Here is a 57,671-nt window from a genome sequence, read left to right as displayed (position 1 = left end):
CAACAAAAAAGTTTCACCGTGTTTACCCGCATGAGCGTCATTTCTCCTGCGAATATTCTGCTTGCCTAAGCAGGTGCGCTTATCGGCACCTGTACCGCATTTTTTGTTCCGTTAATGCGTTACTCAAAGCGTCCTGAAGAAATGACTCCCTTATCAAACCGGGATTCCCTCAACGCTTCTTTGACCCGCTTCAAGTTATCTCTGAATTTTGCGCCCCGGCGCAAAGTAAATCCGGTTGCCAGTACATCAATCAGCGTAAGTTGGGCAATTCGCGACACCATGGGCATATAGACATCGGTGTCTTCCGGCACATCCAGCAGCAGGGACAGGGTAGCTTCCTGCGCCAGTGGCGTATCCCGGGACGTAATTGCGATCACGGTAGCGTCATTTTCCCGCGCCAAATGCGCCAGCTCGACCAGATTCTTGGTGCGGCCCGTATGGGAAATCAACACTACCACGTCCCCTTCGCCGGAATTCATACAACTCATGCGCTGCATGACAATATCATCGAAATAGACGATAGGAATGTTAAAGCGAAAAAATTTATTCATCGCGTCATGGGCAACTGCCGCAGAAGCACCCAAACCAAAGAAGGAGATTTTTTTCGCCTGGGTCAGGAGATCGACCGCGCGGTTGATGGAGGGGATATCCAACGTTGCCTTGACCTGATCGAGACTGGCCATCACCGATTCAAAGATTTTGTGGGTGTAAGCGTCCACGCTGTCTTCTTCTTCAACATTACGGTTAACATAAGGTGTGCCGTTAGCCAGACTTTGCGCCAGGTGCAACTTGAAATCTGGAAAACCCTTGGTATCAAGGCGACGGCAGAAGCGATTAACGGTAGGTTCACTGACATCCGCCATTCTGGCGAGGGTGGCAATGCTGGAGTGAATAGCGGTTTGCGGGGAAGCGAGAATCACTTCGGCGACTTTGCGTTCAGATTTGCTCAGGAGCTCCAGATGGGTCTGGATTTTTTCCAGCGTATTCATAATGCGAAGATCACTCATGGGTTTTGTCGATTTCAACCAAAGGGGAAATCAATACCGGTTTAATGAAAATATACTACGTGCCGTAAACCGTTGGCAGTGGCTGTCCGCGCTAATTCTGGCTTTTTTCGCCAGAGTTTGAGCTGTGTCTAACTTTCAGTATGGTAAATAGATGCCAAAAACGTTAGAAAATTACATGATAGAAGGGCCGGAGAGTTCGCTTTTTGTTCGACCTGTCGTTGCGTTTGATTTTCAGGCTGTTTTCAACATCATCAAACCGGGTTTACGGGTATGTGTTAAACAGAGTACATTATTCATGTAAGAAAATTACAATATCCTGCAACGAGGAGATGAACATGGCGGTAACCTCTACAGCCCAGGCATGTGACCTGGTCATTTTCGGCGCCAAAGGCGATCTGGCGCGCCGGAAACTGCTGCCTTCCCTATACCAGTTGGAAAAAGCCGGTCACATCCATCCAGATACCAAAATTATTGGTGTGGGTCGTGCTGAGTGGGATAAGGAGTCGTACACCAAGGTGGTTAAGGAAGCCCTTGATACCTTCATGAAGGAAAAGATCGACCCCGAGCTGTGGAAAACCCTCAGTGCGCGCCTCGACTTCTGTAATCTTGATGTCAACGACAGCGAACATTTCTCACGATTGGGCAATATGCTCGATCAGGAAAAACGGACCACCATTAACTATTTTGCCATGCCGCCAAATACCTTTGGCGCGATCTGCCGTGGGTTGGGCGAGGCCGGGCTGAATAAACAGCCTGCGCGCGTGGTCATGGAAAAACCGCTGGGAACCGATCTCGAATCATCCCAGGTGATTAATAATCAGGTGGCGGAGTTCTTTGAAGAATGTCAGGTTTACCGTATCGACCACTATCTCGGTAAGGAAACGGTTCTCAATCTATTGGCACTGCGTTTTGCCAACTCGCTGTTTGCGACCAACTGGGACAACCGCACCATTGATCATGTGCAGATTACCGTCGCAGAAGAGGTCGGGATTGAAGGGCGTTGGGGCTACTTTGATAAAGCGGGCCAGATGCGCGACATGATTCAGAACCATCTATTGCAAATTCTGACGATGATCGCGATGTCACCACCGGCCGATCTGACGACTGACCGCATCCGTGATGAGAAAGTGAAAGTTCTGCGTTCACTGCGCCGGATTGATCACACCAACGTGCGTGAAACGACCGTTCGTGGTCAATACACGGCGGGTTTTGTGCAGGGTAAAAAAGTGCCAGGCTACCTGGATGAAGAGGGTGCCAATAAATCCAGCAACACGGAAACCTTTGTTTCCATCCGCGTGGATATCGATAACTGGCAGTGGGCTGGTGTACCTTTCTATCTACGTACCGGCAAGCGTTTGCCAACCAAATGTTCAGAAGTGGTGGTTTACTTCAAAAATCCATCACTGAATCTGTTCCGCGACTCTTATCAGCAGTTACCGCAGAACAAGTTAACTATTCGTTTGCAACCTGATGAAGGCATTGATATTCAGGTTCTGAATAAAGTACCGGGTCTTGAGCACAAACACCGTTTGCAAACCACCAAGCTTGATCTCAGTTTCTCTGAAACGTTCAATGAGCAGCACATTGCCGATGCCTATGAACGCCTGCTGCTTGAAACCATGCGTGGCATTCAGGCGCTGTTTGTTCGTCGTGATGAAGTTGAAGAGGCCTGGAAGTGGGTTGACTCTATTGTTGAGGCCTGGTCTGCCGATAACGATGCACCAAAGCCCTACCAATCAGGCACCTGGGGGCCAGTGGCCTCGGTGGCAATGATTACCCGTGATGGCCGTTCATGGAACGAGTTTGAATAAGGGGCAGGCAATGGCTAATTTCGTTGAGTTTTCCGGTGCTGCGGCACTGAACCAGAATTTTGCAAAAAAAATTGCTGACAGTCTGCGGCAGGGGATCATCGATAATGGCCGTGCGGGTCTGGTGGTTTCTGGGGGCAGGACACCGTTGGGGCTGTTTGAACAGCTTACCCAGCAGGAACTTGACTGGAGCCACGTCGTTATCACACTGGCGGACGAACGCTGGGTTGAACCGGACAATGCGTCCAGCAATGAAAAACTGGTGCGCAAAAACCTGCTGAAGGGACATGCCGCCAAAGCCCGGTTTATTCCGTTGAAAAATAGCCAGTCCACGCCGTTTGACGGTGAGGAACTGACTGAGCAGGCCCTGAGCAAGTTTCCATGGCCTGCCGATGTGGTGATTCTGGGAATGGGGGATGACGGGCATACCGCGTCACTATTTCCGGGGGCCACAAATCTTAATCCGGCGCTGGCGCTGGATTCAGGGCGTCTGTGTATGGGAATGACGCCGCTGACTGCGCCGTTGGATCGCATCACCCTGACACTGCCAGCATTGCTGGACAGCCGTCATATCTATTTGCATTTGGTCGGAGACAGCAAGCGGGATGTGTATGAGCAGGCTGCGCAAGGTACGGATGTGAATGAAATGCCGGTCAGGGCGGTGTTGGGACAACAAAAAACGCCGGTAGACGTTTACTGGACAGTCTGATTCCGGGCTGCCGGTAACGCCACCAGGAGTTGGCAGAGCGCAAGCTCACTGACATAAAAGTGTATGGCAAACGGTGCGGTCGGACGCCTGTGATGTTTTGTTGCAGGCCCCTGTGGCAGGGGCGCGCCATATATTACTACGTGCCTTATGGCGCGATTGGAGACAACTGATGAAAAACTGGAAAACCAGCGCGGAACAGATCCTGAAAACAGGACCCGTAGTGCCGGTCATTGTCATTAACAAACTCGAGCATGCTGTTCCCCTGGCCAAGGCGTTGGTTGCGGGCGGAGTGCGGGTGTTGGAAGTGACTCTGCGTACCCCTTGTGCGATGGATGCCATCAGGGCGATCGCCAAAGAAGTGCCGGAGGCAATTATCGGCGCAGGCACGGTGATCAATCCTGAACAATTGGAAGAAGTTGTGGCGGCGGGTGCACAATTTGCGATCAGTCCGGGTCTGACCGAGCCGTTATTGAAAGCAGCCAGTGAAGGTTCTATCCCTTTGATTCCAGGGATCAGCACGGTGTCAGAACTGATGCTGGGTATGGATTATGGTTTGCGTGAGTTCAAATTTTTCCCTGCGGAAGCCAACGGTGGGGTTAAAGCCCTGCAAGCGATCGCCGGCCCATTCTCCCAGGTACGTTTCTGCCCAACTGGCGGGATCACGCCAAACAACTACCGCGATTACCTGGCGCTGAAAAGCGTATTGTGTATCGGTGGTTCATGGTTGGTGCCTGCTGATGCGCTGGAAAGTGGCGATTACGCCCGTATCACCGAACTGGCTCGCGAAGCCGTTGCCGGTGCGACAGCCTGATCTGATAAGCGCTTGAATCTGCGATAAATATCGCGATATTTGACATCAATAAAGCCGCTCCGTACAGAGTGGCTTTATTTTTTTACAGTGAGCTAACGTTTTAAAATAACAGCTTTTTTTTCTATAATTAACAAAAAATACCGGTTTGCTAAACATATTGGCCTGTGGTACAACTATTGGCGTTACTTATGAATATAACGAGGACAAAGAACAAATCGCACACCCGTGCGGCTGAAGATGGGAAATCCTATGATGACAACAAACCGAGCCACCTCAAAAACCACGACTTGTCTGCTTTTTATCTCGACGATTCTTGCCAGTGAGCATCACTGGTGCAGTGAGCTATAGCGTCTCTCCCTCATAACCGGCAGCGTGGAATGTCTGCGTAATCCGGGCAAAATAATAAAAAAAATTTTCCTCAGGCTTCGTACCAGAACCTGTCAGAGCGCTTGTACGCTGAATTTGGCGTATTCGATCGACAGGAGATGTAGTGAAACACGCCTTGGGGATGATATGAACCTGTAGTGGAGAGAAAAGATGATTTATTGGATTTTTTTGGGTCTGGCCATTGTGGCTGAGATCGTAGGTACCTTATCCATGAAATATGCCAGTCTGACCGGGGGAATGACCGGGCATTTGGTGATGTACGTGATGATCACCGGCTCGTATATTTTGTTGTCGCTGGCGGTCAAGCGCGTGGCGTTGGGTGTGGCATACGCCTTGTGGGAAGGGATTGGTATCGTGTTTATTACTTTGTTCAGCGTAATAGGATTCGGTGAATCCATTTCTTTGATGAAAGTAATAGGTTTGGTTACACTAATTGCCGGGATCATGCTGGTGAAGTCTGGCATACGTAAAAAAACAGCGGAGAAAATGCCTCAGGAAAAGAAGGTGTTAAGGCCATTGCCGGGTGAACATCATGCAACCGCTTGATTGGTATCATATCGCGTTTCTTACATTGGCCATTGTTCTGGAAATTATCGCGAATATCCTGTTGAAAAAGTCTGATGGCTTTCGTCGAAAAAAGATCGGGATTCTGTCACTGCTTGCAGTACTCGGTGCCTTCAGCGCGCTGGCTCAGGCGGTGAAAGGAATAGACCTGTCGGTGGCTTATGCCTTATGGGGCGGTTTTGGTATCGCGGCGACCGTTGCGGCAGGCTGGATACTGTTCGGTCAGCGCCTTAACAAGAAAGGCTGGATCGGGCTGGCATTACTGCTTGGCGGCATGGTGCTTATCAAACTCGCCTGATGATTGAATTCTGATCATGAAATTGTCCGGGAGCAGATGCCTCCCGGACAAATATTTCTTACGGATAAAGATGCCTTCCAGACAAAGATGCTTTCCAGACAAAAACACTGGCACTTAACGTGCTGCGACAATCTTGATCTCAACTTTATATTTAGGGTTCATCAACACGGCCTGAACGGTGCAGCGGACCGGCGCATTGCCCGCAACGACCCAGGCATCCCAGGCGCTGTTCATGGCGGCGAAATCCCGCACATCGGCCAGGAAAATCGTGGCATCCAGTATGCGGCTCTTATCGGAACCGACGCGCGCCAACAAAATATCAATCGCAGCCAACGCGTTGGCAGTCTGACGTGTGGCGTCATCATCAAGGTTTTCCGGAACACTGGTATAATAAATAGTGTCGTTGAAAATCGTAGCTTCCGACCAGCGCTGTTCTGGGTCAATTCTTTCAACAAACATGATTTTTCTCCTTAATCGCCATAGTTTTCAGTTAACTGACACAGGGTACCACAGTCGTGGGAAACAAGTGTGTGGTAGGCAGAGACAAGGATTGGCATAATCGGCCCTGAATTTTCCCGTTAGAGAGACAGTGTGACAGACGATTTCGCAACAGATGGCGCGTTAGCGCAACATATCAGCGGGTTTAAACCGCGTGAACCTCAGCGCCAGATGGCGGCCGCGGTCTCTCAGGCCATCAGCGATAAACAGGCTTTAGTGGTTGAAGCCGGAACCGGAACCGGTAAAACCTATGCCTATCTGGCGCCCGCACTGCGCGCCGACTGTAAAGTGATCATTTCTACGGGATCCAAAGCCTTGCAGGATCAACTCTTTGCCCGCGATCTTCCCACGGTGTCCAAGGCATTGAAGTACAAAGGCAAGATCGCGCTGTTGAAAGGGCGATCAAATTATCTCTGCCTCGAAAGGCTGGAACAGCAATCTCTGGCGGGTGGGGAACTGACCGGGCATACGCTGGTCGATTTGGTGCATCTTCGTCGCTGGGCATCGGTGACGGAAGAGGGTGATGTCAGCAACTGTACGGATGTTGCTGAAGACAGTTTTGTCTGGCCGCTGGTGACCAGCACCAACGACAACTGTCTTGGCAGTGACTGCCCGCTCTATAAAGAGTGTTTTGTGGTAAAAGCACGCCGCCGTGCGATGGATGCCGATGTGGTGGTGGTCAACCATCATCTGTTTATGGCGGATATGGTGGTGAAAGAGAGCGGTTTTGGTGAATTGATCCCACAAGCAGACGTGATGATCTTCGATGAGGCGCATCAAATTCCAGATATCGCCAGTCAGTATTTCGGTCAGCAACTCTCTAGCCGCCAACTGCTTGATTTGGCAAAAGACATCACCATTGCCTATCGAACCGAGGTTCGCGATTCGGCACAACTGCAAAAGAGCGCCGACCGCCTGACACAAAGTACGCAGGATTTCCGTTTAGCGTTGGGCGAACCCGGTTTTCGCGGCAATCTGCGGGATGTATTGCAGCAACCGATGATACAACGTGCACTCTTGTTATTGGATGATGCGCTGGAACTCTGTTACGACGTCGTAAAACTTTCGCTGGGGCGTTCGGCACTGCTTGATGCCGCATTTGAACGGGCCACTCTCTATCGCAATCGTCTTAAGCGCCTGAAAGAAGTCACTCTGCCCGGTTACAGCTATTGGTATGAATGCAACTCGCGTCACTTTGTATTGGCGCTGACGCCACTTTCAGTCGCAGATAAATTCAGCGAAATGATGGCTGACAAGCCGGGCACCTGGATTTTTACTTCCGCCACGTTATCGGTGAACGATCAACTTGAACATTTCACCCGGCGCATCGGACTGGACAAAGCGAAAACGCTGCTCTTGCCGAGTCCCTTCGACTATGCGCGTCAGGCATTGCTTTGCGTTCCCCGCTTCTTGCCCTCGCCGAATCAACCGGGAGGCGCGCGGCAGTTGGCGCGCATGTTGCGTCCGTTAATCGAAGCCAACAAAGGGCGCTGTTTTTTTCTCTGTACCTCGCACCAGATGGTTCGTGATCTGGCGGAGGAGTTTCGTGCCAGTTTGACCTTGCCGGTGCTGGTTCAGGGAGAAACGAGCAAAGGGCAGTTGCTGGCGCAGTTTGTTGAGGCCGGTAACGCGTTGCTGGTCGCTACCAGCAGCTTTTGGGAAGGCGTGGACGTGCGTGGTGAAGCGCTGTCCTGTGTGATTATCGATAAACTGCCCTTTACCGCACCTGACGATCCATTACTCAAGGCGCGCATCGAAGATTGCAAACTTCGTGGTGGCGATCCGTTCAATGAAGTTCAACTCCCGGAAGCGGTCATTACCCTTAAGCAGGGCGTGGGTCGATTGATCCGTGATACCGACGATCGTGGCGTGCTGGTAATTTGTGATAACCGCCTGGTCATGAGGCCGTATGGTGCGGTTTTCCTTAATAGCTTACCTCCGACACCGAGAACCAGGGATTTGACGCAAGCCATCGATTTTCTAAAACGGAGCGAGTAGCAGAAAACACTGGCGGGGTGTGATATGATTCGCGCCCTGTATTGAAATTACTCTCTTTTTCCCGCCTGAGGTTTGGCATGTCAACGCGAATTTTAGCGATCGATACGGCGACAGAAGCCTGTTCTGTTGCTATCTGGAATCAAGGCGAAACGCTCGCACATTTCGAACTTTGCGCCCGAGAACACACGCAGCGCATTCTGCCGATGATCAAGCAGATCCTTTCTGAATCAGGCCTGTCTTTATCACAGTTGGATGCCCTGGCTTTTGGCCGTGGTCCCGGCAGCTTTACCGGTGTGCGCATCGGTATTGGCATTGCACAGGGCCTGGCGTTGGGTGCCGATCTGCCGATGATCGGCATTTCGACGTTGCAGACCATGGCGCAGGGCGCCTGGCGTGTGGCGGGGGCCGATCGGGTTCTGGCGGCTATTGACGCACGTATGGGCGAAGTATACTGGGGGCAGTTTGAACGCCAGCCCGACGGTCAGTGGTTGGGTGCAGACAGTGAAGCCGTATTGAAACCGGATCAGGCCATGGTCAGGGCGCAAACGCTCACGGGGCGCTGGGCTACCGTGGGAACTGGCTGGCAAACCTATCCGGATCTTGTCTCCGGGGCTGACTTCGCGCTTTTTGACGGTGAAATCCAATTGCCGCATGCAGAAGATATGTTGCCGCTCGCGCTCCATGCCTGGCAAAATGGCCAGAGTGTGGCCGTTGAGCATGCGGAACCCACGTATCTGCGGAACGAAGTTACCTGGAAAAAACTGCCTGGACGCGCATAGCAGCAACTTCTATACCTTAAGAGCCAATCCCAGTAGGCGTTATTGTTGCAGACAGTTTGAACACGGACAGTGCGCAAGACCTGGAGCGTACACGCAGTACGTGAGGAGTCTGAGCACTGCCCAGGTTCAAAATGACCAATAAAATAGCCCTAATGGGATAGGCTCTAAGTAATTCGAGTTGCCGTCTGCCTGCACCTTGAAGGAATTAAGGTATAGTTACTGCTATGGTCAAAGGATCAGTCATAAAGCGGAGAAATGGCGTATGCGTAAGCAGTCATTGAAAAATAAGCCGTCGTTAAAGCGCTACCTCGCAGTAGGTCTGATTGCCGTAGGCAGTCTGATGCTGGCGGGTTGTGTTACCGTGCCGGATTCAATTCGGGGTACAACGGAGACCCCACAAATGAATCTGCAGTCTGTACAGAATGCACCGCAGATCTTCGTTGGGCAAGAGGCGCGTTTTGGCGGTACGGTGGTAAATATGGTCAATGAAAAAGACCGGACCAGACTGGAAATTGCCACGGTGCCCTTGGATTCCGGCGCAAGGCCCATTCTTGGGGAACCGTCCCAAGGCAGGGTGATCGCTTTTGTAAACGGTTTTATTGATCCCATAGATTATCGCGGGCAGTTGATTACGGTGGTAGGGCCGATAACCGGCAGTGAGCCCGGCAAGATTGGCATGACACCGTATAACTTTGTTGTCATGCAAGCCAATAGCTACAAACGCTGGCGGATTACACAGCAGGTAGTAATGCCTCCAGGACCACCGATGGGACCTTGGGGATGGGGCGGTTATGGCTCAGGCTGGGGACCCGGTTTCGGTGGCGGCTGGGGCTGGTACGATCGCGGCCCGGCACAGGTACAAAATGTTGTAACAGAATAATGTCGTATTTATCTGACTCACGAAGGCGGCCTCGAGCCGCCTTCTTTTTTTTTGCTTTTGGATGAATTGCAAGAAATATAGTGACGCGCTTCGCAACATCAACATTGTTTGTTACGCAACTGGTAAGCTGAGTTAAAATATTGTTAAAGCATCTGCAAAGACAGGTGTTGCGCTCATCATTATTAATGATTTCAGGAGTACTGCCTTGGAAAAGGTTTGGCTTTCACGTTATCCCGCAGATGTGCCTGCAGAGATTGATGCAGACCGGTACAGTTCGCTTGTCGAGATGTTCGAGAATGCGGTACTGCGCTATGCCGACCAACCGGCGTTCATCAACATGGGGGAGGTTATGACCTTCCGCAAATTGGAGGAGCGCAGCCGAGCGTTTGCCGCTTATCTGCAAAATGGACTTGGATTGAAGAAGGGGGACCGGGTCGCGCTGATGATGCCCAATCTCCTGCAATATCCCATTGCCCTGTTTGGCATCCTTCGCGCGGGCATGGTGGTAGTGAATGTCAACCCTCTCTATACGCCTCGCGAACTTGAACATCAACTCAATGACAGCGGTGCGAGCGCGATTGTTATCGTCTCGAACTTTGCGCATACCCTGGAGAAAGTTGTCTTTAAAACCCAGGTGAAACACGTCATCCTGACCAGAATGGGCGATCAGCTCTCCGTCGCCAAAGCCACCCTGGTTAATTTTGTCGTCAAATATATCAAACGACTGGTACCGAAATATAACCTTCCCAATGCGATCTCGTTTCGCAGCGCGCTGCATGCTGGTCGTCGGTTGCAGTACGTGAAACCGGATATCATCAATACCGATTTGGCATTTCTGCAATACACCGGAGGCACCACGGGCGTGGCCAAAGGGGCGATGCTGACCCATCGCAATATGCAGGCTAATTTAGCGCAGGCCAAAGCAGCCTATTCCCCGTTACTGATTGATGGCCACGAACTGGTGGTTACTGCGCTGCCGCTTTACCACATTTTTGCCCTGACGGTGAACTGCCTGCTGTTTATTGAAATGGGTGGGCGTAGCCTGCTGATTACCAATCCGCGGGATATCCCGGCACTGGTGAAGGAACTGAGTCGTTACCCCTTTACTGCGATGACCGGGGTGAACACGCTGTTCAATGCGTTGCTCAATAATGAGGATTTCCGTGAACTGGATTTCTCATCGCTGCGTCTCTCCGTCGGGGGCGGGATGTCAGTACAGAAATCAGTGGCGGATAAGTGGGAAAAACTGACGGGTAAACATCTGCTTGAGGGCTACGGTTTAACCGAATGTTCGCCGCTGGTCTCTGGAAATCCTTATGACCTGAAGCATTATAGTGGCAGTATTGGGTTGCCAGTGCCCTCTACTGACATTCGCCTGGTGGATGATGACGGTAAAGATGTCCCTACTGGCCAGCCGGGAGAATTACTGATCCGGGGTCCTCAGGTGATGCTGGGATATTGGCAACGTCCTGAAGCCACTGATGAAGTATTAAAAGATGGCTGGCTCTCGACGGGTGATATCGTTACAGTGGACGAAGTGGGTTTTTTACGTATCGTTGATCGTAAAAAAGATATGATTCTGGTATCGGGATTCAATGTCTATCCCAACGAGATTGAAGAAATAGTCAGTCAGCATGCGAAAGTGTTGGAGTGTGCGGCGATTGGTGTCCCGAATGAGGTATCCGGCGAAGCAGTGAAAATCTGCGTTGTGAAAAAAGATGCCTCATTGACACGAGAAGAGCTACTGGCACATTGTCGTCGTAATCTGACGGGCTATAAAGTACCTAAAATCGTTGAGTTCCGCGAGGAGTTGCCCAAAACCAATGTGGGCAAAATACTGCGCAGGGAACTCAGGGATGAACAGACCAAGCCGAAGCAGGACGCCGCCTGACCGTTGGCAGTACACTATGAATACAACGCCGGTGAAAGCCGGCGTTGTTGCGTTTATCACGGAACAATGACCAAGAGAATGACGTTTTGAATTATCAGTTGATCACTACCAACCCCGGATTGGAACAGTTATGCCAACAGGCTCGTCTCCATTCACGTATAGCCCTGGATACCGAGTTTGTCCGTACCCGCACTTATTATCCTCAGTTGGGTCTGATTCAACTTTTTGATGGTGATAACCTCTCCCTGATTGATCCCCTGGCGATTACGGAATGGCAGCCTTTTCGCGAACTGTTACTGGATCAACAGGTAATAAAGTTTTTGCATGCGGGAAGTGAAGATCTTGAGGTTTTCATTAATGCGTTCAGCGTCATGCCGACTCCCTTGATGGATACACAAGTTCTCGCTGCATTTACGGGGCGACCGCTGTCATGTGGTTTCGCCAAGCTGGTGGCGGAATATTCACAGGTGGAATTGGATAAAAGTGAGTCGCGAACCGATTGGCTGGCACGCCCGCTGAGCACTCGTCAGTGTGATTATGCCGCTGCGGATGTCTGGTATTTACTGCCAATGGCGATTCGTCTCGAGCAGGAGGCGCAGGAAGCCGGTTGGATGGACGCCGCAATTGATGAGTGCCAGGCGCTGTGCCGTCGTCGTAGTGAAGTGCCCGACCCCGAATTGGCCTACCGTGAAATCAATAATGCCTGGCAGTTGCGCACTCGTCAGTTGGCATGTTTGCAGAAGCTGGCCGCGTGGCGTTTGCGCCAGGCGCGCCAACGTGACCTGGCCATCAACTTTGTGGTACGTGAAGAGAATCTTTGGCAGGTCGCCCGTTATCAGCCCACCTCGCTCGCGGAACTGGATACGTTGGGTCTGAGTGGTCCTGAGATTCGCTATCATGGAAAAACGCTGTTGGCGCTGGTCGCTGAAGGTAACGCAGTTCCTGAAGAGGATTTGCCACCACCCATCTCCAACCTGATTGATCAGCCGGGTTATAAGCGTGCATTCAAAGAGATCAAAGCGCTTATTCAGTCGGTCAGTGAGAGTAGTGGCCTGAGCGTTGAGCTGTTGGCTTCACGTCGTCAGATTAACCAATTGCTGAGCTGGCACTGGGGATTGAAAAATAAGGATTCGTCACCTGAGTTAATGAGTGGCTGGCGCGGTAAATTATTAGCTGAAAAATTAACCGATATTTTGCAAGAGTTTTGATATCAAACACGACAGGGTGGGAAAGGAGTGACGGTTTATTACTCCTTGCCATTATCGAAATAAAGGACAAGTTGCCATATCGCTAATAATAATCTTAGCTCATAAAATAACCAGGGTATTTGAGAGGATTCTCATAAGAGAATAAAGCGTAATAGGGAAAAAATAGGATTTAGCTGGATGTATATACAGTTTAATTCGCGATTGTAATAGCAGTTGCCCCCTGCAATAACAGGGGGCAATTAATCCGATAGGCTCATTTAGGTGTTTCTTCCGATTCCGGTAACGTCACATTAAGTTCTAATACCGAAATATCGTCTCCCTTTTGCTCGAACTGCACATGAAGCATTTCGGGATCGATCTGAATATATTTGCAAATTACCGCGAGAATATCACGCTTAAGGTCGGGTAAATAATGGGGCTCACTGTCCCCACGACGACGTTCTGCAACGATAATTTGCAGCCGTTCCTTGGCTATATTGGCTGTCGGTTTTTTGCGGGACAGAAAAAAGTCTAGCAAAGCCATGGTTTATCCCCCAAAAAGGCGTTTCAGGAAACCTTTCTTCTCTTCTTCAATGAAGCGGAAAGGTCGTTCTTCCCCCAGAATACGATCAACAGTGTCTTCGTATGCTTTACCGGCATCGGATTCTTTATCCAGAATAACGGGCTCGCCCTGGTTGGACGCGCGCAGTACAGATTGGTCTTCAGGAATAACACCGACCAGAGGAATTCTAAGAATTTCAAGCACATCTTCCATGCTGAGCATATCACCACGATTCACTCGGCCTGGGTTATAGCGGGTCAGTAACAAATGTTCCTTAATCGGGTCCTGGCCTTTTTCTGCGCGTCGGGATTTTGACGCGAGGATGCCAAGAATACGGTCAGAGTCACGTACCGAGGAGACTTCCGGGTTGGTGGTAATCACCGCTTCATCAGCAAAATAGAGCGCCATCAATGCGCCGCTTTCTATCCCTGCTGGGGAGTCACAGACAACAAATTCGAAATCCATTGTGCCAAGATCGTTCAAAATCTTCTCAACGCCTTCGCGGGTCAGGGCGTCTTTGTCACGGGTCTGGGAGGCGGGAAGAATGAACAGGTTATCAGTACGCTTATCTTTGATCAGCGCCTGATTAAGTGTTGCATCCCCTTGAATTACATTGACAAAATCGTAGACAACCCGACGTTCACATCCCATGATCAGGTCGAGATTACGTAAACCGATATCAAAATCGATAACGACGGTTTTTTTGCCTTTTTGGGCTAATCCGGTAGCAATGGCCGCGCTTGATGTGGTCTTGCCAACGCCCCCTTTACCCGATGTAACAACAATAATGCGTGCCATGAAAAGGATTCCTTGTCAAAAGGGCTTTAGTTTAAAGGTTGTATGGTTAACACGTTATCCTGCAGGCTGAGACGCGCTGCCTGCCCGAGATGTTCGGACGGGATTTGATCGCTCAACCAATACTGCCCTGCGATAGAGACTAGTTCAGCACTCAGATGGGTGCAAAATATCTGACATTGTGCATCACCTGCTGCGCCAGCCAGGGCTCGGCCCCGCATCATTCCATAGATATGAATATTGCCGTCGGCTATCAATTCCGCTCCGGCACTGACACTACTGGTAACTATCAAATCGCTATTGCGAGCATAGATTTGTTGCCCGGAACGGACAGGAGTACTGATAATGCGGGTTTTAGCCGGGACGTTATCTGGCGCAACAGCAGCAGGCGGTTCCGCCGCGCGTCTGTTGCCTCTGCCTTCACTCATCAATGGCAAACCTGCACGGGCTATCGCTCGTTTCTGCCGCTCATCTTTGCATCCGCTGATGCCAACAACACGCAGACCTGCTGAAGCGACAGCCTGTTGGAGATCTTTCCAGTCAACATCACCATTCAGCGATGCGACGTTGATAACAACAGGGGCATTTTTCAAAAAGGCGGGTGCTTGTTCCACCTTTTCTTGTAATGCCAGACGTATTACCTCGGGTTGTGACGAATGTAAATGAACAACCGATAGGGTAAAACTGCTGCCTTTTAGCTCAATTGGCGTTTGTGACATCTATCCTGACTCAGTCTCAGCAACTTTAAATCCCCGGAATACCACTCGGGGTGCGATATTCCGATGTACGATAAGCATGTTATAGTCACAGTTATATCTAGGCAAGCGACTGCCCCAATTAAATAGAGTTAAAAAAATGCTTTGTGTGATCTATCGAAGTCCCAAACGTGATCAAACTTATCTTTATGTCGAAAAAAGAGACGATTTCACTCGTGTGCCAGAAGAGCTGATAAAAAGTTTCGGTCAGCCGCAGTTTTCAATGATGCTCAATCTGAACAATCGCAACAAATTGGCAACGGCAGATATAGATAAAGTAAGAGAAGCCCTAACAGGGCAGGGGTATTATCTGCAAGTCCCTCCGCCACCAGAAAGTTTATTGCAAATGCATCTCGATATTCAGCGGAAATAGTTAACGCTCAATGTTGCACTACACCCGATTTACGTCCTCGATCAAATGTTCCGGGCCGAGGTTTTGTAAATCTAGGGTCTTGTAAATCAAGAGTCCTGTAAATCGAGGGTTTTGTAAATCAAGAGTTTTGTAAATCGCCCGGCTGTTTCTTGCGCTCAACGTTTGGCTGCGCCACGCTAATCAGGTGTGAGGAACGATCATGTTGATAAAACCATCATATTGATAAAAGGTAGAGATTGATGAAGTTGTCCGCTGTAACCATTTTTGTCGTCACGACACTTCTGGCAGGTTGCGCCAGCAGTAATCAGGATGCGCCCAAAGCGACAAAACAGGCAGGTACCGCGACGCCGTCTACGGCACCTGCTGCGCCCACCACCACGCTGGCCACTGAAGGTCGGGACCCGGCGGAATTCCCGGGGTATGTGGAACAATTGAAGCAGCAGGCGCGCAGTCAGGGAATTGACGACTCCACGATAAACGTCGCATTTGCCAATGTGCATTTTGTTGATCGGGTCATTAAATCGGATCGCAATCAGCTTGAGAAAAAAATCACGCTTGATGATTACCTCACCCGCGTTCTCCCTGCCTGGAAGATTAAGCAGGGCCAGGACATGTACCAGCAATACCAGACGCAATTAATGCCTATCAGCGAACGCTATGGTGTTCCTGCGCAGTACATTGTCGCCTTATGGGGTATGGAGAGCAGCTTCGGCAAGATTCAGGGCAAAGAAGATGTGATATCAGCACTGTCAACGCTGGCCTTTGAAGGTCGTCGCGAGGCATTCTTTACCAAAGAGCTGATGGCGGCGCTGAAAATCATTCAGCAAGGACATGTTCAAGCCGATCAAATGAAGGGCTCCTGGGCCGGGGCGATGGGCCAATCGCAGTTTATGCCGACCTCGTTCCTCAACTATGGCTCAGATGGTGATGGCGACGGTAAAATTGATATATGGACCAATGTCAGCGACGTCTTTGCTTCAACGGCCAATTATCTGTCAACCGAAGGCTGGAAGGCCGGACAGGGATGGGGACAGGAAGTTAAACTTCCGTCAGGTTTCCAACCTGAACAGGCCGGGTTGAAAGATGCCCAGGCAAAAACGGTAGACCAATGGCGTCAGGCGGGTGTTCTGCAAACTGACGGCACCGCTCTGGCTTCCGCTACCACGCGTGCATGGATTATTATGCCAGATGATGCGCAGGGGCGCGCATTTATGGTGTATGACAATTTCCGCACCATCATGCATTGGAATCGCTCATATTACTTTGCTATCAGTATCGGTATGATGGCTGATGGCATTACGCAATAAGCAGGAGATGCGGTATGTATCAACATAGAGACTGGCAGGGTTCTTTACTTGATTTCCCGGTAAGCAAAGTGGTGTGCGTCGGCAGCAATTACGCGGATCATATCAAAGAGATGGGAAGCAAGGTGTCGGCAGAACCGGTTCTGTTTATCAAACCTGAGACGGCGTTGTGCGATATCCGTCAGCCGATTGCTATTCCGCGGGATTTTGGTTCGGTTCACCACGAAGTGGAACTGGCCGTTCTTATCGGTACCGCACTCAAACAGGCCAGCGAAGACCGCGTTGCCCGGGCGATTGCCGGGTACGGTGTCGCGTTGGATTTGACGCTGCGCGATCTGCAAACGGATTTCAAGAAAGCCGGGCAGCCGTGGGAAAAAGCCAAGGGATTTGATGGTTCATGCCCAATCTCGGGTTTTATCCCGGTCGCTGAATTTGGCGATGCGCAGCAAGCAGAACTGGCGTTGAGCGTGAACGGTGAAAACCGGCAGCAGGGCAATACCCGGGATATGATTACCGCGATTTTGCCGCTGATCAGCTATATGAGCCGTTTTTTCACACTACGACCTGGCGACATTATACTTACCGGTACACCACAGGGCGTAGGTCCAATGGCAGTTGGAGATACGCTGGAAGTGTCGATCAATGGTAAAACGCTCACGACGCGAGTTATCTGAATCTTCCCGTGCCCGCGTGTTGTTCAATCGGGCACGGCACTTGCATCTGTGAGCCAAAGCGTCTATACAGTCTGCGAATTTTTAATTAACCCGGATTACGCCTATGTCACAGTCACTCTCTGAATCACCCCTTGCTTTCTGGCAGTATAAAAAGCTGGAAGAAATGACCGATGATGAATGGGAATCATTGTGCGACGGATGCGGGCAATGCTGCTTACACAAACTGATTGATGAGGACACGGATGAGATTTATTTCACCAACGTTGCCTGCAATCAGTTGAACATTAAATCCTGCCAGTGCCGCAACTACGATCGCCGTTTCGAGCTGGAAGAGGATTGCATCAAGCTCACGCGTGAGAATCTGACTACGTTTGACTGGCTGCCACCTACGTGTGCTTATCGCCTGATTGGGGAAGGGCGCGAGCTTTATTCCTGGCATCCACTCTTGGCCGGTTCAAAAGCCGCCATGCACGGTGAGCGCATTACGGTTCGGCATATCGCTGTGCGTGAAAGTGACGTGGTAGATTGGCAAGATCACATCCTGAATAAGCCGACGTGGGCGAGGTAATTGGACGTAGTTGGATGTGGGATAGAAAACGAATGAGGTCTTTCGCCACCTCACTCGTAAACCACATTCACACACCGCTGTTGTTAACGTGGTAAAGCAGACTCAAAAGAGTCCATCAGCGTAACCTTGCAATTTTCTCTTTGGAACGCATTAATCTGTGGCACCAATCGCGTGAAGTGTTCCGTCTGGCAATGGATATCCAACGCGGCTCTATCAGGCCATTCCTCAATAAAAATAAAGTGCCCCGGATCTTGCTGATCAATAAATAGATCATAAGAAATACAAAGAGCTTCCTTTTTGGTTTTTTCGACCAACTCTTTATATAGCGGCATTACATCTGCAATATGTTGCAACTTTATAAAATCCTGCGCGATAACTTTTAACATACCTGATATTTCCTCATGGTCTCTGGATTCTTCACATTACTTTCGATGTTTCGAAACAAAAACGGCGCCAATTTGGCGCCGTTGAGAAATATTTTAATCGTGATTAACGACCGAACAGGTCACGTCTTTTCGGGCGAACAAACTGCGCGAACAGAACCAGAATCGCCACCAGAAGATAGGCCGCGAAAATTACCAGTAACCACTGCGGCATACCGAGAGTCAGGAATTCCCATTGTTTCTCTGCGCAATCGCCTGAAGCGAGAAACACAGCCGGGAACCATTTATCCAAAGGTAACCAGGTAGGGAAGCGGGCAGCGAAATCACAGGTCGCAAACGGCGAAGGATGGAGCTGGATCATGGTGTGATCCCATGCCAGGCGTAAGCCTTCCCATGCACTGTAAATCCACAGCAGAATTGCCATGTAACGTAAGGGTGTAGACGGAGCCAGCGCACCCACAATCGCTGCACCCAGGACGCCGAAGAGGGCAGCCCGTTCATAAATACACATCACGCACGGCTGCAACAACATAACGTGTTGGAAATAGAGCGCAACGAGTTCGAATGCCAACGCAGTCAGGGCCAGTAACACCCAAGCACCGCGCCCCTTCGAGCAACGGTTAAGGAATTGCAACATATCATTTTTTTCCATGCAGTAATCTACTGGATTCGCAGTGTAAACCAATTCGTCAGCGCTGCCAGCCAGTTCTCATTAAAATAAGATAAAAAGTACCAAGAATCCTCGCTTACCAGCACGTCATGCAGGTAATTTGTCTTTACCAGCGAAACCTGTCAGTACGGTATTCCGACAGCAAATGCCCGGTCTGGTGACAAGATATCTTATTCCGCTTGAATCTTGCGAATTCCCCCAATAAACGTCAACGCTTATTCTCAGACTATTCGCATAAAAAACAGTTTGTTATAACAACATTTTATCATGTGCGATATCATTATACTGCCTTTTTTTATAGGGTTTCTGAGTAAAGTTGCTGAATTTTTGCAAAGCTATGCACAGTTTGTCTATTTGGCGCAGCTTGACGCTATATCATGCCGGATTCGTCTGGTATGATGAGCTCATTACTATTGCTAAAAATGCTGCTACGGAACGTTCAAAACATGGTTATCAAGGCGCAAAGTCCTGCCGGTTTCGCGGAAGAATATATTATTGAAAGTATCTGGAATAGCCGCTTCCCTCCTGGCTCAATTTTGCCCGCGGAAAGAGAACTTTCCGAGCTTATCGGAGTAACACGCACCACGTTGCGTGAAGTGCTGCAACGTCTGGCTCGCGATGGCTGGTTGACGATTCAACACGGTAAACCAACCAAAGTGAACAACTTCTGGGAGACGTCGGGCCTGAGCATTCTTGAAACGCTGGCTCGACTTGATCACGACAGCGTGCCGCAACTGATCGATAATTTGCTGGCGGTCAGAACCAACATTGCTTCGATCTTCATTCGTACCGCCATGCGCAATCATCCTGAGAAAACCCAGGAAGTTCTGGCCCAGGCGGCAGGTTCGATTGACGATCAAGCCGATGCCTTTACCGATCTCGATTATGGTATTTTCCGTGGATTGGCTTTCGCTTCAGGGAATCCGATTTATGGTCTGATTCTGAATGGCTTGAAAGGTCTTTATACCCGCGTTGGACGCTACTATTTTTCCAATCCTGAAGCACGCAAATTAGCGTTGAGTTTCTACAGTAAATTGTCGATCATTTGTCACGATAAACTGTACGATCAGGTGGTGGAATGCGTACGCACTTACGGGAAGGACAGCGGGGCGATTTGGCAAACTATGCAAGGCACCATGCCGAGTGATTTGGCGGATGCCCGCCGATAATCTGGCGCTACTCTTGCTATTGTTAGCTGTGAATAGCAGTTGCAATGACCATTGCTTGCAGTGAATAGCGGTTACTTCGAATCGGTTATAGCACGTATAAGTCTACAAATATGAAAGGCGTGGTGCGCGAAACGCACCACGCTCCCCTTAAACGACAGGTCTTGCAATCACACTCCGTGTTTCCATCCGCACTTCCGCGATCGTCACCTGAATAACGTCACTCTGGCTGTAAACCACTTCGCCTTTCACCTGAACCGTACCCGTTTCCTGGCTGCATACCAGTTCGTCACGCACTGCATGAATAAACGGTGCAGGAATAAAGGCCACAGCACCATTGTCCAGCAAACGAACGCGCAGACCGCCGCGAGTAACGTCAATGATTTCCGCTGTGAAGCGTTCATCAGTGCCGACTTTGTCTTTCAGGTAACGCGAATAGAGCCAGTCACCCACGTCGCGTTCGGCCATGCGATTGAAGCGGCGGCGATCGGTCAGTTGCAGGGTCATGTCGTCCTGCGGTTTCTTGGCACTCTGACCGCTCACAATCGCTTTCAACAGACGATGGTTTACCATATCGCCGTATTTACGGATTGGTGAGGTCCAGGTCGCATAAGCTTCCAGTCCCAGACCAAAGTGTGGGCCAGGTGTGGTACTGATTTCAGCATAGGTCTGGAACCGACGGATACGGCTGTCGAGGAATTGCGTTGGCTGGGAATCAAGTTTACGACGCAACTCGCAGAAACCGGGCAGGGTCAGCAGATGTGCTGCATCGGCTTCAATACCATGGGTCTGTAACACCGTAACCGCCTGATCCACGAGCGCAGGATCAAAGCCCGTATGGACGTTGTAGACGCCAAAACCAAGGCGATCCCGCAGTACCAGCGCAGCGCAGACGTTGGCAGCAATCATGCACTCTTCCACAATACGGTTGGCGATGCGACGCTGTTCAACCACGATATCCAGAACGTTGCCTTTTTCACCCAATACAAAGCGGTAATCAGGGCGATCCTTGAATACCAATGCATTCTGATGGCGCCATTGGTTGCGCGAATCACACACGCGTTTCAGCAGGCGAATCTGGTTGGCAATTGCCTCATTCTGCGGTTGCCAGGTGCTTTCACCTTCCAACCAGTCAGAAACCTCGTCATACACCAATTTTGCCTTTGACTCGATCCACGCAGCGAAGAAATTGATATCGCTACCCAATGCACCATCAACGTCAATATTGACCCGACATGCCAGAACCGGGCGACGAACATCAGGGCGCAACGAGCAGAGGTCATCAGAAAGATCGCGCGGCAACATGGGAATATTGAAGCCAGGCAGGTAATTGGTAAATGCACGAATGCGGGCAATATTATCGATTTCACTGCCCTCAGCCACATAGGCTGTAGGATCGGCAATGGCGATTGTCAGTTGCAGGGAACCGTCAGCATTTTCCTGCACAAAAAGTGCATCATCCATGTCTTCGGTACTGGCACTGTCGATGGTAACGAAGGCGAGGTCAGTCAGATCCTCACGCTCCAGACCTTGTTCCAGCAACTCACCAATGGCCGCCACGGGCGCTTCACGCTCAAGATTATGACGCGCCAGCGTTACCCACCATGGGGCAAAATCATCATCAGCATAAGTGATATAACCGGTCAGATCCGCGTTGAAGTTGCGATCGCCTTTCAACGGGTGACGACGCATCTCGGCAATTGCCCAATCCCCGTCACTGAACTCATGTGTCACATCGCGCGCAGGGCGGCACTGGATTGAGTCTTTCAGCAATGGATGATCGGGAATAATCGACAGACGATCGTCTTTCTTCTGCACCCGCCCAACAAAGCGCGACAGGAAAGGCTCGACCAGAGTTTCTGGCTCGGCAACTTCGCGATCTTTCTCGGTATGGATAGTTGCGACGACACGGTCGCCATGCATGACTTTTTTCATGTACGGCGGCGGGATAAAATAACTTTTTTGCCCGTCTACCTCAAGAAAGCCAAAGCCTTTCTCAGTCCCTTTGACCACGCCTTCTGCGCGAGGGGTTTGAGAGTGAAGTTGCTGTTTTAGCTGCGCGAGCAGCGGGTTATCTTGAAACATATCGTCCAGGGAGTGGGGTTAAATGTGGCTGGATTAGCGGCTGACAGTTTTACGCGAATCAGTCCCCACGAGCAAGCAGCATCTGACAGTTTGCCATTTATCCGTGTTAAAAACGGGTCTTCTGGCAGAGGCTGTCAAAAGCCATAAATGTTTGGCGGAAAGGGCAAATCCTCTCCGCCATTTACCACCAACGCGCAGGCGCAGTGGCTTCAGGCAATGCGTTGCGAGTCGGTTTGTTCGCAGCGCCGGATGACCACAGGTATCGATTTGGATGTCGGGGTATGCGTCTCGTCACCAAAACTGGACAGGGGTACCAGCGGGTTGGTTTCTGGATAATAAGCCGCCAGATTTCCCCGGGGAATGGCGTAGCTGACTAACTTGAACCCGGACACTTTGCGGATCACCCCGTCATTCCACAGCGTTTCAATTTCGACCAATTCCCCCTCGTTTAGCCCCAGTGCGGACATATCGTCGGGATGGATAAACAGCACTTCACGCTGACCATAAACACCGCGATAGCGATCGTCCAGACCATAAATAGTGGTGTTGTATTGATCGTGCGAACGCAGGGTTTGCAGAGTGAAGGGCGCTTGCTGACCATTCATGTGCGGAATAACAAATTCAGGTAATGCGGCATGGCTGAAGTTTGCTTTGCCATTTGGCGTCGAGAATCGTAACTCGGCTGCCGCATTGCCCAGATAAAATCCCCCTGGTATGTCGCAGCGTTGATTGAAATGGGTGAAACCGGGAATAGTGGCTTCGATATGATCGCGAATCAGGTGGTAATCATCGGCCAGTTCCAGCCAATCGAGGTGTTCATCGCCCAACACGGCATGGGCGATTCCAGCGACAATCGCCGTTTCGGAACGCTGCTCATCGGAGATCGGTTTGCCGACGCCTTCAGAGGCATGCACCATGCTGAAGGAGTCCTCAACGGTAATAAATTGTGAACCTGATGCCTGCATATCGAGTTCGGTGCGCCCCAGCGTAGGCAGTATCAGCGCTTCTTTACCGGTGATCAAATGGCTGCGATTCAGTTTCGTGCTGATGTGTACGGTCAAGTCACAGCATCGTAACGCACGCGCAGTGCGTTCGGTATCCGGTGCCGCTGCTGCCAGATTACCGCCCAGAGCCAGCAGGACTTTTACTTCGCCACGCAGCATGGCTTCCAGTGCTTCTACAGTGTTATGGCCTGGTACGCGTGGTGGCGTGAAATTGAAGTGTTTTGCCAGATTATCCAGGAACTTCGCCGGTGGTTTTTCATCAATACCCATAGTGCGATTGCCCTGAACATTGCTGTGACCGCGCACCGGGCACAGGCCGGCTCCGGGTTTGCCCAACTGACCAAATAGCAATTGCAGATTAGTGATTTCACGCACGGTGGCAACCGAATGCTTATGCTGGGTAATTCCCATCGCCCAGGTGCAAATCACCCGCCCGGCATGTTGATAGATTGCCGCCGCCTGACGTAACTGAATTTCACTCAGCCCGGATTGCCGGACGATATGTTCCCATCGCGTTGCATCAACGGCCGCCAGATACTCGTCAAGCCCTGCGCAATGTTCAGCGATAAAAGCATCGTCAAACAAGCCGGGTTTATCTGAGGCGATGTTCAGGCGATGATTTTCCAAAAGTGCTTTTACCATGCCCCGGACAGCGGCCATATCCCCGCCGAGATTGGGTTGAAAATAGGCGCAACTGATTTGACCGGATTTGCTGGTAAGCATGTCAATAGGATTCTGCGGATCGGCAAAACGCTCCAGCCCGCGTTCACGAAGCGTATTGAAACTGACGATTTTGGCTCCGCGGTCGGCCGCATGGCGCAGGCTATGCAGCATACGCGGATGATTGGTACCCGGATTTTGCCCGAAGACAAATATGGCGTCCGCCTTTTCGAAATCCTCCAGGTGAATGGTACCTTTGCCCACGCCAATGCTCTGTTTCAGACCGACTCCACTGGCCTCATGACACATATTTGAACAATCGGGAAAGTTATTGGTGCCCAGCATGCGACCAAAAAGTTGGTACAGATACGACGATTCGTTACTGGCCCGGCCTGAGGTGTAGAGTTCAAGCTGGTTTGGATCGGCAAGGCCATTGATATGGCTGGCAATCAAGGAGAACGCTTCATTCCAGGTGATGGGTTGATAGCGATCGACTACGCTGTTATAGCGCATTGGCTGCGTTAAGCGGCCTTGATATTCAAGGAAGTAGTCGCTCTGTTGCCGCAGCGTCGTCACACTGTGCTGATGAAAAAATTCAGGTTCGACGGCTTTACGCGTGGCTTCCCAGCTTACGGCTTTGGCACCGTTTTCGCAGAAACTGAAAGTGCTATGATTATCATCGCCCCATGCGCAGCCGGGGCAATCAAAGCCGCGACCCTTGTTGACGCGCAATAGGTTACGCAAGTTGCTGAGTGTTTTTTTACTGTCGAGGACATAGCGGGTTGTGGCTTCCAGTGAACCCCAACCTCCCGCTGCGCCGCTGTACGGTTTGATAGATGGTTTGAATTTCATAATGGTTATCTGCAGGTGATAATTATTTCTAATGGGTAAACGCTTTTTTGTGCGTTTTAATGATTTATGTCACAAGTTTAGGGGTGCCAGGTGGTTACGTCTAATCGAATATCACCATGGTGAGAGAGAAGAGACTAATCGCTGTACCTGAAATCGACAGTTATCTGCCAGTAGAGGAGAAAAAATGAGCATCAAAACTGTGCAATTTCCTGATGGAACGCAGGTACCCGCCATTGGTCAGGGAACCTGGTATATGGGGGAAAGGAAGAGCGACACTGCCGCTGAAGTTCGCGCGTTGCAGCAGGGGTTGGATCTGGGATTGACCTTGATTGATACTGCGGAGATGTATGCAGAGGGTGGCGCAGAGGAGGTGGTGGGTCAGGCGATACAAGGCAGGCGCGAAGACGTGTATCTGGTCTCGAAAGTCTATCCACACCATGCCGGAGGGCAAAAGGCGGTACGAGCCTGTGAGCAGAGTCTGAAACGGTTACAAACCGATCGTATAGATCTTTATCTGCTGCATTGGCGTGGTTCCATTCCGTTCGAAGAGACGATCTCCGCGATGGAATCTTTACAGCAAGCCGGAAAAATCGCTCGCTGGGGAGTCTCCAATCTTGATAAAGAAGAGCTTCAGATGCTCTGGTCACTGCCAGGGGGCGATAAATGCATGACTGACCAAGTGCTTTATCACGCGGCCTCCAGAGGGATTGAATACGATCTGTTGCCGTGGTGCCGCGAACGCAACGTGCCGGTCATGGCGTATTGTCCATTGGCGCAGGCGGGTACACTTCGGCATAACGTCTTGGGTAATCACGTTATTACTTTACTGGCCGAACAGCGTGGCGTTACACCGTCACAAATTGCCCTGGCATGGGTGATTCGACAACAAGGCGTTATTGCCATTCCGAAAGCGGTGCAATCAGTGCATGTTCAACAAAATGCCGCCGCATTGACGCTTGAGCTCAGTGAAGAGGAATTGCGTCAGATAGACCGTGCTTTTCCCGCACCGCGAGGCAAAACAGCGCTGGATATTGTTTAGTACTGAATACGGTTTAAGGCAACGTGGTTTATCTTTTGGCTTTGACTTGTCCCGAGCGTGATAAATTGCCGAGGGCGGAATGCAGGCGAGTGTGCAGCGACCACGCGTCGTTGCGATGCGTCCGCCCGCATTCCATCAGGTTTATTCTCGACGCCTTACCTGCGCCGCTTTACCCACGTAGTTTACGGCTACGTATCACCATCGCCATTTTCGCTGGTGCACCCGCTTTGCTGATGACAGGCTCAGTCACATACGCAGTTTCAACGCATACCATGGTTTTGTAACCATCATCCGGCATATCAGCCATATTACGTGACAGCTCTGCATCTGGATTCCAGGCAACCACATCACGGTTATTGTGATGTTCTACCTCAATTGTGCGTTTGAGCGTCGGATCGGTAATCACGCTGTGGGATTCAGGCTGGGTATAGATACGATCGGTACGGCCAGTGAAGACCAAATCACCCGAATGTTCAGCAGTAATGCCATCGAGAACTTTATCGATATAGTGCGAGCCAAGGCCACGAATGCTGATCGTGGCAATATCACCCACTTCGAAGTAGGTATGCAGGGCACTGCGCGCTTCAAAATCACCTTGAGACTCAAGTTCAAACTTGCACTCTTCGCCCAGCGTAAAGCGGGCAATCAGTTTGAAGGCGTGCGGCCAATGCTGACGGGTCGCATCGCTGTCGGTCAGGGTAAAGGTCAGTTTCACGCCATCTTCGTTTTCTTCGTGTGCGGTAAACTCCCATGGCAGGAGTCGGGCAAAACCATGGGGAGGTTGTGCTGCCGGGCCAAACCATGGCCAACAAACCGGAACGCCACCGCGAATCGCCACACCTTCTTTGAAGGGGGTGTTGCCACTCAACCAGATTACAGGCTGATCCCCAGCAGGTTGCCATGCCAGCAGATGGGCACCTTGCAACGTGACGGCGGCGCGGGCTTTAGGATGCTCAACCACAACGACAGGCAGTTGATCAAGTTGGCGCAGGGACACTGTAGCTGTGATCTGTTCTTTTACGGGAAGGGTAAAAATTTTATCAGTCATAATGCTTGGCCTTCTTCTGAATAGTAATAAACCCGTCATACTTCAAGTTATGGCCCAAAAAAAAGGGCGACTCAATGTCGCCCTCACTTTATCATCTTCAATAGAACTTATTTGGAGATGTGGGAGATCAGATCCAGAACTTTGTTTGAGTAACCAGTTTCGTTGTCGTACCAGGAAACCAGTTTCACAAAGGTGTCGCTCAGAGCAATACCTGCTTTCGCATCGAATACGGAAGTCAGTTTTTCGCCGTTGAAATCGGTAGAAACAACGTCGTCTTCGGTGTAGCCCAGAACGCCTTTCAGTTCGCCTTCAGACGCTGCCTTGATTGCTGCACAGATTTCTTTGTAAGACGCTGGTTTTTCCAGACGGGCAGTCAGGTCAACAACAGACACGTTCGGGGTAGGAACGCGGAATGCCATACCCGTCAGTTTGCCGTTCAGTTCTGGAATAACTTTACCTACAGCTTTAGCAGCACCGGTAGAGGAAGGGATGATGTTCTGGGATGCGCCGCGGCCGCCGCGCCAGTCTTTGTGAGACGGGCCATCAACGGTTTTCTGAGTCGCGGTAGTTGCATGCACAGTGGTCATCAGTGCTTCAACGATACCAAATTTGTCGTTGATGACTTTAGCCAGTGGAGCCAGGCAGTTGGTGGTGCAAGAAGCGTTGGAAACGATTTCCTGGCCAGCGTATGCCTTGTGGTTAACACCCATAACGAACATTGGGGTGTCATCTTTGGAAGGACCAGTCAGAACAACTTTCTTGGCACCTGCAGTGATGTGCTTACGTGCAGTTTCGTCGGTCAGGAACAGACCGGTTGCTTCAGCAACAACATCAACTCCTACTTCGTTCCACTTCAGGTTAGCCGGATCTCTCTCTGCGGTAACACGGATGGTTTTACCGTTAACAACCAGATGACCGTCTTTAACTTCTACAGTACCGTCGAAACGGCCATGGGTAGAGTCATACTTCAGCATGTAAGCCATGTAGTCAGCGTCCAACAGATCGTTGATTGCCACGATCTCGATGTCAGAACGTTCTTGAGCAGCACGGAAAACAATGCGACCGATACGGCCAAAACCGTTGATACCTACTTTGATAGTCATATATTCCACCAGCTATTTGTTAGTGAATAAAAGGTTGGTTGTAAAATTACAAAAACCTTACCGAGCGTCAAGCGGAATCGTGTCAATTATTGCTGTAAGTCAAAGCTGTGAGCAACAATTGCACGCTTATTACCCATTCCTTTTTCAACTCGCCTACTTGCCATATTGGGGCGAACCGCCAAATCTAAAGAGTATTGAATGTTAGTTTGTGACATGTATCACATTTCCGTTTGGTGTCACATTTGTGGCATACAGTTTAAGCCAGAATTAACTGCCATGTTGTTAATTTTTTGTTATTATTGGGCGTTGTTTTCGTTGATTTTATATCCTGCCAGAGAACCGCACAAATGGCTAAAGAAATTGAACCGTCCCAGACACCTTCGCAACTCACAGAAATACAGCGTTATGTTACGCAGGAAAGGGGAACAGAAGCTCCCTATTCAGGGAAGTTGCTGCACAACAAACGCAGCGGCTACTATCACTGCCTGTGTTGTAATCAGCCCCTGTTTTATTCGGAATCAAAATATGATTCAGGCTGCGGCTGGCCGAGCTTTTACGAGCCAATCAAAGAAGATGCGATAAAGTATATAGATGATTACTCGCATAATATGCATCGGGTTGAAATTCGTTGTGGTCATTGTGACGCACATCTCGGTCATGTTTTCCCCGATGGCCCGCAGCCAACCGGTGAGAGATATTGTGTAAATTCTGCTTCGCTAAATTTTATCGATGAAGAAAATGGCGACAAGACAGCAGGCTGAAATGGTCGCCTGCGTTTCGTAAAAAAGCAAGAAAAATCGATTCAGCTAATTATTCTAAACCCACTTTTTTGAGGAATAATCTGATGGAGCTTGATGAGCTGATTGGTGTCATGACCCCGGAAATTTATCAGCGACTGGCACAGGCGGTGGAATTGGGAAAATGGCCAGATGGCGTTGCCCTGACCCCTGAGCAGAAAGAGAACAGCCTGCAAGCGGTGATGTTGTATCAGGCGCGTCACAATGTTGACGCCCAGCATATGAGCATTGGTGTGGATGGTCAGATTGTCATGAAGAGCAAGCAGGAGTTGAAGGAGCAGTTTGCGGCAGAGCCAATAGTTAAGTTGAAGCCGCTATAATGTTAGGGGCTTTGCCCCTTGTCCCCGTTTTAAGTCAGGGGGCGAAGGTGCGGCTCTGCACTCGTTTTAAAAGCAGGCTTGGAGCAGGTGTTGGTTGAGATGAGTTTTGTTTTCTTCTTGAGGCTTGTAACGAAGTGTACGTGAACGTCAAAAGAAGGCTTTGTTGGTTGAACGCTTTGGCTATGTTGTTGTTCTTTAAGTATTAAATTTGGCGTTCAAGCAGGGGACAAAAGCGTGTCCCCTGCACCCGCGCTTTCCGCAGCATAAATTGCCCACTGCGTGGGTTCCTTCGGTTGTCATTCCGGCGGACGGGTCGGCTTTAGGCTACAGGTCCCTGTAGCCGGACGCCTTTCGCCGCCGTCCTGGCGGCTCATCCCTGCCTGCATTCCGCCCTCAGCAATTTATGATGCTCGGGGGAAAGTCAAAGACAAAAGAAATAATCAAAAGAAATGGTCATAAGCAAAAAATCAAAACCTCAGGATTTTATCAATTAATCATTATTTTTTTATCAGTAGCTTTTGACGTTGACCTTCCCAGAGCGTCATGACTCGCTGAGCGAAGAACGCAGGCAGGGGCGAAGCGCCATGGATGGCGATGAGAGGCGTCCGCCGCCAGGGACTGGTGGCTAAAGCCGACCCGTCCGCCGGAGTGATGAGGGAAGGAACCGGCGCAGCCGGCGAGGAATGCAGCGGAAAAGCGCGGTGCAGGGCCGCGCTTACGGCCCTGCTTAGATGCCGATCTTCACACTAACAGAACAAAACCATAGCCTAAGCATCTAACCAGCAAAGCCATCTTTTGACATTGAATCTAATAACCGCGTAACTAACAAACACTCAACTAAAACCTCCCCCAATGCCCGCTTAAAAAACGGGGGGCAAAGGGAAACGCTTCCCCCTTTCCCCCAAAGCGATAGTATTTCGTAAAAATTACATTTTCGCCGCCAACACCAAAAACCCACTGGCAAAAATAAACAAAATCACCAACAGTGGCAGCAGCCACAACAAATACCTACTGTAACTCACTTTCGCCAACGCCAATCCACTCATCACAATCGCTGACGTCGGGGTAATCATCGCGACAAGACCCACCGCGCACTGGAATGCGGTAACAACCACCTCACGCCCAACGCCCGCAAAATCGGCCATCGGAGCCAGCACCGGCATCGACAGCGTAGCCAGACCGGAAGAGCTTGGAACAAGGAAAGACAACGGCATAATCACAATAAACATCACCACCGAGAAAACAGCGGATGCCGTGCCACTCACCAAACTCTCAACCGAGTGAAGCACGGTGTCAGTGATAAACGCATTATGCATAATAACAGTGATACCACGAGCCAGAACGATAACCAGTGCGGCTCCCATAAACTCCGCAATACCCGAGATCATCGCCGAAATCAGCTTTTCCCCGCGTAAGCCACCTATCACCCCAATAACGATCGCCATTACGAAGAACGTGGCAGTCAACTCCGGGAAATACCAATCCAACTGCCAGGGGTAAGAGGCTGCATCGGGGGAAATAATCACCTGCGCCCATGGAACCAGAGCGAAAATCATAAAGACGAAGGTGCCAGCAAAACAAAACATCACGGCTTTCTGTGCAGCCGACATGGGAGAGAGATTTGCATCGCAGGAGAGCGCGAGTTGATGATCCTCGGCGCTGATACCCACCACTGAATTGGCTGGATTTCGTTTTACCCGGCGCGCATAACGCACCACATACAAAATCGCGATGCCGGTCAGTACAACAAACATAATCGCCCGCAGGCCAATACCGTTGCCGATGGGAATATTGGCTCCGGCAGACGCGGCACCGGTCATAAAGGGGTTGACGGTTGAGTTCATATTACCAATAACAGAACCGACCAGAATAACGCCAACAGCGGTCAGCCGGTCATAACCCAGACTCAGTAGCAGAGGGATCAGAATGGCATAAAAACCCAGCGTCTCCTCTCCCATACCAAAAGCAGAGCCGCCAATGGCAATCAGTAGCATCACCACAGAAATCAGCAAGCTACCGCGGTGCTTGAATCGCGTGGCAACGCGACCAATGCCCGCATCAATGGCACCGGTTCGGGTGGTCGTATTCACAAACGCGCCAATCGCCAGCACAAAAAAGAATACGCCAATCGCGCCAAACATACTGCCAGACTCATACGGTCCCACGTGGCCGGTGGCGGCATTCTCCATGCCATATAAACCATTCACCGGCGCGAGGAACAGATCCATCACTTTTTCGCCAAGCCCGCGATGGTTCTCAACCAATTGGTAGGAGCCTGCAACCGGTTTGCCATCGGCTTGCTGATATTTACCGCTGGGGATAATAAAAGTCAGCGGCCAGACCACCACGGTGATAACCAAAAGCACCGCATAGGTGCTGGGAAAGCGCAGCGTTTTCACCACAGGAACCGGGGGTTGTTGATCACTTTGCAATGCATTATCCGATTGAGACATGACACACCCTTATTAAAGCAACAAGACGTTGGTGAAACATCGTTAAATAACCCAAATGAAGTTACTTTTTTAACACAAAAATAACATTCTGTGACCAAAAAATATTTTGGGTTAGATCAACGTCTGGGCGAAGGTCACGGCCCCCTGAACCGGAGGGACGGTCAATAGTTCAAGCGTCATGTCAGCATGCCGCCGTCTCAGGGCCAACAGCAGGGCATCGAACAATATCGGTTGATGCGAAATAACGCCGCCAGCAGCCACAACCTGGTGACTGGTGATACCTTGCTGGTGCAATCGGTCAACCAGTAAAGCCAAATCGTCTGCGGCCTGGAGAATCACCGAGGCGGCCAATGCAGAACCTAGCGTTTCGCAGTCGAAAATAATCTGCGCTTTTCTACTCCACTCTGCGACTGGTTTCTTGATTAATTGTGCAGGTAAATCAAGCACATGGTCACTTTTAAAACTGTGCAGGAAAGCCAGCGTCAGCGGATCGGTGTGAATGCCTCGATCGTAATTGAGCAAAATGGCACGAATCGCTTCCCTGACCAGACCACTGGCACCGCCTTCGTCACCCAGCAACCAGCCCCAGCCACCGGCAGAGTGGTAACACCCCTGGGCGTCGAGGGCAATCGCCACTGATCCGGTACCCGCAATCATACCGATCGCCTGTGGTTTGCCAGCAGCCAGGGGCACCAATGCCACATCGCTGATTACGTGGCAGCGTGAATCAGGAAAATGGCAATGCAGTTGCTGCTCAAGTTCCCGGCACTCCGCGGCAAAATCACAGCCGTGGGCACCCACAACCAGCGTCCGGATAGTTAAATCCGTTTCCGACATGTCACGCAACGTCCATACCATGCGCGCCAATGTAGCAGCCTTGGCGGTGAACGTCTCACCACTCCAAAGCCCGGTCGGTATGACATTTTCAATCCGTTTCGTACCATCAATCGATTCCAGCACCAGATGGGTCTTGGTACCGCCGACATCGATGCCTATCACTGCTTGTGTCATTTTTCGTTCCCTGAAACGGAGAATTTACCCAGTAATGGAAAGGGAATCCTTTAATGGCGGGGAATCCCTTAAGATAAATCTTAGTCGGTCATTTTCGTATCTATACGGGCCATAATGCCAGCATTAATATCAGTTCCCCTGATGGAAGCCAGTTCGACAGCGAGGATTTCCATAACCAGGATCTCAAGCAGCGAGCGTGGGCAAGCTGGCATGGACGGAATGTAGATCACGTCAGTGCCTGTGGGATATTCACCTTTAAAATCAGTAACCAACAGAACCGGCACATGGAATGCCCGCAGTTGTTTCGCCAGCAAAACTTCACGTTCGCCACCGATAATGACATGTGCCGTATTGCCAACAGAGTCGGTCATCCCGTGTAAATAGTTGCGGGTCGATGATGCCATTGCCGGGACTTTGGGGCCTTCACGTAACAGCAGCGCACCTTGTTCAGCGGCGGAAAGGCTACTTGCGCGGGCCGTAAAATCGACACATCCGACGTTACGCAATTGCGAGGCAAAGCGAGAGACAATCGGTTGCGCACGAGGTTGCAGCTCTCTGAGTTGCTGCGCCAGTCCATCCCAGGCAGGCATATTGATGCTGCCAACCACCAAATCACTCAGCATGCCTAACACGACGGTTGTCGCTGCCACAACGACAGAGGACATGCCTGAGTCAATTAAACCGTCAAAGCAATAGGAGGTTTTGCACAGTCTTTCAAGGGGGGAGTCGGGCTGATTGACGATGGATAAACGATAATAGGGATCACGCTGGTGTTGCACCGCCTGGACGACTTCCGGGCTTCTGCCGCTTTGGGATACGCCGATATACCAGTCAGCGAGCAGTGGGCTGCCGATGGGCATATCGTCACCGTGAGTACGGAAGGCATGATGACCTTCTTCACGCAGGCGATATACCGGCGTAGCAAGAACGGCATAAGAGGCACCGATCCCGGCGAACATCAATCTTGACGTTTGTAATGAAGAGATATTGAGAGATGCCAGCCACCGCAGTGTTTTTTTATAAGTCACTTCAACGGCGCTGGCTTGTGCATCAATCCCTTCCTGAAAAGGGATCAGTATTTCCTGATGTCGGTGCATTACTCATTTACCCGTACTCATTAATTGTAAACTGAGTTTACGATATAAAAGTCTCATATCTGGAGCCTGGGCTCAATTATTTATAAAAACATTTATATAACAACGCTGTAACATTTGCGTTGCCGCCCTCCCAGACAGTAAATGAAGCAAATATTGATCATGGCTGATAAATGGTTGTTGACTTTCTTGACCAACGATTGATGCTGGAGTTTATAAACTTGACCGATAGACCATTTTATTGACCATTGATCTGTGTTCTCCTAGCGAGGTCAAGTTTTTGGAGAGTAAAAATGTCACGTAGCGCCTGGCCAGATTTGGTTTTTTCACATCAACATGATGCTGCAGTCATTAGCCGGGCAACGCAGCGAGGTACTCTGAAGCGCCTTGCCCGTGGGCTGTACAGCGGGGCAATAGGGAGTGACAACACGGCGTTGATCCGCCGTTTTCTCTGGCAGATTGTTGGTCAGTCATTCCCTGGCTGTGTAGTGTGTGATGAGTCAGCAATGGATAAAGATCCAGTGGTGGGTGGAGCGTTATATATCGTTCACGGCAAGCGACGATCGCTGGCACTGCCTGGGCTGGAAATTATTCCGCGCCCTGGGCCTGGGTCGATCGTGGGAGATACGGCACTGGGTGAGGGCGTATGGATGAGCTCGCCAGCACGAATTCTGCTCGATATCTTTTCCCGCCCGCAGCACCATCGCGACATGGACAAACTTAATGACTGGTTTTTGCTGCAACAAGAAAACGGCGTAGTGACGTCATTGAAGCAACTGATGGGTCAGATAAAGAAGGTGGCTGTTCTGGCCGGTCGGGAAAAATCGCTGCCTGAGGTATTGGCTTTTCTTGCCAGCCGGATAGAGAATGAGACGGGCGCATCGTTGGTAATGGCGTCGGCGCAAACCCTGCCGGACATCAGTGCGGTGGCGCGTACGCTTGGTGCGGCGCTGATTACTCAGGGGGCGGCGACGCGCCCTGAACTGGCGGAGATATCCGGATTATCCAAACCCAGCGTCTCTGCCGGGATCAGCGAGTTACAAACGCTGAATCTGGTGCGGCCGCTGTATATGCAGACGGTGATGAAGGGCCGCGCCGCAAAAGTGTACGGCATTGCCAAAACTGCCGGGTGGGTGTTGGGTGCCGATATTGGCAACTATCAGGCGCTTTTTGTTGCCCGTAGCCTGGATGGCAAAACATTGGCGCAGAGACGCATCGATAATCAGCCTTTCAAACAACTGATTGGCAGCGCCGCCAATCTGCTGGAAAGCTTGCAACGCGAATTACATCCTTACGGTCCCTTATATGCCGCCACGCTGGCACTCTCGCAGGCGATTCGTCCTGATAACCAGCTTTCAGGGCGGGAAGGGCCGTCGCAGGCCGGATTAAGCCCGTCGGATATCCTTTCACGCTTTAGCTTACCGCCACATATCAGTCTGCGGTTGGAGAATAACGTCAATTGTGCCGTAGCGGCTGAGGTGGTCAATGGTTCTGCCAAGGGGTTACAGGACGTGATTTTCCTGCAGATCGGTACGCGTATTGGTGCCGGTATTTATGCTGGCGGGCAGTTGATCCGGGGTGTGCGCGGTTGCGCGGGTGAGGTCGCGGACATTCCATTTCCCTGGAGCAGCAGCGAACAGCCGATTGAATTGATGTTGGAACGTTATCTGGGGTATCCGGATTACCTGGATCGCCTCAATCGCAACGGCGGTAAAATGACTGAACGGTCACTGCCGCTCTTGCTGGAACGCGCCGAGGCAGGAGAACCCGCCGCCGTCAGAGCCGTGCAGGAATATGGCAACAGGTAGGGTTTCTGGCTATCGGACTGGTCGCAACGCTGGATCCGGCGATGATCGTTCTGGGGGGACCAGTAGGTGGGCATCGTCTGATTTGCGCCGCCGTCCGGAAAACCGTTCAGGCGCTATCAGCACATACGGAAGTGGTGATTTCAGGATTTGCCGCCAACGCGACTGCCGAAGGTGCCGTCACCCTTGCGCAGGATCTTGCGTTGCGGCAACTGTTCGGGGGTGCTTACGCCAGCCGGATCACTCAGGCTGGCGTAACACGCTGAATACTGCCCCCGATTGATCAATTATTGTGGATAAGCGACCCAATCACCGCCATTTAACTGGATAAACGGTTTACCCTGATAATCGATAATGACCGATGTATCGTTCTCTGACACAGCGGCGGTTTGCGGTAAATTCTGTGTCAACGCCGCCCAGTCGATTTGCGGGGCGGTAAACAATTTACCATCGACCAATCGTGATACCAGTTCCGACAGCGCAAGGTAGCTGGTAGGGGCATTTATCGCCAGCGGCGGTTGTGGTGACGGTGCTTTAATCCCAATCAATTTTACCCCGACCGGCACGTGGGTGATTGACGGGCTTGGAATGTCGCGCAAGCCCGGTATCTGCATTTTGTCACCGATAAGGGCGGCACCATGCTCAGGGACGACCACCACAACGACGCGTCGGCCAGACTTTTCCAACTGTTGGAAAAACATATCCAACTGGCTGAACAGCTTGGTTGCGCGGGCCTTGTAATCGGCAGGGCTACGCGCGCCGATATTGCGGTTGCCATCATGCAGGGGAATCACATTGAAGAAGGTTGCGCTGCGGGTGTCCCCGGCCTTGGTCTGTTGTTCAAGCCAGCGATCGAGTAATTGCAAATCGTCGTAAATCGGTTCGCCATCAAATGAGGTCAACTCATTGCCGATTCCTGCCTGCGACATCAGGGGCGCCTGAATATCAGCATCTTCACGCAGGTTATTCATGTAATTATCGAATTGGCCCGAATGATCCAGCATCAACTGCGGCGTGAAGCCAAGTTTTGCTAAATTATCAAACAGATAACATTGTTGATTTGCGGGTGAATAGAGATCTTTATGCGATTCCTGACCACAGCTCGCCCGCAGCAGGCGTATCGACGCCGGGCCGCTGTAAGCCGTGGCCGAGTTGAAATCGTTGAAGACGATATCGAATTTCCCCCACAGCGGAGAATTCTTCATTTCAGTGGCTTCGAGATCGGACCATGAAAGTGAGCAGATATGGATAAACAACAGGTCAAAAGGTTGTGCGTCCGCTGGCAGGGTTTGCGGGAACCGGGTTACCCGTTGTCTTTCTGTCTGGTAGAACTGGTTCAGATAAGCCTTGAGATTTTCGTTGGTCGGCGGAGCGCCCATTGACGGTTGCGCCGTTCCCGCGTTGGCTGTCGACACCCCGGGAGCCGGGGTTGCCAATGATGACGTCGGTGTGAATGATGACGTTGTAGCGACCGCTACGGGCGTACCCCATTTAAACAGCGGGCCGGTAACACTCATCAGATTCAGCCCAAGTAACACCAGAACGGTAAAGACCGTTACCCGTACCCACTGAGAGATAAACAGGTAGGCGACCAGCATCACAAATGCTGCGCCAACCCACTGCCAATTGATGAAACGACCAAGCAATTCGAGCAGGTAAGCGGGACTGAAACCCGCGACCTGTGAACCGTTCGCCATAATTGAGGCCATACCCGGCAGCCAGGTGTCATTATAAAACACGATAAAACCTATCGGGATTGCGACAACGTGACGCCAGCGGTGCAAACGCGGTGACGATAACGGAAAAAGCAGGAAGGCCGCGAATATCAGATTCTCCAGCGCGTGGAAATTGAGATATCCGAGCCACAGCAGAACAAATTTGAGCAGGAAATAGTAGTTCCAACCGCCGAGCCCACGCCAGTGACGCCATACATTTGAATCATTTTTCACGTTCATGATTATTTCTTTTTATTAGCAGGGAGATTTTCGCGCGACCAGACACCCGCTGATTTCAAATAGCGCGGAGAAAGAACAAACGACTTTAGGGTAGTCAACCAGAACGGAAAACGACGCTGGAGCAAATAGCCAAGCGGAAAAAAAATCACCGCACACAACAGGATGATTTGCAGAATGTCGTCAATATTCATCATCATAAGCTTCCTTGGTCGGGAATTAAGGCCAGTGTCAGAGGCTGTGGCTGGCGTCTGGTTTGCGGTGCACGTTGGTTCGGCACGGGCGCTGGAACAATGGGAATGACAAGCGTGGCAGCGGTATTGCCGGAAACCAACTGCCTGTCCATCTGTTTGATTTCAGTCACGATTTGTACGTCATGGTGCCAGACCATACGGTTACTGAAAGCCTCACTGACTGGCAGACGAAAAATATACCCCAGGGCAATGTCGAGATCGTTCATGCGGCAGTTGGATAAAAACAGGTAGATGCGCTTGCTGGTCGCGGTAACCAGATCGCCTGCCCGTCGCATGTGGCATAAGGAAACCGCCTGTTCAGGCAGCAATCCCGGAACAGGGCGCAGGGCGATCAGGATACCTTTGCCATCTTCTGGCATCAGGGTATTTTCGATGAGCGTCGGCACTACCTGACAAAAGGTCTCATTGCTGACCAGCCCTTTCAATTGTGAAGGGTTGATGGCCGCCAGAAGCGAATCAATAGTGGCGGGGACATGGCGCGTAAAACGTTGCCCCTGGATACCCTCCAGCAGGGTCAGGAAACTGGATAATTGCGCAATGTGTGGGACAACCAGATTGGCACCGCACGCCTGCAACAGGCGTTCATCGGTATAGCGCAGGCTGGCTTTCATTTCGCGCACCACAATTTTCAGGGCACTGCCGCGCTGGGAACGCAGGGTGTGGATCTGCTGGGCGAGGGTCGCAATATTGTCATTTTCATTGAGCGCAAATACCAGCGTTGCACAATGGGTTTGTAATCCTTGTTGCGCCAGCAGTTGGTTATTCTCCAATAACCGCCAATTGACCGACAATGGCGGGGCGCCTTCAAGTACGCTTTTTTCTGCCAGGCACAATAATTCGTCATTGGATAATGGTACATGTTCCGGCAGTTGTTCACTTTGATAGAAACAATCGTTTTTATCTGTCGCAAGAGCGAGAGCCTGATTGGCTATTAACCCTTTACCGCTGAACCACCACGATACCTGATATTGCGCGCGATCTTGCTGCCATAGAATGCTGGATAAACCGGATAAAGAACCAAATTGTGAAACAAGCTGGTTATTTAATTTGTTAATGCCGCTGCCGTGGTTAAGAATTAATATCGTCGTGTTATACCTTATTAGCCACAGTCTGGTTTCTTCCAGCCAATTATCGATCTCTGTTTGCGAGAAATTCCGCCATACGCTGGCGGGCAGAAATAAAATAAGCAAACGTTCTCTTACGCACAATCCCCTGTTTAAATCTGTGATTATATGAAGAATAGCAGATTTTTTTTCTGGCAACGTGTAAAGGGGCATTTTTTCGGGCGAACCAGCGAAAAGATCGGACGATGGAGGCAAATCTATCAGTATCTTATCGGGTTCTTCACCGCAACAAATCAACGCAACCCGGGTTTTAGCTCCTTGGGCAGTAATAATTTGCCGGCACAACTGGCGCGCATCGCTATGGCGTTCTATATTCACCCAATAGCAACCGTGTGCCTGCATTACCGACAATTCATCGTAGGTCTGATGAATTCCAAATGAGAAGGAGAGAGCCATGAGTTTTTCTGCTTTTAGTTAAAAGTCTGTTGGGGTAATAAAATATTGCGAGTATGCTTAATTGTAACATCGCTATTAGTAATCACCAACTCGACGATAAATTAAATATGCACACAGAATGATCTTAGATAGCTCCCTAATTAATCTAGATAAGTTATCTGGACAGTCATCTTGCGCCAGACAGCCTAATTGAAAGGCAACCCCATGGATAATAGCTTAAACGGCTCCGCTGAGGAGTCATTTAAAGAGATACAGGATGATGTCTTTGTTCTGCGTCATACGTTTGCATTGCCAAAGATAAATTATGTCGACATTGCTTTACATGAACAGTTGCCGCATATGATGGCACATTGGCCACTTCTGGCTGAATTTGCGCTTTCAATAATGCCAGCAGACTCGCCGGCCAGTCCTACCGAACAAAACAATAAGAGTAATTAAGTTATGCCAGTAATAGCACTACAGGGCATTCGTGGTGGTGTTGGAACCACATCGGTCACTGCGGGTCTGGCCTGGGCATTATATGCGCTGGGAGAGTCGGTATTGGTCATCGACTTTTCACCAGACAATTTGTTACGCCTCCATTTCAATATGCCCCATGAAAACCCGCGTGGATGGGCACGCGCTGAAATTGATGGCGAGGGTTGGAACCAGGGAGCCATGCAATATTGCGACACCCTGGCTTTCCTGCCGTTTGGTCAAGTGACACCGAGTGAGCGTCAGGCGCTCTATTCACGGCATCTGCAAGCGCCTGCCCATTGGCAATATAATCTTGCACAACTTAATCTTTCACGACGCCATGCGGACAACCCTTTCCGCTGGATATTGCTCGATATTCCGGCGGGCGATGGCCCGCTGACGCAACAACTGTTGGCCACGAGCGATCACGCCATTCTGTTGCTCACTCCCGATGCCAATTGCCATGCCCGCCTGCATCAGCAAACGTTGCCGGCGGGGAGCCATCTGCTCATCAATCAATTCTCCCCCGCAAGCCAGCTCCAGCACGACCTCAATCAGCTATGGAACCAGACGCTGCATGGCGTGATCCCGGTTGTTATCCACCGGGATGAAGCGATGGCCGAATCGATGGCGATGAAACAGCCCGTGGGTGAATACCGCCCGGATTGTATGACTGCCGAAGAGATCACCACGCTGGCTAACTGGTGCCTTATCCATTGTTCGGACGCAGTATCATGAGCCTACTCCTGCGCGCATTTCTGCTCCCGCCCGTAACCGAGCGGATACAGCAGCGTTATTGCGGCTACCGAAATAACGGCGCGTCGGCATTGGCGGCGTGGCTGATGACGGTGCAGGTGATTTTGTGCTGGATGTTCCTTCGTCTCGAATCACCCGCGTGGCAGCAGGTGCGGGAGAATCGGCAGCAGTGGTTTCCCCATATTTCCGCATCACGTCCGCGCCCATTGGACGGTCTGCGTTATCTGGTGCAGGGCATATGGCTGGTGGTAGTGATGCCAGGGCAACATCTGGTTGATATGACGACACTGAGTATCAAACTGGCCTACTGGCGGCAACGCTACTATCAGTGGCTGAAAAAAATACCCGCGCGGCTTGAAAAGACCGGGCTGGAGCGGGAGACCGTCAAGCGCCTGGGCCGTCTGAATCGCGGCGTGCGTTTCGTCCTGTTTGTCTGCCTGAGCCTGCTTGCTGCGATAATGGCGCTGTTCTGTATTTCGCAACCGTTCAGTCTTTCTGCCCAATTCGTGTTCGTGGTGCTGTTGTGGGGGATTGCGATGGTGATACGGCGCATTCCGGGGAGAGTACCGGCGCTCATGCTGATCGTCCTGTCGCTTACGATCTCCTGCCGTTATCTCTGGTGGCGTTATACCTCGACCCTGAATTGGGACGATCCGGTGAGCCTGACCTGCGGCCTGCTGCTGCTGGCTGCCGAAACCTATTCGTGGATGGTACTGGTGCTTGGCTATTTCCAGACCATTTGGCCGTTGAACCGCAAGCCCGTCGCGATGCCTGTCGATCTCCAGACCTGGCCAACGATCGACATTATGATCCCGACGTACAATGAAGATCTGAGCGTGGTCAAACCGACGCTCTACGCCGCACTGGGGATCGACTGGCCGCACGATAAATTGACCATCTATCTGCTGGACGACGGCAATCGCCCTGAGTTCGCAGCCTTTGCGCAGGAACTGGGGATTGAGTACCTCGCCCGTCCCACCCATGAAAATGCCAAAGCGGGTAACATCAACTACGCGCTGGGCAGAGCGAAAGGCGAGTTCGTGGCCATATTTGACTGCGACCACGTGCCAACGCGTTCTTTCCTGCAAATGAGTTTGGGTTGGTTTTTCAAGGATGCCAAACTCGGGATATTACAGACCCCACACCACTTTTTCTCACCCGATCCTTTCGAACGTAATCTGGGGCGCTTTCGGCGTACGCCCAATGAAGGCTCGCTGTTCTATGGTCTGGTTCAGGACGGTAATGACCTGTGGAACGCAACGTTCTTCTGTGGTTCCTGCGCCGTCATGCGCCGCAGCGCGTTGGATGAGATTGGCGTCATCGCCGTGGACACCGTCACCGAGGATGCGCATACCTCGCTGCGTTTGCACCGTGCGGGGTATTCATCGGCGTATATCCGCATTCCGCAGGCGGCCGGGCTGGCGACCGAAAGCCTTTCTGCGCATATTCAGCAGCGCATCCGCTGGGCCCGGGGAATGGTGCAGATCTTCCGTCTGGATAATCCGCTGCTTGGCAAAGGGCTGAAACTGGCCCAGCGACTGTGCTATGCCAATGCCATGCTCCATTTTCTGTCAGGTATTCCCCGACTGATTTTCCTGACCGCGCCGCTGGCCTTCCTGTTGCTGCATGCCTATATCATTTATGCGCCAGCGGTCGCTATCCTGCTGTATGTTCTGCCGCATATGATTCACGCCAGCCTGACCACATCACGCGTACAGGGTAAATATCGCCACTCTTTCTGGAGTGAAATTTATGAAGCGGTGCTTGCCTGGTACATCGCCCGACCCACCACGATGGCACTGCTCAATCCGCACAACGGTAAATTCAATGTCACCGCGAAAGGCGGGCTGGTGAAAGAAACCTATGTGGATTGGCAAATAACCCGGCCTTACATGGTGCTGATGCTATTGAATCTGGCTGGGCTGATTGTTGGCATCTGGCGCCTTGGTTACGGTAATGCCAATGAAATCATGACGGTACTCATCAGTCTGGCGTGGGTGCTTTACAATATGGTCATTCTCGGCGGGGCAATTGCGGTCGCCTTCGAAGCGCGGCAGTTACGTCAGGCGCATCGCGTCGAAATTGCCATGTCTGCCGGCGTGATGGTGCGTGATGAGCATCTCTATCCGTGTGTTCTGCATGACTATTCGGACAGTGGCGTGGGGGTAAAACTCCATCAGAACGAAGGCATTGCCGTCGGGGATAACGTCACATTGATTCTGCGGCGCGGTCCGCAGGAATTCACTTTCCCCTGTGAGGTAAGCCGTGTTTACGACGATCGTCTGGGCATGAAACTTTGCGCAATGACCCACATACAGCACATCGAATTTATACAGTGTACGTTCGCCCGCGCCGATACCTGGGCGCTGTGGCAGGACGGATTTCCGGAAGACAGGCCAATCAACAGCCTGCGCGAAATACTGGCGCTGGGCTTTCGTGGCTACCAGCAGATGGCGGAGTTTGCACCAGCACCGATTCGTCAGGTTCTGATCAAGCTTCTCTCGTTCACTGCCTGGTTCCTGTCCTTTTTCCCTAGAGGCGTGGCGGAGATCCCCGCAGGGCGTCTTCACGATGAGAGGGTGGCTCAGTCTTAATGAAGAATATGATGATGAAAAATAAGATGATCAAAAAAATCACTGGCTTAACGGCATTGGCCCTGGCGCTGGGCGCAACGTATGGCGTGGGGGCCGTAGAGAAAACGCCAATGCACAGAGAGGCCCCTGCATTAGCCGCACCGCAAGCTTCAGTGGGTGTAGTGGCAACGACGGGTATAGCGACGTCAGTAATGCCGCAGGCACCGATACGGGATGTGCAACTGCGTTTTGGTCAGGTTGCGCCGCCGCCGGGGACGTTCGTCCTGCGTGGTGTGCAGCCAGAAGGCCAAATCGAGTTTGGCGTGCGCAGCGATGAGGTGGTGTCACAGGCGCAGTTGAATCTTGAGTTTACCCCCTCGCCGTCGCTGATTCCGGTGGAGTCCCATCTTAAAGTCTATCTGAACGATCAACTGATGGGGGTCGCAACGATCACCAAAGAGCAGTTGGGGAAATCCAATCATATTCAGATGGACATTGATCCGCGCTACATCACCGACTTCAACCGCCTGCGCCTGGTGTTTATCGGCCATTATCAGAACATTTGTGAAAATCCGGCCAACAGCACGATCTGGCTGGATATCGGTAAGGCGAGCTCACTGAATCTGCGTTACCAGACGCTGCCGTTGCAAAACGATCTGTCGCATTTCCCTGAGCCGTTTTTTGACGGCAGGGACACCCGCCCACTGGTACTGCCGATGGTCTTTGCGGGTTCGCCGGATGCCAACCAACAGCGTGCCGCCGCGATCCTCTCTTCGTGGTTTGGTGGCCGGGCACAGTGGCGCGGGCAGACTTTCCCGGCGTTGTTCAACCAATTGCCAGATCGCCATGGCATCGTGTTTGCCACCAACGATAAACGGCCTGATTTCCTGCGTGAGCATCCCCCGGTTGATGGACCGACGGTAGAGATGATCAGTCATCCGGACGATCCCTTCGTAAAATTGTTGGTGATCATGGGGCGCAATGACGATGATCTGATTACCGCCGTTCAGGGGATTTCACAGGGCAACGTTTTGTTCCGTGGGCAACGAGCGGTAGTCGATCAAATGCAGCAGTTGATGCCACGTCAGCCTTACGATGCACCTAACTGGGTGCGGACTGACCGGCCAATGACCTTTGGCGAACTGAAGCAGTACCCGGAGCAATTGCAGTCCAGCGGTATCCAGCCTTATCCCGTGTCGCTGACGATGAATCTCCCGCCGGATCTGTTCCTGATCCACAGTTCAGGGATCGACATGCGGCTGAAATACCGCTACACCGCGCCGCAACTGGAAAACTCGTCACGGCTGAGCATCAGTTTGAACAATCAGTTTGTGCAGGCCTATACACTGGTTCCCGATCGCAATCAGGGTACGGAAGTACTGCATTTGCAGATGCTGAAAGGGCTGTTTGATTCAGGTAAAGAACTGACCATTCCTGCGCTGAAACTGGGCGCAGTGAACCAGATGACATTTGATTTCGATTACACCACGCTGCTCGCCAGTGGAACCGAAGGGCGTTGTGAAACCTATACGACGGCCATCAATCATGTGGTGGTTGACGATAACTCCACCATCGATTTCTCCGGCTATCGTCATTTTATCCCGATGCCCGATCTCCGCGCCTTTGCCAACGCCGGTTTCCCTTTCAGCCGCATGGCGGATCTTTCGGAAACATTGGTGCTGGTGAATAAACAACCGCAGCCTATTCAGGTCACCACGCTGCTGAATGCGGTGGGGAATATCGGGGCGTTGACCGGCTATCCGGCGCAGGCGTTGCGTCTGAGCGATGATTGGTCACAAGCGAAAAACCTTGATAGCGATATTCTGATGGTGGGCAATATTCCGCCGGAACTGCGCGATGACACCAAGATCAGCATGCTGGTGGACGCCACGCAGAGCTGGGTGAAACAACCCGTCAGACAAGGGCCGTTGCCCGACATGAACTCTCCCGCCAGCGACGCGGTAGCCGATTCAAAAACCACGGTCACGGCGAAAGGTCCACTGGCCGCGATTGTTGGCGTGCAATCGCCAACGCATCCGCAGCGCAGTATCGTAGCACTGCTCGCCGATAGCACATCGGGATTTGAATTGCTCAATCAGGCCATGCTGGACACCGGTAAAAGGGCAGCGATATTTGGTTCGGTGGCGATAATCCGTGAATCGGGCGTGAACAGCCTGCGGGTGGGAGACGTCTATTATGTCGGTCATCTGCCGTGGTGGGAGCGGGTTTGGAACGCATTGGCCACGCATCCCGTTCTGATGGCCTTTATCGCCGTACTGGCTGTCGTTCTGTCTGCTTTATTGTTATGGCGTGGTCTGCAAATGTTGAGTCGCCGTCGTTTATCGCCGGATGATCAGGACTAAGCCAGATGGATAAGATGAAGATCACCCGACTGAGCCTGTTGGCCACGGCTGTATTGCTGGCGCATCCGGTGTTTGCTGAACAGGCCGTCGCACCGCAGCAGTGGCTGATGGAACAGGTGCGGGTGGGTGAAGCGAGCCATAAAGACGATCTGGTACAGCAGTCGCTCTATCGGCTTGAACTGATGGATCCTGATAATCCAGACGTGATCGCCGCCCGATTGCGCCTGGCGCTGCGACAGGGCAATCAGGCATTGGCTCACCAGCAACTGGAGAAGTTGCAGCGGCTGGCACCTGATTCGCCAGTAACCCGACAGGCACAGCTCAGTATCGACATGACCACGCCGCAGACGCAACAGCAACTGCAACAGGCGCGGTTGCTGGCGGCGGCAGGGCGTTTGGACGAGGCGAAAACCCACTACGATGACCTGTTTCATGGTCAGCCGCCGACAGTCGAGCTTGCTGTGGAATACTGGCGTTTGGTGGCGCGCTTGCCGGGTCAACAGCGCCGGGCGATTGACCAATTGCAGGCACTGGATAAGCAGTATCCCGGCAATGCCCCCCTGCGTGAAACGCTGGCAAAAATGTTGTTCAGTCAGCATCGCGATGCGGAAGGTTATGCGGTATTACTGCAACTGGCCAATGATTCTGAGGGGCGCAATCCGGCGGCGGAGATGTGGATGGATAACATCAAGGCCATTCCTGTCGGGGATCGCAGTATCAATGCACTTCATGAATTTATTGCGGTTTTTGGTCAGGGGCAGCAGGTGGCAGACGCGCAGGTTGAACTGGCACGTCAGCAGAAACTCCTTGCCGATCCGGGTTATCAGGCGCGAATCAAAGGGCTTGAGACGGTTGAGCGCGGGGGTAGCAAACAGGCAATACCGCAACTGCAAAAAGCGCTGGCGGAAACGCCTGATGATGCCGATGTTCTCGGTGCCATGGGGCTGGCCTATGCCCGTTCCGGCCAACGACAGAAAGCCATTGCGCTGTTTGAACAGGCACAGAAAACCGATAAAAATGGTTTTCGTAGTGACAAATGGCGCAGCCTGATTGCCAGCAATCGCTATTGGTTACAGCTCAATGAAGCCGATGCGGCGCTTAAGGCGGGGAATCTCTCACTCGCGCAGCAGCGGTATCAGCAAGCACTGCATAGCGATGGCAGCAACGCGCAGCCGTATGTTGGGTTGGGTGATGTCGCGATTGCCAGGCATGATGACGTGACGGCAGAACGTTATTACCGTCAGGCATCACGCATTGATCCATCCAACGGCAGCGCCGTGCGGGGCTTGGCGGGAATTTACCAACGCCAGTCGCCGCAGAAAGCCCTCGATTATCTGACGCATCTCAGCGGCAGTCAGCGTGGGGCAATGCGTGACAGGGTCACAAGTTTGCAAGTGGATGTATTGAGCAGCGAGGGCGATCGGTACGTTGCCCAGCAACAGTGGGCGCAGGCGGCGGCGAAATATCGCGCTGCGCAGCAACTGGCACCTGATAACGTCTGGCTGACGTATCACCTGGCGCAGGCCCTGCGCAGCGCGGGTGAACCACAGCAGGCAGATGCCGCTTTCCATCCGCTGGTAGAAAACCAACGCAGCAATCCAGAACAGGTTTATGCATATGCACTTTACCTGTCATCAAGTGAACGTCCCGATCAGGCACTGGCACATTTGCGCACGCTGCCCACCGCGCAATGGAGCGAGGGGATGCGTGAACTGTTGCAACGTTTGCAGTTGCAAGACCAATTGGATTACGCCTCCCGGTTACGTGATAGCGGAAATGAACCCGCGGCCATATCCTGGCTCAACAAACAGCCGCGCAATACCCGCATTGATCTCACGCTTGCCGACTGGGCGTTGGCGCGTGAAGACTATGACGCTGCGCTAAAAACCTATCAGCAGGTCAAAGTGCGTGAACCGGATAACCGTGATGCACGACTCGGTGAAATCGAGGCATTTGTCGGTCAGGGACGGATCAGCGAGGCACGCCAGCAACTCATGACCACGCAAGTAGCGTCTGCCGACAATCCGGACTCACTCAACACGCAACGGCGGATTGCCGGTTTGTGGAACGACGTCGGCGAACCGCAGAAAGCGTTGTCCCAGTTGCAGTCGTTGAAACCTGCGGCCAGTCAGGCAGGTGTATCCCAGACCAGCGCGTTGGTTTATCGCGACAGTGCCCGCCTTGAAACGCAACTTCAGCAGCCAGAGGCGGCGCAGCAGGATTATCAGCATGCCGTGGTTGCCAGCGATATTACGCCTGCGTTACCGAAAGACAACGACAGCTATACCTTTCTGACGCGTAATCAGGAGGAGGATGATTGGCTAAAACGCGGGATCCGTTCTGACGCCGCCGATCTTTATCACCAGCAAGACGTCACGGTAACGCTCGATCACGATTATTGGGGATCGAGTGGAACCGGTGGGATTTCAGACTTGAGCGCGCATGACACCATGCTCCAGGTGGATATGCCGTATCTCGATGGCCGCGCCTTTTTCCGTAAGGATACCGTGCAACTGAATGCCGGGAGTTTCTCCACCACTGACGGGACTCACAATGAAGTCTTCGGTGCCTGTGCCAGCGTCGGTTGCAGTGACGATTTACAGCAGAAAACCACCGGTACCAGTCTGGCTGTCGGCTGGCAAAACGATCGCTGGCAGGGCGATATTGGTACGACCCCGCTGGGTTTTGACGTGGTGGATTGGGTGGGAGGAGTGAGTTACAGCGGCGACTGGCAGCACATCGGCTGGACAGCCACGGCCTCGCGCCGACCTGTATCCAGTTCGCTGTTAGCCTTCGCCGGAACGCGCGACCCGGCCACGGGAACCACCTGGGGCGGCGTTCGCGCCACCGGGGTGACTCTTTCGGCCAGTTACGATCGCGGTGAAGCCAATGGCGTCTGGAGCAATTTGGGGTTCCATGAACTTACCGGCGAAAATGTCGCAGACAACCAGCGTACCCGCTTTATGGCGGGCTATTACTACAAGCTGATCAATGAGAACAACCGTCGCGCAACGGTCGGCCTGAACACCATGTGGTGGCACTTTCAAAAGGATTTGAGCGAGTATTCGCTGGGTCAGGGCGGCTATTACAGTCCACAGCAGTATGTGTCGTTTTCAGTGCCGGTGAATTACCGCCAGCGGACGGAAAACTGGTCATGGGAAGTGGGTGGCACGGTGGGCTGGTCACATGCCAAAACCAGCGATCAGCTGCGTTATCCGCTGCAAGGATTGATTCCTGACAGTTTCGCTGACAAAAACGTCATTGAGGAAGGCGGCAGCAGTTCCGGGATCGGCTATACGCTGCGAGCCATTATTGAGCGTCGGTTGAGTTCACACTGGACGCTCGGTGCGGGTATCGATATTCAGGAAGCGAAAGATTACACCCCAAGCCATGCGTTGATTTACGTGCGCTACTCAATGGCCGGGTGGCAAGGCGATCTCGATTTGCCACCACAACCATTAACGCCTTACGCTGACTTCCGGTAGTACCAGAGCAGACAGTACCAAAGCAGGGAATACCAAAGCAGGCCGTACTCAATAGTGCACCATATCTATCGCAACGTCGGTCACGGCAGAGAGCAATTCCTTGCCCGAAGCGTGTGAGTGAACGGTGTAAAAGACTTTTGCTGTCCCTACGGATATTTTTTCCAGTTCGGCAGTAGAGATAATGAAGCAGAATTCCCGAATAAAATCGCGGGCGGTGACGGTCGTTTGGGCAACAACGTCGCTACCCGGTATGGATTGTCCAGCAAGCGTGTATCCCTTCCAGTAAAGGGTGACCCGATCGCCTACCTGCATTTGCCAGTACAGCGGAATAACCACCATCGCACCGCCATAACCAAGAACCCGATAGTCACACAGTAAACCGCCGTTTGCCTCAGGAAGTTTCGGTGCAGGCAGGCATCTGTTGGCAGTGAGATTCACCAGAACATCGGTCGGTTTCGAGAAATGCAGGCTCCCATTACGTTTTTTCAGACGGTAACTCAGATGTGCTCTGCCAAAGTTAATCAGGCTGAGGGTCTCTTTGGGAATAAAGAACAGTATCCTGCGGTTTATATCACTCTTGCCAAGGGTGTGTTCCCTGGTGAATAAACTATTGAGCAGCATGACACCGGAAATATCGTACCCTTGCCATTCCAGGGATAATTTGTCACCCATTTCAAATTCATGACTGGACATCAGATACACAACCAATCCTTGCGTTGTGAGGTGCCGTCTCGTAATGATATGCGTTTTTTCTCCCCCCAAGGTGAATAGCGGCGGTAAATGGTCAATCCCTGCTTCAAAATCAATTAATAGACGGCATGCCGGGGAGTAACGTAGAAAGCCTTGCGGTCCGGTCAATACATAAAAAAAATGATAATAACCTGATTCACTGAAAGAACTGAGAGGGATGTAAAACGCCAATGACCGATATAGAGTTGATTTTTCAAGCCTTACCGTCTCTGTGTGTGTGCCGCATAGCAACGTGATGTATGTTGCGCCAATGAATGTTTCATCCGGATTAACACTGATTAACATGACATTACCGATATCGCAGTTATTGGCTTCGTTATGCAAAAAAGAAGGAATGAAGGGGTAAGGTAAGCTGGCCGGTGTGATGGGCATAAACGCTCCTGATATTACCAATGCTATGAAGGCTATTTACAAAATGATTAATTGCACTGAAACCAACGGTTATTTACAGCGCCATAAAAACTGTTTTTTGAATGTTTGTCGGAGGAGGAGTCTACGGGATGTATCCAAGATGAGACGTGCCATTAAGCACCGTACCTAAGGCATAAAATGCATGTCTGGTTTTTTATGGGGAATTAAAGGTGAGGTGCCAACGCCGATACGAAATGCATCGGCGTTGAGCCAGGGAAGGATGACGTAAAGTCAGGCAGCAGGAAAGGCGGGTTTGCTGCGCCAGAAACGCCAGTTGATGGCAAATCCCTGGTAATTTTGGCTAAAACGGTAGTTCAGTCCATTTGCCAGCAGCTCCAGCGCGAGGCAAAAAATGAAATAGACCAGCGCAACAAATAAAAACACCTCCATGGGATAGACCATGCTGCGGTTATTCACTTGCGTGGCGAGGAACGTCAATTCACTCACACCGACAATATAGGCCAATGACGTATCTTTTATCAGGGCGATCCATTGGTTGATAAAAGAGGGCACCATCATACGCAATGCCTGTGGTAACACGACATATCCCAGAACCTGCCAGCGGTTGAAACCCAATGAGAGCCCGGCCTGCCACTGACCGGCGCCAATCGCCACAATACCGGCCTTGACGCCATGGGCCAGATAAGAAGAAACAATCAATGTCAGCGCGCAGACCACGGTAGTAATTTCCGGGATATCGACGCCAAACACGATAGGCAGCAGGAAATAGGTCCAGAATATCAACATGATGACGGGAATGGCGCGGAAAAACCCGAGAACCATCGCCAAAGCAGCGACCCAGACGCCACGGGACATTGCCAGCGCCACGCCGAGCAGCGTACCCAAAACAACCGATGCCAATCCCGCCATCAGGCTCATTGCCAGCGTCAGTGCCGCGCCACCCAAGGGGCCGTCAGGAAATGTACCCCACAGCAGATAAGCCAGATTGTCCGCAATAACCGTAAAATCCATCTTAATGTCCCCGTTGAATCTGTCGTTGCTGACGCCACATTCCCCAGCCTTCCAGCAGGGCGATGATCGCGATGTACAGCAGGGTTGCGACGCCAAATGCCTGGAAAGTGCGCAGCGTTTCGGTTTCAACCTGTCGCGAGGCGTAGGAGAGTTCAGCGACGCCGATCGTCATCGTCAATGACGAGTTTTTAATCACGTTCATATACTGACCGAGCAAGGGCGGCATGGCGATTTTCAACGCCTGCGGCAGAACCACATAGCGCATCGACTGTAGCGCAGAGAGCCCCAGCGCATTGGCCGCCTGTTTTTGCCCGACGGCGACGCCACGGATCCCTGAGCGGATCTCTTCAGCAATAAATGCGGTTGAATAGAGCGTCAGTCCAGCCCACCCGGCAAGAAATTCAAAGGATGGCCAACCGAGTGTGAAACCGCCAAAAATGAAATCATGGGGGGTATTGAGCCATTGCATCACGGACGAGGGAAAGACCTGGCCGGAGGCGAAATACCAGAAGAACAGTTGCACCAATAATGGCGTATTGCGAAATATGGCGCTGTAGATCCAGGCGACTGTCCTGATGGGGCGGACAGTGCTGTCTCTGGCGGCAGCGAGGAAAAATCCGAGCAGTGTGGCAAAGAGGATCGTGCAGAAAGAGAGCCACAGCGTCAGAAGGAATCCGTGCCATAACCAGCTCAAATATTGAGGTGCCAACAGCCAGGCATAGAGGGATTGCAAATTCATGGTGCCAACCTAAAAAACGCCCTCCGCAAAAGCAGAGGGCCGGGTTTACCGATCATTGACCTGCGTCAGCGAGGCACATCAGGCCTTAGGCTGTTGATCCAATGGGCCGAATGTAAAGTTGCCGCGCGGTTGCGCCGCTTTGCTTTCTGGACCGAACCACTGGTTGTAAATCTTCGCTGCGTCACCGTCTTTCTCCAGTTTCACCAGCGTCTGGTTTACTGCTTCCGTCAGCGCCTGCTCACCTTTTGGAATGCCAATGCCCTGGTATTCTTTGGTAATACTGAATGGGGAGATCTCGAAGTCAGCTTTTTGCGCTGCCGGCAGGTTACCCAACAGCCCGACCAGTTTGGCATCATCCTGAGTGATCGCCTGAACGTTACCATTACGCAGGGCGGCAAAAGCCAGCGGAGTATCGTCGTAAGAGATCACTTTTGCTGTTGGATAGTTATCACGCAGGGTGATTTCCTGCACGGTTCCTTTATCCGCACCAATCCGCAGTTTGCGAATATCTTCAGGTGTTTTCAGCACGCCTTTGTGGGCGATAAATTTCTGACCGGTCGCGAAGTAAGGGATACTGAAATTTACTTCTTTGGCGCGTTCGTCAGTAATCGTGAAGTTGGCAGCAATCAAGTCTACTTTCTTCGAGGCCAGCAGCGGAATACGGTTGGCGGGATTGGTGGCACGTAATTCCAGTTTCACGCCGAGATCTTTGGCAATGGCTTGAGCAATATCTACGTCATAGCCGACGAGTTTCTTGCTTTGTGGATCGACATAACCAAAGGGTGGGTTGCTATCGAATACCGCAATCTTCACCACGCCTGCTTTTTTCACATCATCCAGTTTGTCTGCCTGTGCAAAACCCGAAACAGCCGTCAAACCAGCCAGCAAAGTCAACGTTAATGCGCGCTTGTTCATGTTTTTTCTCCAGAAATATTGTTATGTCGCTTTCGACACAAACTACCAAGCGTCCGGGATAACTGGAAATAACATAAAAAGCTATGGTTAGAACAATTAGTGGCATTGTCTACTTTATAACCACTGCGTTAACAATAGGTTATTTGGTTGTTTCTTTCCGGATCAACATAGAGATGGCATAGCGGCGCGAGAAAAGTGTGCATATTTTAGCTGGCTGATGAATCTCTATTCCAAAAAATGCTAAGTAATATTTTTATATTCTTCTGAGTTATTTGCATTGCAGGTAGGATTAGCCTGACACCTCCGCCTCAGGCGAGACATACTTTTGATTGCCCCAGTAAAGCAGCAGATTGCTCTCAAGGGCTGTGCCAGGAAATAGGTATAAGGATTCATTTTATAATGATCGCTTTGTCGAACGTGTCGAAGAAATTCGATAGTGGAAGTAAGCAGATAGTTGCAGTTGATAACATTAATTTAACCGTTGAGGCAGGACAAATTTATGGCATCGTTGGCTACAGTGGTGCAGGTAAAAGTACCCTCATACGATTACTGAATGGCCTTGAAAGTCCGTCCGCTGGATCTATTGTGGTGGCCGGTCAAAATATTGCACAGGCAGATGCAGAACAATTGCGTCAGGCCCGGCTGAAAATCAGTATGGTGTTTCAGCATTTCAATCTGCTCTGGTCGCGGACCGCCAGCGAAAACATCGCTTTTTCGATGCAGATTGCCGGTGTACCCAAAGGCAAGATCCGTCAGCGGGTCGCCGAGTTGATTGCCCTGGTGGGTTTGCAAGGGCGGGAAAATGCCTATCCCTCGCAGTTGAGCGGCGGTCAGAAACAGCGCGTTGGTATAGCCCGCGCGCTGGCGAATAATCCGCAAGTCTTGCTCTGCGATGAGGCGACGTCCGCGTTGGATCCGCAAACGACCGATTCGATCCTCGATTTGTTGCTGGATATCAATCGTAAACTCAATCTGACCATTGTTTTGATCACCCATGAGATGCATGTGGTGCGCAAAATCTGCCAGCGGGTTGCGGTGATGGAAGAGGGGCGGATTGTTGAGGAAGGGCCGGTTCTTGAGGTATTTACCCATCCGCAGCAGCCAATTACGCAGCAATTTGTGAAGCAGGTTGCGCGTTATGAGGAAACGCAAGAGGTGTTCGATCCTCTTCTGCTGGAAAAGTTGCCAGGCGTCATTGTGAAATTGACGTTTGTAGGGATGCAAACCCACCAGCCGGTTATCTCTGACGTTATCCAGCGCTACGGCATTGCGCTGAACATTCTGCACGGCAAGATCACGCAAACCCTGAACGGTACTTTTGGCGAACTCTATGTTCATGTGAGTGCTGACGCACAACAGATTGAAAATATGTTGAATTACCTGCATGAGAAGCAGGTTGCCACCGAGGTGGTTCAGCATGCTTGAGAACGTCTTCCCTCATTTACAACTGAATCAACTTTGGAACGCGACGCTTGAGACGCTCTACATGACGGCTGTCGCAGGCTTTGCGACGTTTATTTTTGGCTTGGTACTCGGTGTGATTCTGTTTTTAAGCTCCCGTGGGCAGTTGCTGCAAAACCGCACTGTCTATAGTTGCATTTCCGTCTTCGTGAACGTGTTCCGCTCAATTCCCTTCATTATTTTGATTGTATTACTGATCCCGTTCACCAAAACATTAATTGGCACCATTTTGGGCGCCAATGCTGCATTGCCTGCACTGATTGTGGGTGCGGCACCGTTTTACGCCAGACTGGTGGAGATTGGCCTGCGTGAAGTTGATAAAGGGGTGATTGAGGCGAGCCGCTCCATGGGGGCCAAGATCCACACCCTTATCTTTGGTGTTTTATTGCCGGAATCCTCACCGGCATTGGTTTCCGGTATCACTGTCACCTTAATCGCGTTGGTGAGTTACACCGCGATGGCTGGGGTCATTGGTGCGGGTGGTTTAGGCAATCTGGCGTATTTGGAAGGGTTCCAGCGCAATCACAACGACGTCACGCTGGTGGCGACGATAACGATTTTGGTGATCGTTTTTATCATTCAGATGATTGGCGACACCCTGACTTCAATCCTTGATAAACGTTAACAGACTGGGAAGAGATAATGAAAAAACACATTTTGACATTAGCCATTGCATCTTTAACTGCACTCAGCCTTTCCGCCAACGCCGACACGCTGGTTGTAGGTGCCTCCAACGTTCCCCATGCTGAAATCCTTGAGCAGGCGAAACCTATTCTTGCCAAAGAGGGGATTGATTTGGAGATCACACCTTTCCAGGACTACATTCTACCGAATACTGCGCTGGCGAGTCATGATATTACTGCCAACTATTTCCAGCATGTACCGTATTTGAATAGCGTGTTAAAAGATCATGCGAATGACAAGAGCTATGATTTTGTCAGCGCAGGTGCGATCCATATTGAGCCGATTGGTATTTACTCAAAGAAATACAAAAGCCTGAAGGATCTGCCCAAGAATGGCAAAGTCATTATGCGTGATTCGGTGGCAGAAGAAGGGCGCATTTTGTCTATCTTCGAGCGTGAGGGTGTGGTGAAGTTGAAACCTGGCGTGAGTAAGGTGGATGCCCGTATTTCAGATATCGTTTCGAACCCAAAGAATCTGAAGTTCCAGGCAAATGTGGAAGGTGCACTGTTGCCGCAGATGTATAACAATGATGAAGGGGATGCCGTGGTGATCAATGCCAACTATGCCATTGATGCGGGACTGAATCCGACCAAGGATCCTATCGCCATTGAAAGCGGCGAAAACAATCCCTATGCCAATATCATTACTGTTCACCGTGGCGACGAAAACAAGCCGGACGTTGTGGCATTGGTGAAGGTATTGCATTCGAAGGAGATTCAGGATTTCATTCGCGAGAAATATCACGGGGCAGTGATACCGGTTTATAACTGAGAGGGTTAAGACCGGTAATTGCGCGGCCTTTTGGCCGCGCAATTGTAGAAAGGAATATTAAGGGCTAACTTTCTGTCTGCAGCGTTTTTTTGCTCTCAGTCAATTCGCCCAATGGGTTATTCCCCCAGCAGTGTTCATACTTCCAACCCGTTAACTCTTCAACAACCGCGCGAGTGGCAGGGCTGATATCGCCAATTGCACCACCGGCTTGGATACGGGCAATCTCTTCAAGCAGAATCATGTGGTTTTTACGATCAAGTTTCATCTGCGTGGTGTAGTAAATGGCTGTGAGTGCCAGAAGAACGAAGCCTATACAGAACACTCCAACAATCGCATACTCCGCGCTCTGCGGTTGCTGGGCTTGTCCGGAAACAAAACCGAACCGGCTCAGTACCCAACCCATGATAAAGACGATGATTGAACGCACCATCTTGCCAGCAAATGTCATGGCACCGGCATAAATACCTTCACGACGGCGACCCGTCAGCACTTCATCGACGTCAGCCAGGAAGGTGTAGACCGTCCAGGGAATGTAGTAAATACCGCCGGTACTCAGGCCAAACACCACGGTGATACCAAACAGCACCAGTACCGTGGTCGTTTCAGACCAGCCAGTGAAATAGAGCGCACTGTATGCCAGCACGCTGACTATCACGACTTGCAGCGCGATGCGGAAAGGGCGGGCAAAGCCGTATTTCACGCAGATGCCGATAAACAGCGCCGTGGAAACCAACTGCAGAATGGAGCTCATACTATTGAGATGCGAAACCAACGCAGCATCCTGTTTCAGGCCAAAGACGATGAAATAGGTAAACGTTGAAGCAAACAGCCATTCGGCACCGAAACCAAACAGGTACATGCCCAGATGTTTGCGGAAAATGCGCAAATAGAATGTGGATACCATGTCAGAAACGAGCTGCTTTAATTGGTTCCACAGGCCGCGAGAGGCGCTGCTAATCACTTCACTGGCTGGGCGTTCCCAAGAGGTGGTATAAAGCGCAATCATCGCCGCACACATAATCAGGCTGTATACCACGCCGGTATAGAAGAAAGGTGTAGCCGAATCTTTACCGTAAATCATGATGAACTGACCAGGAATAAACGCCGCCATGAAGTTGGCTATTTTCCCAAAAATTGCTTTTGAACCGGTCAGTTTTGAGCGCAGTGCGAAGTCAGACGTCATTTCTGGCGCCAGCGTCTCATAGGGCACCATGATCGAGGTGTAGATCAGTTCGAACATGGCGTAAGTAAACAGGTAATACCAGAAACCAAACCCTTCGACCCACAACAGCGGGTAGAGCAGAACCAGTGGGATCCCTATCAGGATAAAGAAACGGCGACGACCAAATAATCTTCCGAGTTTGGTGCGATAAAAGTTGTCAGTGATATACCCCATCAACGGATTACTCACCGCATCAAGGATGCTGGCGAGCGAGAAGATGGCGGCGGCTTGAACCACGGTCAATCCGCAGAACGTGGTATAAAAATACATTAACCACGCACCACTAATTGCCAGTGCACCACTCCCTAGCAAGTTGGCGCTTCCATACCCGAGGGTATGTTTAAGCGAAATTTGTCGGTTCATAAAAATTTTCTTTCCATAAAATAAAACAACGGTTCATTAAATTAGGTTTCTGGTTTTATTTTATAGATTTCAACCGAAAGAAATGCATTGTTGATCACAAAATTACGCAGTAAGGGGCTGAATATGTTGATCGCCATCAACCTTTAGCGCTGATGGCGCTGCGGAGAAGGACAAGGGATTTAATGAATTACTAAGAAAAAGTATTTTCTTTAATTGCTTAAATATGTTCTGACTTTCGTTATTGATGAATTTTCGACCTCAATGAATTTCCTGAACACAATGCAGGTATCGATGTTGATAGTTAAGATAATTGCATCAATGTGGGGGCTGCGCCAAGTCATGGTGTTATGTTTTTGAACTTTGCATTTCAATGCACGCGGGTGTTTAAAGAAGGCTTTGTTGGTTGATTGCTTTGGCTATGCTGTTGTTCTTTAAAAACCGGCTTGGCGCAGGTTTCGGTTGAGTTAAGTTTGGCTTTCTACGTTAGCCAATGTCCAAAGATAGTTTTGTTGGTTGAACGCTCTGGCTATGTTGTTGTTCTTTAAGTATTATGTTTGGCGTTCAAGATACCGTCTTGTCACCTTAGTTGGCAAGACGGATTTCTGCATTGAATTTCATTCCTGACTTCAATACTCCATAGGCCAATTGCAAGAGTTTCCTCATTGCCGCGCAAATCCCTATTTTAC

Annotated in this window: 51 protein-coding genes; 28 read left to right on the top strand and 23 right to left on the bottom strand. The window is 51.2% G+C overall.

Annotated elements, in window-relative coordinates; genetic code table 11:
* Positions 1-119: 119 nt before the first annotated feature.
* The gene (locus tag DRI82_RS17095) at positions 120-989 is read right to left on the bottom strand and encodes a MurR/RpiR family transcriptional regulator (protein ID WP_114195117.1); all 870 of its coding nucleotides are present in this window, start codon (positions 987-989) and stop codon (positions 120-122) included.
* Between the two features lie 353 nt (positions 990-1,342).
* Here DRI82_RS17095 and zwf point away from each other — a divergent pair, with 353 nt between their 5' ends.
* From zwf to mdtI, 5 genes are all read left to right on the top strand, one after another.
* A complete protein-coding gene (zwf, locus tag DRI82_RS17090; protein WP_114195116.1) occupies positions 1,343-2,818 on the top strand; it encodes a glucose-6-phosphate dehydrogenase in 1,476 nt (491 codons plus the stop codon).
* Positions 2,819-2,828: 10 nt separating this feature from the next.
* A complete protein-coding gene (gene pgl / locus DRI82_RS17085) occupies positions 2,829-3,524 on the top strand; it encodes a 6-phosphogluconolactonase (protein ID WP_114195115.1) in 696 nt (231 codons plus the stop codon).
* Positions 3,525-3,693: 169 nt separating this feature from the next.
* Positions 3,694-4,335: a bifunctional 4-hydroxy-2-oxoglutarate aldolase/2-dehydro-3-deoxy-phosphogluconate aldolase gene (locus DRI82_RS17080; RefSeq protein WP_114195114.1), complete on the top strand. Its 642-nt coding sequence runs from the start codon at positions 3,694-3,696 to the stop codon at positions 4,333-4,335.
* A gap of 537 nt (positions 4,336-4,872) precedes the next feature.
* Positions 4,873-5,268 (top strand): multidrug/spermidine efflux SMR transporter subunit MdtJ, encoded by a 396-nt coding sequence (gene mdtJ / locus DRI82_RS17075; protein ID WP_114195113.1) that lies wholly within the window; start codon positions 4,873-4,875, stop codon positions 5,266-5,268.
* Positions 5,255-5,584 carry a multidrug/spermidine efflux SMR transporter subunit MdtI gene (mdtI, locus tag DRI82_RS17070; protein WP_114195112.1) on the top strand — a complete coding sequence of 110 codons (330 nt, stop codon included), beginning with the start codon at positions 5,255-5,257 and terminating at the stop codon, positions 5,582-5,584. Before mdtJ ends, mdtI begins: the two co-directional genes overlap by 14 nt.
* A 114-nt stretch (positions 5,585-5,698) precedes the next feature.
* On the opposite strand, the gene DRI82_RS17065 is transcribed toward mdtI, so the two are convergent.
* Complete coding sequence (locus tag DRI82_RS17065) at positions 5,699-6,043, bottom strand: RidA family protein (RefSeq protein ID WP_114195111.1); 345 nt, start codon at positions 6,041-6,043, stop codon at positions 5,699-5,701.
* 132 nt (positions 6,044-6,175) lie between these two features.
* Here DRI82_RS17065 and yoaA point away from each other — a divergent pair, with 132 nt between their 5' ends.
* The 5 genes from yoaA to rnd all read left to right on the top strand — a co-directional run bounded on the left by yoaA (position 6,176) and on the right by rnd (position 12,838).
* Entirely contained in the window at positions 6,176-8,080 is a 1,905-nt protein-coding gene (gene yoaA / locus DRI82_RS17060; protein WP_114195110.1) for a DNA repair helicase YoaA, read from the top strand.
* 77 nt (positions 8,081-8,157) lie between these two features.
* On the top strand, positions 8,158-8,859 hold the full coding sequence (gene tsaB, locus DRI82_RS17055) for a tRNA (adenosine(37)-N6)-threonylcarbamoyltransferase complex dimerization subunit type 1 TsaB (RefSeq protein ID WP_114195109.1): 702 nt from the start codon (positions 8,158-8,160) through the stop codon (positions 8,857-8,859).
* Between the two features lie 262 nt (positions 8,860-9,121).
* Positions 9,122-9,739, top strand: a complete 618-nt coding sequence (locus DRI82_RS17045) for a Slp family lipoprotein (protein WP_114195107.1) — start codon at positions 9,122-9,124, stop codon at positions 9,737-9,739.
* A 205-nt stretch (positions 9,740-9,944) separates the two neighbouring features.
* The gene (gene fadD, locus DRI82_RS17040) at positions 9,945-11,630 is read left to right on the top strand and encodes a long-chain-fatty-acid--CoA ligase FadD (protein ID WP_114195106.1); all 1,686 of its coding nucleotides are present in this window, start codon (positions 9,945-9,947) and stop codon (positions 11,628-11,630) included.
* A gap of 86 nt (positions 11,631-11,716) precedes the next feature.
* Positions 11,717-12,838: a ribonuclease D gene (rnd, locus tag DRI82_RS17035; RefSeq protein ID WP_114195105.1), complete on the top strand. Its 1,122-nt coding sequence runs from the start codon at positions 11,717-11,719 to the stop codon at positions 12,836-12,838.
* A 253-nt stretch (positions 12,839-13,091) separates the two neighbouring features.
* On the opposite strand, the gene minE is transcribed toward rnd, so the two are convergent.
* From minE to minC, 3 genes are read right to left on the bottom strand one after another with little or no spacing between them, the layout of a single operon-like run.
* Entirely contained in the window at positions 13,092-13,361 is a 270-nt protein-coding gene (gene minE / locus DRI82_RS17030; RefSeq protein WP_114195104.1) for a cell division topological specificity factor MinE, read from the bottom strand.
* A 3-nt stretch (positions 13,362-13,364) separates the two neighbouring features.
* Positions 13,365-14,177: a septum site-determining protein MinD gene (minD, locus tag DRI82_RS17025; protein WP_114195103.1), complete on the bottom strand. Its 813-nt coding sequence runs from the start codon at positions 14,175-14,177 to the stop codon at positions 13,365-13,367.
* A 26-nt stretch (positions 14,178-14,203) separates the two neighbouring features.
* Positions 14,204-14,893 carry a septum site-determining protein MinC gene (gene minC, locus DRI82_RS17020; RefSeq protein ID WP_114195102.1) on the bottom strand — a complete coding sequence of 230 codons (690 nt, stop codon included), beginning with the start codon at positions 14,891-14,893 and terminating at the stop codon, positions 14,204-14,206.
* Positions 14,894-15,029: 136 nt separating this feature from the next.
* On the opposite strand from minC, the gene DRI82_RS17015 reads away from it, so the two are divergent.
* The 4 genes from DRI82_RS17015 (at position 15,030) to DRI82_RS16995 (ending at position 17,848) form a co-directional block, all read left to right on the top strand.
* Positions 15,030-15,302 carry a YcgL domain-containing protein gene (locus DRI82_RS17015; RefSeq protein WP_114195101.1) on the top strand — a complete coding sequence of 91 codons (273 nt, stop codon included), beginning with the start codon at positions 15,030-15,032 and terminating at the stop codon, positions 15,300-15,302.
* 239 nt (positions 15,303-15,541) lie between these two features.
* Positions 15,542-16,609 carry a lytic murein transglycosylase gene (locus tag DRI82_RS17005; RefSeq protein ID WP_114195100.1) on the top strand — a complete coding sequence of 356 codons (1,068 nt, stop codon included), beginning with the start codon at positions 15,542-15,544 and terminating at the stop codon, positions 16,607-16,609.
* Between the two features lie 14 nt (positions 16,610-16,623).
* Entirely contained in the window at positions 16,624-17,280 is a 657-nt protein-coding gene (locus DRI82_RS17000; RefSeq protein WP_114195099.1) for a fumarylacetoacetate hydrolase family protein, read from the top strand.
* 103 nt (positions 17,281-17,383) lie between these two features.
* The gene (locus DRI82_RS16995) at positions 17,384-17,848 is read left to right on the top strand and encodes a YcgN family cysteine cluster protein (protein WP_114195098.1); all 465 of its coding nucleotides are present in this window, start codon (positions 17,384-17,386) and stop codon (positions 17,846-17,848) included.
* Between the two features lie 83 nt (positions 17,849-17,931).
* Here the strand turns inward: DRI82_RS16995 and DRI82_RS16990 are convergent, their stop codons facing one another.
* Complete coding sequence (locus DRI82_RS16990; protein WP_114195097.1) at positions 17,932-18,234, bottom strand: putative quinol monooxygenase; 303 nt, start codon at positions 18,232-18,234, stop codon at positions 17,932-17,934.
* A 103-nt stretch (positions 18,235-18,337) separates the two neighbouring features.
* Positions 18,338-18,868 carry a disulfide bond formation protein DsbB gene (dsbB, locus tag DRI82_RS16985; protein WP_114195152.1) on the bottom strand — a complete coding sequence of 177 codons (531 nt, stop codon included), beginning with the start codon at positions 18,866-18,868 and terminating at the stop codon, positions 18,338-18,340.
* 479 nt (positions 18,869-19,347) lie between these two features.
* Here dsbB and fadR point away from each other — a divergent pair, with 479 nt between their 5' ends.
* Entirely contained in the window at positions 19,348-20,070 is a 723-nt protein-coding gene (gene fadR / locus DRI82_RS16980; RefSeq protein WP_114195096.1) for a fatty acid metabolism transcriptional regulator FadR, read from the top strand.
* Between the two features lie 147 nt (positions 20,071-20,217).
* Here the strand turns inward: fadR and DRI82_RS16975 are convergent, their stop codons facing one another.
* Together DRI82_RS16975 and DRI82_RS16970 are read right to left on the bottom strand one after the other, a co-directional pair.
* The gene (locus DRI82_RS16975; protein WP_114195095.1) at positions 20,218-22,152 is read right to left on the bottom strand and encodes an exoribonuclease II; all 1,935 of its coding nucleotides are present in this window, start codon (positions 22,150-22,152) and stop codon (positions 20,218-20,220) included.
* Between the two features lie 209 nt (positions 22,153-22,361).
* Positions 22,362-24,668: an FdhF/YdeP family oxidoreductase gene (locus DRI82_RS16970; RefSeq protein ID WP_114195094.1), complete on the bottom strand. Its 2,307-nt coding sequence runs from the start codon at positions 24,666-24,668 to the stop codon at positions 22,362-22,364.
* Between the two features lie 184 nt (positions 24,669-24,852).
* Between DRI82_RS16970 and DRI82_RS16965 the strand changes: the two genes are divergently transcribed.
* The gene (locus DRI82_RS16965; protein WP_114195093.1) at positions 24,853-25,707 is read left to right on the top strand and encodes an aldo/keto reductase; all 855 of its coding nucleotides are present in this window, start codon (positions 24,853-24,855) and stop codon (positions 25,705-25,707) included.
* A 169-nt stretch (positions 25,708-25,876) separates the two neighbouring features.
* Here the strand turns inward: DRI82_RS16965 and DRI82_RS16960 are convergent, their stop codons facing one another.
* From DRI82_RS16960 to DRI82_RS24565, 3 genes are all read right to left on the bottom strand, one after another.
* A complete protein-coding gene (locus DRI82_RS16960; RefSeq protein WP_114195092.1) occupies positions 25,877-26,755 on the bottom strand; it encodes a D-hexose-6-phosphate mutarotase in 879 nt (292 codons plus the stop codon).
* Positions 26,756-26,862: 107 nt separating this feature from the next.
* Positions 26,863-27,858 (bottom strand): glyceraldehyde-3-phosphate dehydrogenase, encoded by a 996-nt coding sequence (gene gapA / locus DRI82_RS16955; RefSeq protein ID WP_170138728.1) that lies wholly within the window; start codon positions 27,856-27,858, stop codon positions 26,863-26,865.
* A gap of 86 nt (positions 27,859-27,944) precedes the next feature.
* Entirely contained in the window at positions 27,945-28,073 is a 129-nt protein-coding gene (locus tag DRI82_RS24565) for a hypothetical protein (RefSeq protein ID WP_281269789.1), read from the bottom strand.
* A 132-nt stretch (positions 28,074-28,205) separates the two neighbouring features.
* Between DRI82_RS24565 and msrB the strand changes: the two genes are divergently transcribed.
* Together msrB and DRI82_RS16945 are read left to right on the top strand one after the other, a co-directional pair.
* The gene (msrB, locus tag DRI82_RS16950; RefSeq protein ID WP_114195090.1) at positions 28,206-28,619 is read left to right on the top strand and encodes a peptide-methionine (R)-S-oxide reductase MsrB; all 414 of its coding nucleotides are present in this window, start codon (positions 28,206-28,208) and stop codon (positions 28,617-28,619) included.
* Positions 28,620-28,702: 83 nt separating this feature from the next.
* Positions 28,703-28,975 carry a YeaC family protein gene (locus DRI82_RS16945; protein WP_114195089.1) on the top strand — a complete coding sequence of 91 codons (273 nt, stop codon included), beginning with the start codon at positions 28,703-28,705 and terminating at the stop codon, positions 28,973-28,975.
* Between the two features lie 926 nt (positions 28,976-29,901).
* Here the strand turns inward: DRI82_RS16945 and DRI82_RS16940 are convergent.
* The 3 genes from DRI82_RS16940 to DRI82_RS16930 all read right to left on the bottom strand — a co-directional run bounded on the left by DRI82_RS16940 (position 29,902) and on the right by DRI82_RS16930 (position 33,536).
* Positions 29,902-31,428 carry a YfcC family protein gene (locus DRI82_RS16940; protein ID WP_114195088.1) on the bottom strand — a complete coding sequence of 509 codons (1,527 nt, stop codon included), beginning with the start codon at positions 31,426-31,428 and terminating at the stop codon, positions 29,902-29,904.
* 111 nt (positions 31,429-31,539) lie between these two features.
* Positions 31,540-32,439 (bottom strand): N-acetylglucosamine kinase, encoded by a 900-nt coding sequence (locus tag DRI82_RS16935; protein WP_114195087.1) that lies wholly within the window; start codon positions 32,437-32,439, stop codon positions 31,540-31,542.
* A gap of 80 nt (positions 32,440-32,519) precedes the next feature.
* Positions 32,520-33,536, bottom strand: a complete 1,017-nt coding sequence (locus DRI82_RS16930; protein ID WP_114195086.1) for a hypothetical protein — start codon at positions 33,534-33,536, stop codon at positions 32,520-32,522.
* Positions 33,537-33,826: 290 nt separating this feature from the next.
* Between DRI82_RS16930 and DRI82_RS16925 the strand changes: the two genes are divergently transcribed.
* Positions 33,827-35,341 carry an ROK family transcriptional regulator gene (locus DRI82_RS16925; RefSeq protein WP_114195085.1) on the top strand — a complete coding sequence of 505 codons (1,515 nt, stop codon included), beginning with the start codon at positions 33,827-33,829 and terminating at the stop codon, positions 35,339-35,341.
* A 41-nt stretch (positions 35,342-35,382) separates the two neighbouring features.
* A complete protein-coding gene (locus DRI82_RS16920; protein WP_114195084.1) occupies positions 35,383-35,604 on the top strand; it encodes a hypothetical protein in 222 nt (73 codons plus the stop codon).
* A gap of 21 nt (positions 35,605-35,625) precedes the next feature.
* Here DRI82_RS16920 and bcsG read toward each other — a convergent pair whose 3' ends face one another.
* From bcsG to bcsE, 3 genes are read right to left on the bottom strand one after another with little or no spacing between them, the layout of a single operon-like run.
* Positions 35,626-37,293 carry a cellulose biosynthesis protein BcsG gene (gene bcsG / locus DRI82_RS16915; RefSeq protein WP_114195083.1) on the bottom strand — a complete coding sequence of 556 codons (1,668 nt, stop codon included), beginning with the start codon at positions 37,291-37,293 and terminating at the stop codon, positions 35,626-35,628.
* Between the two features lie 2 nt (positions 37,294-37,295).
* A complete protein-coding gene (gene bcsF, locus DRI82_RS16910; RefSeq protein WP_114195082.1) occupies positions 37,296-37,487 on the bottom strand; it encodes a cellulose biosynthesis protein BcsF in 192 nt (63 codons plus the stop codon).
* Complete coding sequence (bcsE, locus tag DRI82_RS16905; RefSeq protein WP_114195081.1) at positions 37,487-39,064, bottom strand: cellulose biosynthesis protein BcsE; 1,578 nt, start codon at positions 39,062-39,064, stop codon at positions 37,487-37,489. The genes bcsF and bcsE overlap by 1 nt, the downstream gene beginning before the upstream one ends.
* 204 nt (positions 39,065-39,268) lie before the next feature.
* Between bcsE and bcsR the strand changes: the two genes are divergently transcribed.
* Genes bcsR through bcsC form a run of 5 tightly spaced genes read left to right on the top strand, consistent with a single transcriptional unit; the run spans position 39,269 to position 48,697 of the window.
* A complete protein-coding gene (bcsR, locus tag DRI82_RS16900; protein ID WP_114195080.1) occupies positions 39,269-39,502 on the top strand; it encodes a cellulose biosynthesis protein BcsR in 234 nt (77 codons plus the stop codon).
* Between the two features lie 3 nt (positions 39,503-39,505).
* A complete protein-coding gene (gene bcsQ, locus DRI82_RS16895) occupies positions 39,506-40,258 on the top strand; it encodes a cellulose biosynthesis protein BcsQ (protein WP_114195079.1) in 753 nt (250 codons plus the stop codon).
* Complete coding sequence (bcsA, locus tag DRI82_RS16890; protein WP_114195078.1) at positions 40,255-42,870, top strand: UDP-forming cellulose synthase catalytic subunit; 2,616 nt, start codon at positions 40,255-40,257, stop codon at positions 42,868-42,870. Before bcsQ ends, bcsA begins: the two co-directional genes overlap by 4 nt.
* A 26-nt stretch (positions 42,871-42,896) precedes the next feature.
* Positions 42,897-45,212, top strand: a complete 2,316-nt coding sequence (gene bcsB / locus DRI82_RS16885) for a cellulose biosynthesis cyclic di-GMP-binding regulatory protein BcsB (protein WP_114195151.1) — start codon at positions 42,897-42,899, stop codon at positions 45,210-45,212.
* A 5-nt stretch (positions 45,213-45,217) separates the two neighbouring features.
* Entirely contained in the window at positions 45,218-48,697 is a 3,480-nt protein-coding gene (gene bcsC, locus DRI82_RS16880) for a cellulose synthase complex outer membrane protein BcsC (protein WP_114195077.1), read from the top strand.
* Positions 48,698-48,745: 48 nt separating this feature from the next.
* Here bcsC and DRI82_RS16875 read toward each other — a convergent pair whose 3' ends face one another.
* The 4 genes from DRI82_RS16875 to DRI82_RS16860 form a co-directional block, all read right to left on the bottom strand.
* Positions 48,746-49,819 (bottom strand): hypothetical protein, encoded by a 1,074-nt coding sequence (locus DRI82_RS16875; protein WP_114195076.1) that lies wholly within the window; start codon positions 49,817-49,819, stop codon positions 48,746-48,748.
* 270 nt (positions 49,820-50,089) lie between these two features.
* Positions 50,090-50,830, bottom strand: coding sequence for an amino acid ABC transporter permease (locus DRI82_RS16870; RefSeq protein WP_114195075.1), 741 nt, complete (start codon positions 50,828-50,830; stop codon positions 50,090-50,092).
* 1 nt (position 50,831) lies between these two features.
* Positions 50,832-51,569 (bottom strand): amino acid ABC transporter permease, encoded by a 738-nt coding sequence (locus tag DRI82_RS16865; RefSeq protein ID WP_114195074.1) that lies wholly within the window; start codon positions 51,567-51,569, stop codon positions 50,832-50,834.
* A gap of 78 nt (positions 51,570-51,647) precedes the next feature.
* Entirely contained in the window at positions 51,648-52,484 is an 837-nt protein-coding gene (locus tag DRI82_RS16860) for an ABC transporter substrate-binding protein (protein WP_114195073.1), read from the bottom strand.
* 399 nt (positions 52,485-52,883) lie between these two features.
* On the opposite strand from DRI82_RS16860, the gene DRI82_RS16855 reads away from it, so the two are divergent.
* From DRI82_RS16855 to DRI82_RS16845, 3 genes are read left to right on the top strand one after another with little or no spacing between them, the layout of a single operon-like run.
* Complete coding sequence (locus DRI82_RS16855) at positions 52,884-53,909, top strand: methionine ABC transporter ATP-binding protein (RefSeq protein ID WP_114195072.1); 1,026 nt, start codon at positions 52,884-52,886, stop codon at positions 53,907-53,909.
* Entirely contained in the window at positions 53,902-54,570 is a 669-nt protein-coding gene (locus DRI82_RS16850; protein ID WP_114195071.1) for a methionine ABC transporter permease, read from the top strand. Before DRI82_RS16855 ends, DRI82_RS16850 begins: the two co-directional genes overlap by 8 nt.
* Before the next feature lie 17 nt (positions 54,571-54,587).
* Complete coding sequence (locus DRI82_RS16845; protein ID WP_114195070.1) at positions 54,588-55,400, top strand: MetQ/NlpA family ABC transporter substrate-binding protein; 813 nt, start codon at positions 54,588-54,590, stop codon at positions 55,398-55,400.
* A 64-nt stretch (positions 55,401-55,464) separates the two neighbouring features.
* On the opposite strand, the gene DRI82_RS16840 is transcribed toward DRI82_RS16845, so the two are convergent.
* Positions 55,465-56,985 (bottom strand): MFS transporter, encoded by a 1,521-nt coding sequence (locus tag DRI82_RS16840; protein WP_114195069.1) that lies wholly within the window; start codon positions 56,983-56,985, stop codon positions 55,465-55,467.
* Positions 56,986-57,671: the final 686 nt, after the last annotated feature.

This window comes from Edaphovirga cremea, from assembly GCF_003332275.1.
GTDB lineage: Bacteria > Pseudomonadota > Gammaproteobacteria > Enterobacterales > Enterobacteriaceae > Edaphovirga > Edaphovirga cremea.
The sequence above is the reverse complement of the archived record's forward strand: the minus strand, read 5'-3'. Positions and strand labels throughout refer to the sequence as shown.

What these genes read in the sequence shown, in the direction of transcription:
- DRI82_RS17095 (WP_114195117.1), bottom strand. Translation starts at nt 989, where the DNA reads ATGAATACGCTGGAAAAAATCCAGACCCATCTGGAGCTCCTGAGCAAA.
- zwf (WP_114195116.1), top strand. Translation starts at nt 1,343, where the DNA reads ATGGCGGTAACCTCTACAGCCCAGGCATGTGACCTGGTCATTTTCGGC.
- pgl (WP_114195115.1), top strand. Translation starts at nt 2,829, where the DNA reads ATGGCTAATTTCGTTGAGTTTTCCGGTGCTGCGGCACTGAACCAGAAT.
- DRI82_RS17080 (WP_114195114.1), top strand. Translation starts at nt 3,694, where the DNA reads ATGAAAAACTGGAAAACCAGCGCGGAACAGATCCTGAAAACAGGACCC.
- mdtJ (WP_114195113.1), top strand. Translation starts at nt 4,873, where the DNA reads ATGATTTATTGGATTTTTTTGGGTCTGGCCATTGTGGCTGAGATCGTA.
- mdtI (WP_114195112.1), top strand. Translation starts at nt 5,255, where the DNA reads ATGCAACCGCTTGATTGGTATCATATCGCGTTTCTTACATTGGCCATT.
- DRI82_RS17065 (WP_114195111.1), bottom strand. Translation starts at nt 6,043, where the DNA reads ATGTTTGTTGAAAGAATTGACCCAGAACAGCGCTGGTCGGAAGCTACG.
- tsaB (WP_114195109.1), top strand. Translation starts at nt 8,158, where the DNA reads ATGTCAACGCGAATTTTAGCGATCGATACGGCGACAGAAGCCTGTTCT.
- DRI82_RS17045 (WP_114195107.1), top strand. Translation starts at nt 9,122, where the DNA reads ATGCGTAAGCAGTCATTGAAAAATAAGCCGTCGTTAAAGCGCTACCTC.
- minE (WP_114195104.1), bottom strand. Translation starts at nt 13,361, where the DNA reads ATGGCTTTGCTAGACTTTTTTCTGTCCCGCAAAAAACCGACAGCCAAT.
- minD (WP_114195103.1), bottom strand. Translation starts at nt 14,177, where the DNA reads ATGGCACGCATTATTGTTGTTACATCGGGTAAAGGGGGCGTTGGCAAG.
- minC (WP_114195102.1), bottom strand. Translation starts at nt 14,893, where the DNA reads ATGTCACAAACGCCAATTGAGCTAAAAGGCAGCAGTTTTACCCTATCG.
- DRI82_RS17015 (WP_114195101.1), top strand. Translation starts at nt 15,030, where the DNA reads ATGCTTTGTGTGATCTATCGAAGTCCCAAACGTGATCAAACTTATCTT.
- DRI82_RS17005 (WP_114195100.1), top strand. Translation starts at nt 15,542, where the DNA reads ATGAAGTTGTCCGCTGTAACCATTTTTGTCGTCACGACACTTCTGGCA.
- DRI82_RS17000 (WP_114195099.1), top strand. Translation starts at nt 16,624, where the DNA reads ATGTATCAACATAGAGACTGGCAGGGTTCTTTACTTGATTTCCCGGTA.
- DRI82_RS16995 (WP_114195098.1), top strand. Translation starts at nt 17,384, where the DNA reads ATGTCACAGTCACTCTCTGAATCACCCCTTGCTTTCTGGCAGTATAAA.
- DRI82_RS16990 (WP_114195097.1), bottom strand. Translation starts at nt 18,234, where the DNA reads ATGTTAAAAGTTATCGCGCAGGATTTTATAAAGTTGCAACATATTGCA.
- dsbB (WP_114195152.1), bottom strand. Translation starts at nt 18,868, where the DNA reads ATGTTGCAATTCCTTAACCGTTGCTCGAAGGGGCGCGGTGCTTGGGTG.
- fadR (WP_114195096.1), top strand. Translation starts at nt 19,348, where the DNA reads ATGGTTATCAAGGCGCAAAGTCCTGCCGGTTTCGCGGAAGAATATATT.
- DRI82_RS16975 (WP_114195095.1), bottom strand. Translation starts at nt 22,152, where the DNA reads ATGTTTCAAGATAACCCGCTGCTCGCGCAGCTAAAACAGCAACTTCAC.
- DRI82_RS16970 (WP_114195094.1), bottom strand. Translation starts at nt 24,668, where the DNA reads ATGAAATTCAAACCATCTATCAAACCGTACAGCGGCGCAGCGGGAGGT.
- DRI82_RS16965 (WP_114195093.1), top strand. Translation starts at nt 24,853, where the DNA reads ATGAGCATCAAAACTGTGCAATTTCCTGATGGAACGCAGGTACCCGCC.
- DRI82_RS16960 (WP_114195092.1), bottom strand. Translation starts at nt 26,755, where the DNA reads ATGACTGATAAAATTTTTACCCTTCCCGTAAAAGAACAGATCACAGCT.
- gapA (WP_170138728.1), bottom strand. Translation starts at nt 27,858, where the DNA reads ATGACTATCAAAGTAGGTATCAACGGTTTTGGCCGTATCGGTCGCATT.
- DRI82_RS24565 (WP_281269789.1), bottom strand. Translation starts at nt 28,073, where the DNA reads ATGTCACAAACTAACATTCAATACTCTTTAGATTTGGCGGTTCGCCCC.
- msrB (WP_114195090.1), top strand. Translation starts at nt 28,206, where the DNA reads ATGGCTAAAGAAATTGAACCGTCCCAGACACCTTCGCAACTCACAGAA.
- DRI82_RS16945 (WP_114195089.1), top strand. Translation starts at nt 28,703, where the DNA reads ATGGAGCTTGATGAGCTGATTGGTGTCATGACCCCGGAAATTTATCAG.
- DRI82_RS16940 (WP_114195088.1), bottom strand. Translation starts at nt 31,428, where the DNA reads ATGTCTCAATCGGATAATGCATTGCAAAGTGATCAACAACCCCCGGTT.
- DRI82_RS16935 (WP_114195087.1), bottom strand. Translation starts at nt 32,439, where the DNA reads ATGACACAAGCAGTGATAGGCATCGATGTCGGCGGTACCAAGACCCAT.
- DRI82_RS16930 (WP_114195086.1), bottom strand. Translation starts at nt 33,536, where the DNA reads ATGCACCGACATCAGGAAATACTGATCCCTTTTCAGGAAGGGATTGAT.
- DRI82_RS16925 (WP_114195085.1), top strand. Translation starts at nt 33,827, where the DNA reads ATGTCACGTAGCGCCTGGCCAGATTTGGTTTTTTCACATCAACATGAT.
- DRI82_RS16920 (WP_114195084.1), top strand. Translation starts at nt 35,383, where the DNA reads ATGATCGTTCTGGGGGGACCAGTAGGTGGGCATCGTCTGATTTGCGCC.
- bcsG (WP_114195083.1), bottom strand. Translation starts at nt 37,293, where the DNA reads ATGAACGTGAAAAATGATTCAAATGTATGGCGTCACTGGCGTGGGCTC.
- bcsF (WP_114195082.1), bottom strand. Translation starts at nt 37,487, where the DNA reads ATGATGAATATTGACGACATTCTGCAAATCATCCTGTTGTGTGCGGTG.
- bcsE (WP_114195081.1), bottom strand. Translation starts at nt 39,064, where the DNA reads ATGGCTCTCTCCTTCTCATTTGGAATTCATCAGACCTACGATGAATTG.
- bcsR (WP_114195080.1), top strand. Translation starts at nt 39,269, where the DNA reads ATGGATAATAGCTTAAACGGCTCCGCTGAGGAGTCATTTAAAGAGATA.
- bcsQ (WP_114195079.1), top strand. Translation starts at nt 39,506, where the DNA reads ATGCCAGTAATAGCACTACAGGGCATTCGTGGTGGTGTTGGAACCACA.
- bcsA (WP_114195078.1), top strand. Translation starts at nt 40,255, where the DNA reads ATGAGCCTACTCCTGCGCGCATTTCTGCTCCCGCCCGTAACCGAGCGG.
- bcsB (WP_114195151.1), top strand. Translation starts at nt 42,897, where the DNA reads ATGATCAAAAAAATCACTGGCTTAACGGCATTGGCCCTGGCGCTGGGC.
- bcsC (WP_114195077.1), top strand. Translation starts at nt 45,218, where the DNA reads ATGGATAAGATGAAGATCACCCGACTGAGCCTGTTGGCCACGGCTGTA.
- DRI82_RS16875 (WP_114195076.1), bottom strand. Translation starts at nt 49,819, where the DNA reads ATGCCCATCACACCGGCCAGCTTACCTTACCCCTTCATTCCTTCTTTT.
- DRI82_RS16870 (WP_114195075.1), bottom strand. Translation starts at nt 50,830, where the DNA reads ATGGATTTTACGGTTATTGCGGACAATCTGGCTTATCTGCTGTGGGGT.
- DRI82_RS16865 (WP_114195074.1), bottom strand. Translation starts at nt 51,569, where the DNA reads ATGAATTTGCAATCCCTCTATGCCTGGCTGTTGGCACCTCAATATTTG.
- DRI82_RS16860 (WP_114195073.1), bottom strand. Translation starts at nt 52,484, where the DNA reads ATGAACAAGCGCGCATTAACGTTGACTTTGCTGGCTGGTTTGACGGCT.
- DRI82_RS16855 (WP_114195072.1), top strand. Translation starts at nt 52,884, where the DNA reads ATGATCGCTTTGTCGAACGTGTCGAAGAAATTCGATAGTGGAAGTAAG.
- DRI82_RS16850 (WP_114195071.1), top strand. Translation starts at nt 53,902, where the DNA reads ATGCTTGAGAACGTCTTCCCTCATTTACAACTGAATCAACTTTGGAAC.
- DRI82_RS16845 (WP_114195070.1), top strand. Translation starts at nt 54,588, where the DNA reads ATGAAAAAACACATTTTGACATTAGCCATTGCATCTTTAACTGCACTC.
- DRI82_RS16840 (WP_114195069.1), bottom strand. Translation starts at nt 56,985, where the DNA reads ATGAACCGACAAATTTCGCTTAAACATACCCTCGGGTATGGAAGCGCC.